This is a genomic window from Pseudomonas sp. SDO52101_S400 (genome assembly GCF_054071635.1).
The window spans coordinates 1-55,735 of sequence record NZ_JBSVWF010000030.1 but is presented as its reverse complement, the minus strand read 5'-3'; the positions used below and the strand labels follow the sequence as shown (position 1 = coordinate 55,735).

General features: G+C 59.8%; 52 protein-coding genes and 1 riboswitch (1 of these 53 cut by a window edge). Of the genes, 35 read left to right on the top strand and 17 right to left on the bottom strand.

Annotated elements, in window-relative coordinates:
- The 4 genes from ACW9HX_RS16520 to gcl all read right to left on the bottom strand — a co-directional run.
- Window positions 1-197 carry the 5' portion of a glycerate kinase type-2 family protein gene (locus tag ACW9HX_RS16520; protein ID WP_085605834.1) on the bottom strand. 1,078 nt of this gene lie to the left of the window's left edge, so the window shows 197 of its 1,275 coding nt (coding positions 1-197); it begins with the start codon at window positions 195-197; the stop codon falls past the left edge of the window.
- A gap of 156 nt (window positions 198-353) precedes the next feature.
- Entirely contained in the window at window positions 354-1,247 is an 894-nt protein-coding gene (locus ACW9HX_RS16515; RefSeq protein WP_085648499.1) for a 2-hydroxy-3-oxopropionate reductase, read from the bottom strand.
- Window positions 1,248-1,289: 42 nt separating this feature from the next.
- The gene (gene hyi, locus ACW9HX_RS16510; protein WP_432218988.1) at window positions 1,290-2,072 is read right to left on the bottom strand and encodes a hydroxypyruvate isomerase; all 783 of its coding nucleotides are present in this window, start codon (window positions 2,070-2,072) and stop codon (window positions 1,290-1,292) included.
- Window positions 2,073-2,265: 193 nt separating this feature from the next.
- Window positions 2,266-4,041 (bottom strand): glyoxylate carboligase, encoded by a 1,776-nt coding sequence (gene gcl / locus ACW9HX_RS16505; protein ID WP_457381415.1) that lies wholly within the window; start codon window positions 4,039-4,041, stop codon window positions 2,266-2,268.
- A 268-nt stretch (window positions 4,042-4,309) separates the two neighbouring features.
- Between gcl and ACW9HX_RS16500 the strand changes: the two genes are divergently transcribed.
- The gene (locus tag ACW9HX_RS16500; protein WP_230736336.1) at window positions 4,310-4,750 is read left to right on the top strand and encodes a GlcG/HbpS family heme-binding protein; all 441 of its coding nucleotides are present in this window, start codon (window positions 4,310-4,312) and stop codon (window positions 4,748-4,750) included.
- 199 nt (window positions 4,751-4,949) lie between these two features.
- The gene (locus ACW9HX_RS16495; protein WP_457381430.1) at window positions 4,950-5,408 is read left to right on the top strand and encodes an REP-associated tyrosine transposase; all 459 of its coding nucleotides are present in this window, start codon (window positions 4,950-4,952) and stop codon (window positions 5,406-5,408) included.
- Between the two features lie 108 nt (window positions 5,409-5,516).
- On the opposite strand, the gene ACW9HX_RS16490 is transcribed toward ACW9HX_RS16495, so the two are convergent.
- Entirely contained in the window at window positions 5,517-6,122 is a 606-nt protein-coding gene (locus tag ACW9HX_RS16490) for a TetR/AcrR family transcriptional regulator (RefSeq protein WP_096822132.1), read from the bottom strand.
- 134 nt (window positions 6,123-6,256) lie between these two features.
- Between ACW9HX_RS16490 and ACW9HX_RS16485 the strand changes: the two genes are divergently transcribed.
- On the top strand, window positions 6,257-7,171 hold the full coding sequence (locus tag ACW9HX_RS16485; RefSeq protein ID WP_457381414.1) for a DUF808 domain-containing protein: 915 nt from the start codon (window positions 6,257-6,259) through the stop codon (window positions 7,169-7,171).
- A gap of 64 nt (window positions 7,172-7,235) precedes the next feature.
- Here the strand turns inward: ACW9HX_RS16485 and ACW9HX_RS16480 are convergent, their stop codons facing one another.
- Both ACW9HX_RS16480 and ACW9HX_RS16475 read right to left on the bottom strand, forming a co-directional pair.
- The gene (locus tag ACW9HX_RS16480; protein ID WP_085710534.1) at window positions 7,236-8,024 is read right to left on the bottom strand and encodes an MlaA family lipoprotein; all 789 of its coding nucleotides are present in this window, start codon (window positions 8,022-8,024) and stop codon (window positions 7,236-7,238) included.
- Window positions 8,017-9,315, bottom strand: coding sequence for a serine/threonine protein kinase (locus ACW9HX_RS16475; protein WP_457381413.1), 1,299 nt, complete (start codon window positions 9,313-9,315; stop codon window positions 8,017-8,019). Before ACW9HX_RS16475 ends, ACW9HX_RS16480 begins: the two co-directional genes overlap by 8 nt.
- 223 nt (window positions 9,316-9,538) lie before the next feature.
- Between ACW9HX_RS16475 and ACW9HX_RS16470 the strand changes: the two genes are divergently transcribed.
- The gene (locus tag ACW9HX_RS16470; protein ID WP_457381412.1) at window positions 9,539-9,907 is read left to right on the top strand and encodes a hypothetical protein; all 369 of its coding nucleotides are present in this window, start codon (window positions 9,539-9,541) and stop codon (window positions 9,905-9,907) included.
- Between the two features lie 121 nt (window positions 9,908-10,028).
- On the opposite strand, the gene ACW9HX_RS16465 is transcribed toward ACW9HX_RS16470, so the two are convergent.
- On the bottom strand, window positions 10,029-11,624 hold the full coding sequence (locus ACW9HX_RS16465; RefSeq protein WP_457381411.1) for a glycoside hydrolase family 17 protein: 1,596 nt from the start codon (window positions 11,622-11,624) through the stop codon (window positions 10,029-10,031).
- Window positions 11,625-11,924: 300 nt separating this feature from the next.
- Between ACW9HX_RS16465 and ACW9HX_RS16460 the strand changes: the two genes are divergently transcribed.
- The 3 genes from ACW9HX_RS16460 to ACW9HX_RS16450 all read left to right on the top strand — a co-directional run bounded on the left by ACW9HX_RS16460 (window position 11,925) and on the right by ACW9HX_RS16450 (window position 14,973).
- Window positions 11,925-12,776, top strand: a complete 852-nt coding sequence (locus tag ACW9HX_RS16460) for a glycine betaine ABC transporter substrate-binding protein (protein ID WP_457381410.1) — start codon at window positions 11,925-11,927, stop codon at window positions 12,774-12,776.
- A 230-nt stretch (window positions 12,777-13,006) separates the two neighbouring features.
- Complete coding sequence (locus tag ACW9HX_RS16455; RefSeq protein ID WP_085710541.1) at window positions 13,007-13,318, top strand: DUF485 domain-containing protein; 312 nt, start codon at window positions 13,007-13,009, stop codon at window positions 13,316-13,318.
- Window positions 13,315-14,973, top strand: a complete 1,659-nt coding sequence (locus tag ACW9HX_RS16450) for a cation acetate symporter (RefSeq protein ID WP_096822124.1) — start codon at window positions 13,315-13,317, stop codon at window positions 14,971-14,973. The genes ACW9HX_RS16455 and ACW9HX_RS16450 overlap by 4 nt, the downstream gene beginning before the upstream one ends.
- 1,018 nt (window positions 14,974-15,991) lie before the next feature.
- Here ACW9HX_RS16450 and gltA read toward each other — a convergent pair.
- Window positions 15,992-17,281 (bottom strand): citrate synthase, encoded by a 1,290-nt coding sequence (gene gltA / locus ACW9HX_RS16445; protein WP_007959044.1) that lies wholly within the window; start codon window positions 17,279-17,281, stop codon window positions 15,992-15,994.
- Window positions 17,282-17,645: 364 nt separating this feature from the next.
- Here gltA and sdhC point away from each other — a divergent pair, with 364 nt between their 5' ends.
- From sdhC to ACW9HX_RS16385, 12 genes are all read left to right on the top strand, one after another.
- A complete protein-coding gene (gene sdhC, locus ACW9HX_RS16440) occupies window positions 17,646-18,020 on the top strand; it encodes a succinate dehydrogenase, cytochrome b556 subunit (protein ID WP_011333113.1) in 375 nt (124 codons plus the stop codon).
- Window positions 18,014-18,382 (top strand): succinate dehydrogenase, hydrophobic membrane anchor protein, encoded by a 369-nt coding sequence (sdhD, locus tag ACW9HX_RS16435; protein ID WP_085710546.1) that lies wholly within the window; start codon window positions 18,014-18,016, stop codon window positions 18,380-18,382. The genes sdhC and sdhD overlap by 7 nt, the downstream gene beginning before the upstream one ends.
- A gap of 3 nt (window positions 18,383-18,385) precedes the next feature.
- Complete coding sequence (gene sdhA, locus ACW9HX_RS16430) at window positions 18,386-20,158, top strand: succinate dehydrogenase flavoprotein subunit (RefSeq protein WP_457381409.1); 1,773 nt, start codon at window positions 18,386-18,388, stop codon at window positions 20,156-20,158.
- Between the two features lie 11 nt (window positions 20,159-20,169).
- Entirely contained in the window at window positions 20,170-20,874 is a 705-nt protein-coding gene (locus ACW9HX_RS16425; protein WP_007959035.1) for a succinate dehydrogenase iron-sulfur subunit, read from the top strand.
- 272 nt (window positions 20,875-21,146) lie between these two features.
- On the top strand, window positions 21,147-23,978 hold the full coding sequence (locus ACW9HX_RS16420) for a 2-oxoglutarate dehydrogenase E1 component (protein WP_457381408.1): 2,832 nt from the start codon (window positions 21,147-21,149) through the stop codon (window positions 23,976-23,978).
- Between the two features lie 42 nt (window positions 23,979-24,020).
- Window positions 24,021-25,238 carry a 2-oxoglutarate dehydrogenase complex dihydrolipoyllysine-residue succinyltransferase gene (odhB, locus tag ACW9HX_RS16415; RefSeq protein WP_457381407.1) on the top strand — a complete coding sequence of 406 codons (1,218 nt, stop codon included), beginning with the start codon at window positions 24,021-24,023 and terminating at the stop codon, window positions 25,236-25,238.
- 97 nt (window positions 25,239-25,335) lie between these two features.
- Window positions 25,336-26,772: a dihydrolipoyl dehydrogenase gene (gene lpdA / locus ACW9HX_RS16410; RefSeq protein WP_011333117.1), complete on the top strand. Its 1,437-nt coding sequence runs from the start codon at window positions 25,336-25,338 to the stop codon at window positions 26,770-26,772.
- 201 nt (window positions 26,773-26,973) lie between these two features.
- Window positions 26,974-28,140, top strand: coding sequence for an ADP-forming succinate--CoA ligase subunit beta (gene sucC, locus ACW9HX_RS16405; RefSeq protein WP_085732277.1), 1,167 nt, complete (start codon window positions 26,974-26,976; stop codon window positions 28,138-28,140).
- Window positions 28,140-29,021: a succinate--CoA ligase subunit alpha gene (sucD, locus tag ACW9HX_RS16400; RefSeq protein ID WP_017127973.1), complete on the top strand. Its 882-nt coding sequence runs from the start codon at window positions 28,140-28,142 to the stop codon at window positions 29,019-29,021. The genes sucC and sucD overlap by 1 nt, the downstream gene beginning before the upstream one ends.
- 330 nt (window positions 29,022-29,351) lie before the next feature.
- The gene (gene brnQ / locus ACW9HX_RS16395) at window positions 29,352-30,665 is read left to right on the top strand and encodes a branched-chain amino acid transport system II carrier protein (protein ID WP_457381406.1); all 1,314 of its coding nucleotides are present in this window, start codon (window positions 29,352-29,354) and stop codon (window positions 30,663-30,665) included.
- Between the two features lie 151 nt (window positions 30,666-30,816).
- On the top strand, window positions 30,817-31,554 hold the full coding sequence (locus ACW9HX_RS16390) for a DUF599 domain-containing protein (RefSeq protein WP_457381405.1): 738 nt from the start codon (window positions 30,817-30,819) through the stop codon (window positions 31,552-31,554).
- On the top strand, window positions 31,554-31,955 hold the full coding sequence (locus tag ACW9HX_RS16385; RefSeq protein ID WP_096822977.1) for an MAPEG family protein: 402 nt from the start codon (window positions 31,554-31,556) through the stop codon (window positions 31,953-31,955). The genes ACW9HX_RS16390 and ACW9HX_RS16385 overlap by 1 nt, the downstream gene beginning before the upstream one ends.
- A gap of 77 nt (window positions 31,956-32,032) precedes the next feature.
- Here the strand turns inward: ACW9HX_RS16385 and ACW9HX_RS16380 are convergent, their stop codons facing one another.
- Window positions 32,033-32,269: a hypothetical protein gene (locus tag ACW9HX_RS16380; RefSeq protein WP_085682944.1), complete on the bottom strand. Its 237-nt coding sequence runs from the start codon at window positions 32,267-32,269 to the stop codon at window positions 32,033-32,035.
- Window positions 32,270-32,427: 158 nt separating this feature from the next.
- On the opposite strand from ACW9HX_RS16380, the gene ACW9HX_RS16375 reads away from it, so the two are divergent.
- The 4 genes from ACW9HX_RS16375 to ACW9HX_RS16360 all read left to right on the top strand — a co-directional run bounded on the left by ACW9HX_RS16375 (window position 32,428) and on the right by ACW9HX_RS16360 (window position 36,136).
- Entirely contained in the window at window positions 32,428-32,904 is a 477-nt protein-coding gene (locus tag ACW9HX_RS16375) for a PaaI family thioesterase (protein WP_457381404.1), read from the top strand.
- Window positions 32,901-33,353, top strand: coding sequence for a PaaI family thioesterase (locus tag ACW9HX_RS16370; protein WP_457381403.1), 453 nt, complete (start codon window positions 32,901-32,903; stop codon window positions 33,351-33,353). Before ACW9HX_RS16375 ends, ACW9HX_RS16370 begins: the two co-directional genes overlap by 4 nt.
- 81 nt (window positions 33,354-33,434) lie before the next feature.
- Window positions 33,435-35,339, top strand: a complete 1,905-nt coding sequence (gene htpG, locus ACW9HX_RS16365; protein WP_457381402.1) for a molecular chaperone HtpG — start codon at window positions 33,435-33,437, stop codon at window positions 35,337-35,339.
- A 68-nt stretch (window positions 35,340-35,407) separates the two neighbouring features.
- Window positions 35,408-36,136, top strand: coding sequence for a dienelactone hydrolase family protein (locus tag ACW9HX_RS16360; protein WP_457381401.1), 729 nt, complete (start codon window positions 35,408-35,410; stop codon window positions 36,134-36,136).
- A gap of 245 nt (window positions 36,137-36,381) precedes the next feature.
- On the opposite strand, the gene ACW9HX_RS16355 is transcribed toward ACW9HX_RS16360, so the two are convergent.
- Both ACW9HX_RS16355 and ACW9HX_RS16350 read right to left on the bottom strand, forming a co-directional pair.
- On the bottom strand, window positions 36,382-37,248 hold the full coding sequence (locus tag ACW9HX_RS16355; protein ID WP_457381400.1) for a pirin family protein: 867 nt from the start codon (window positions 37,246-37,248) through the stop codon (window positions 36,382-36,384).
- Between the two features lie 61 nt (window positions 37,249-37,309).
- On the bottom strand, window positions 37,310-37,726 hold the full coding sequence (locus ACW9HX_RS16350) for an OsmC family protein (protein WP_096822982.1): 417 nt from the start codon (window positions 37,724-37,726) through the stop codon (window positions 37,310-37,312).
- A 377-nt stretch (window positions 37,727-38,103) separates the two neighbouring features.
- Here ACW9HX_RS16350 and ACW9HX_RS16345 point away from each other — a divergent pair, with 377 nt between their 5' ends.
- A complete protein-coding gene (locus ACW9HX_RS16345) occupies window positions 38,104-39,729 on the top strand; it encodes a methyl-accepting chemotaxis protein (RefSeq protein WP_457381399.1) in 1,626 nt (541 codons plus the stop codon).
- 53 nt (window positions 39,730-39,782) lie between these two features.
- Here ACW9HX_RS16345 and ACW9HX_RS16340 read toward each other — a convergent pair whose 3' ends face one another.
- Genes ACW9HX_RS16340 through purM form a run of 3 tightly spaced genes read right to left on the bottom strand, consistent with a single transcriptional unit; the run spans window position 39,783 to window position 42,213 of the window.
- Window positions 39,783-40,496, bottom strand: coding sequence for a DUF3108 domain-containing protein (locus tag ACW9HX_RS16340; protein ID WP_457381398.1), 714 nt, complete (start codon window positions 40,494-40,496; stop codon window positions 39,783-39,785).
- Window positions 40,497-40,504: 8 nt separating this feature from the next.
- A complete protein-coding gene (purN, locus tag ACW9HX_RS16335) occupies window positions 40,505-41,155 on the bottom strand; it encodes a phosphoribosylglycinamide formyltransferase (protein WP_457381397.1) in 651 nt (216 codons plus the stop codon).
- Window positions 41,155-42,213 (bottom strand): phosphoribosylformylglycinamidine cyclo-ligase, encoded by a 1,059-nt coding sequence (purM, locus tag ACW9HX_RS16330; protein WP_202371112.1) that lies wholly within the window; start codon window positions 42,211-42,213, stop codon window positions 41,155-41,157. The genes purN and purM overlap by 1 nt, the downstream gene beginning before the upstream one ends.
- A 376-nt stretch (window positions 42,214-42,589) precedes the next feature.
- Between purM and ACW9HX_RS16325 the strand changes: the two genes are divergently transcribed.
- From ACW9HX_RS16325 to ACW9HX_RS16305, 5 genes are all read left to right on the top strand, one after another.
- On the top strand, window positions 42,590-43,645 hold the full coding sequence (locus ACW9HX_RS16325) for a DUF2066 domain-containing protein (protein ID WP_457381396.1): 1,056 nt from the start codon (window positions 42,590-42,592) through the stop codon (window positions 43,643-43,645).
- A 36-nt stretch (window positions 43,646-43,681) separates the two neighbouring features.
- Window positions 43,682-44,755: an AI-2E family transporter gene (locus tag ACW9HX_RS16320; RefSeq protein WP_457381395.1), complete on the top strand. Its 1,074-nt coding sequence runs from the start codon at window positions 43,682-43,684 to the stop codon at window positions 44,753-44,755.
- A 219-nt stretch (window positions 44,756-44,974) separates the two neighbouring features.
- Window positions 44,975-45,679, top strand: a complete 705-nt coding sequence (gene hda / locus ACW9HX_RS16315; RefSeq protein ID WP_025111852.1) for a DnaA regulatory inactivator Hda — start codon at window positions 44,975-44,977, stop codon at window positions 45,677-45,679.
- Window positions 45,680-45,893: 214 nt separating this feature from the next.
- Complete coding sequence (locus ACW9HX_RS16310) at window positions 45,894-46,511, top strand: C40 family peptidase (RefSeq protein WP_096822988.1); 618 nt, start codon at window positions 45,894-45,896, stop codon at window positions 46,509-46,511.
- Window positions 46,512-46,729: 218 nt separating this feature from the next.
- Window positions 46,730-47,266 carry a C40 family peptidase gene (locus ACW9HX_RS16305; RefSeq protein ID WP_457381394.1) on the top strand — a complete coding sequence of 179 codons (537 nt, stop codon included), beginning with the start codon at window positions 46,730-46,732 and terminating at the stop codon, window positions 47,264-47,266.
- 69 nt (window positions 47,267-47,335) lie between these two features.
- On the opposite strand, the gene ACW9HX_RS16300 is transcribed toward ACW9HX_RS16305, so the two are convergent.
- Both ACW9HX_RS16300 and ACW9HX_RS16295 read right to left on the bottom strand, forming a co-directional pair.
- Window positions 47,336-48,649: a PQQ-dependent sugar dehydrogenase gene (locus ACW9HX_RS16300; RefSeq protein WP_457381393.1), complete on the bottom strand. Its 1,314-nt coding sequence runs from the start codon at window positions 48,647-48,649 to the stop codon at window positions 47,336-47,338.
- A 66-nt stretch (window positions 48,650-48,715) separates the two neighbouring features.
- A complete protein-coding gene (locus tag ACW9HX_RS16295; RefSeq protein ID WP_457381392.1) occupies window positions 48,716-49,300 on the bottom strand; it encodes a hypothetical protein in 585 nt (194 codons plus the stop codon).
- A 166-nt stretch (window positions 49,301-49,466) separates the two neighbouring features.
- Window positions 49,467-49,692, top strand: a riboswitch (cobalamin riboswitch).
- Between the two features lie 81 nt (window positions 49,693-49,773).
- Here ACW9HX_RS16295 and cobO point away from each other — a divergent pair.
- From cobO to ACW9HX_RS16265, 6 genes are read left to right on the top strand one after another with little or no spacing between them, the layout of a single operon-like run.
- Window positions 49,774-50,385 carry a cob(I)yrinic acid a,c-diamide adenosyltransferase gene (gene cobO / locus ACW9HX_RS16290; RefSeq protein WP_457381391.1) on the top strand — a complete coding sequence of 204 codons (612 nt, stop codon included), beginning with the start codon at window positions 49,774-49,776 and terminating at the stop codon, window positions 50,383-50,385.
- Window positions 50,382-51,677, top strand: coding sequence for a cobyrinate a,c-diamide synthase (locus tag ACW9HX_RS16285; protein ID WP_457381390.1), 1,296 nt, complete (start codon window positions 50,382-50,384; stop codon window positions 51,675-51,677). The genes cobO and ACW9HX_RS16285 overlap by 4 nt, the downstream gene beginning before the upstream one ends.
- Complete coding sequence (bluB, locus tag ACW9HX_RS16280; protein ID WP_102620380.1) at window positions 51,674-52,324, top strand: 5,6-dimethylbenzimidazole synthase; 651 nt, start codon at window positions 51,674-51,676, stop codon at window positions 52,322-52,324. The genes ACW9HX_RS16285 and bluB overlap by 4 nt, the downstream gene beginning before the upstream one ends.
- Complete coding sequence (gene cbiB, locus ACW9HX_RS16275; RefSeq protein WP_457381389.1) at window positions 52,321-53,229, top strand: adenosylcobinamide-phosphate synthase CbiB; 909 nt, start codon at window positions 52,321-52,323, stop codon at window positions 53,227-53,229. The genes bluB and cbiB overlap by 4 nt, the downstream gene beginning before the upstream one ends.
- A complete protein-coding gene (gene cobD / locus ACW9HX_RS16270; RefSeq protein ID WP_457381388.1) occupies window positions 53,222-54,232 on the top strand; it encodes a threonine-phosphate decarboxylase CobD in 1,011 nt (336 codons plus the stop codon). Before cbiB ends, cobD begins: the two co-directional genes overlap by 8 nt.
- A complete protein-coding gene (locus tag ACW9HX_RS16265) occupies window positions 54,229-55,731 on the top strand; it encodes a cobyric acid synthase (protein WP_457381387.1) in 1,503 nt (500 codons plus the stop codon). Before cobD ends, ACW9HX_RS16265 begins: the two co-directional genes overlap by 4 nt.
- Window positions 55,732-55,735 lie beyond the last annotated feature (4 nt).

The following is a 55,735-nucleotide window of genomic DNA, read 5'->3' as shown; positions in this document are numbered from 1 at the left end:
ACGAGGCCCGAGACTTCACCTTCCCAGCAGCGCTCGACCACTTGGGCCATGGCAGCGGCAGCTTTGCCGGCGCCGATGACGATCACGCGACCTGTGCGATCGGCAGGCAGATGGGCTTCGAGGACCTGGTTCGGATGGGCCGCGTCGATGGCTGTGGCAAACAGCTCGCGCAGCAGTTGTTGCGGATCGACCGACATGGCGGGCTCCCGGAATTCTTGTTATTCGAAAGGGCAACTCAGATCCATTGTGGGAGCGGGCTTGCTCGCGAACGCGGTGGGTCAGTCAATCTCCATGTCGACTGACACGCCCTCTTCGCGAGCAAGCCCGCTCCCACATGGAAAGCGGGGCAGGGCTTACTTCTTGTCGCGAATCGAGAAGTTGGCCATGTGTTCCAGGCCCTTGATCAGCGCCGAGTGGTCCCAGTTGCTGCCACCGATGGCCGCGCAGGTGCTGAACACTTGCTGGGCGTTGGCGGTGTTCGGCAGGTTGATGTTCAGCTCCTTGGCGCCTTGCAGGGCCAGGTTCAGGTCCTTTTGGTGCAGGCTGATACGGAAGCCCGGATCGAAGGTGCCTTTGATCATGCGCTCGCCATGTACTTCGAGGATCTTCGAGGAGGCGAAACCACCCATCAGCGCTTCACGCACCTTGGCTGGATCGGCGCCGTTTTTCGAAGCGAACAGCAGGGCTTCGGCGACAGCCTGAATGTTCAGGGCAACGATGATCTGGTTCGCAACCTTGGCGGTCTGACCGTCGCCATTGCCACCGACCAGGGTGATGTTCTTGCCCATGGCCTGGAACAGCGGCAGTGCGCGTTCGAAGGCATCGGCGTCGCCACCGACCATGATGCTCAGGGTCGCAGCCTTGGCACCGACTTCGCCACCGGACACCGGAGCGTCGAGGTATTGCGCGCCTTTCTCGTTGATCTTCGCCGCGAAAGCCTTGGTGGCGGTTGGCGAGATCGAGCTCATGTCGATCACGACCTTGCCTTTGCCGATGCCGGCCGCGACGCCATCGGCGCGGAACAGCACGTCATCGACCTGCGGGGTATCCGGCACCATGACGATGATGAATTCAGCTTCCTGGGCCACTTCTTTCGGGTTGGCCAGGGCGACGGCGCCAGCGGCGACCAGATCGGCAGGGGCGGCGTCGTGGTGCGCCGACAGGAACAGGCTGTGACCGGCTTTCTGCAGGTTCGCCGCCATTGGGTGGCCCATGATGCCGGTGCCGATGAATCCGATTTTAGCCATGAGAAAATCCTCTTGTTTTTGTCTTGCTCAAGCAAATAAGGGTCAGATCGCGTTGTGGCTCTTCAGCCAGCCGAGGCCCGCTTCAGTGGTGGTCAGCGGCTTGTACTCGCAGCCGACCCAGCCCTGATAACCGATGCGATCCAGGTGTTCGAACAGGAAGCGGTAGTTGATCTCGCCAGTACCCGGCTCGTTGCGGCCCGGGTTGTCGGCGAGCTGCACATGGTTGATCTCGCCCAGGTGCGATTGCAGGGTGCGGGCCAGATCGCCTTCCATGATTTGCATGTGATAGATGTCGTATTGCAGGAACAGATTGGCGCTGCCGACCTGCTCGCGAATCGACAGGGCCTGCGCCGTGTTGTTCAGGTAGAAGCCCGGGATGTCGCGGGTGTTGATCGCTTCCATCACCAGTTTGATGCCGACGGCTTGCAGCTTCTCGGCGGCGTACTTGAGGTTGGCGACGAAGGTCTTTTCAACGGTGGCATCGTCCACGCCCTGCGGACGAATACCGGCCAGGCAGTTGACCTGGGTGTTGCCCAGCACCTGTGCGTAAGCGATGGCCAGATCGACCCCGGCGCGGAACTCTTCGACCCGGTCCGGCAGGCACGCGATACCGCGCTCGCCCTTGGCCCAGTCACCGGCCGGCAGGTTGAACAGCACTTGGGTCAGACCGTTGGCGTCGAGTTTGGCCTTGATTTCGGCAGAGCTGAAATCGTACGGGAACAGGTACTCGACACCGCTGAAGCCAGCCTTGGCGGCGGCGTCGAAACGGGCAAGGAAATCCTGTTCGGTGAACAGCATGGACAGGTTGGCTGCGAAACGCGGCATGGTGGTCTCCTAAAAACGGATTTGACACGGTTGGTCAGACTGAACTCGATCAGTCCCCTCTCCTCGGGGAGAGGGTTAGGGTGAGGGGGAATCTTGAATCTGATCCCGATTTTGCGAGCACTGCAAAACCTTTCCCTCACCCCAGCCCTCCCGAAACGTCGTACCGCCCAGAGGGAGAGGGGGCTAAAAGCAATCAGTCGAGCAACGAAATCGCCGTAGGCGCATCGTTGCCGACCAGCGCCAGGTCTTCGAATTCGTTGACGGCGTTGATCTCGGTGCCCATGGAGATGTTGGTCACACGCTCCAGAATGATCTCGACGATCACCGGCACCTTGAACTCTTCGATCATCTGTTCGGCCTTGCGCAGGGCAGGGGCGATTTCAGACGGTTCGAACACACGCAGTGCCTTGCAGCCCAGGCCTTCGGCGACTGCGATGTGGTCGACACCGTAACCATTGAGTTCCGGCGCGTTCAGGTTATCGAAGGACAGCTGCACGCAGTAGTCCATTTCGAACCCGCGCTGGGCCTGACGGATCAGCCCCAGGTACGAGTTGTTCACCACGACGTGGATGTACGGCAGGTTGAACTGAGCGCCGACCGCCAGTTCTTCGATCATGAACTGGAAGTCATAGTCCCCCGACAGGGCCACGACTTTACGGTTCGGATCGGCCTTCACCACGCCCAGCGCTGCCGGAATGGTCCAGCCCAACGGGCCGGCCTGGCCGCAGTTGATCCAGTGACGCGGCTTGTAGACGTGCAGGAACTGCGCGCCGGCAATCTGCGACAGACCAATGGTGCTGACGTAGCAGGTGTCCTTGCCGAACACCTGGTTCATCTCTTCGTAAACGCGCTGCGGCTTGACCGGCACGTTGTCGAAGTGGGTCTTGCGTTGCAGGCTGGACTTGCGCTGCTGGCAGTCCTGCAGCCATGCACTGCGGTTTTTCAGTTTGCCGGCGGCTTGCCATTCACGGGCGACTTCGATGAACACGGTCAGCGCGGCGGCAGCGTCGGAAACGATGCCCAGGTCCGGTGTGAACACGCGGCCGATCTGGGTGCCTTCGATATCGACGTGAATGAACTTGCGACCTTCGGTGTAGACGTCGACCGAACCGGTGTGACGGTTGGCCCAACGGTTACCGATGCCCAACACCACGTCGGATTTCAGCAGCGTGGCGTTGCCGTAACGGTGCGAAGTCTGCAGACCGACCATGCCGACCATCAACGGGTGATCGTCCGGAATGGTGCCCCAGCCCATCAGGGTCGGGATCACTGGAATGCCGGTCAGCTCCGCGAACTCCACCAGCAGATCGCTGGCGTCGGCGTTGATGATGCCGCCACCGGCCACCAGCAATGGACGCTCGGCCTGATCCAGCAGGGCCAAAGCCTTCTCGACCTGAACGCGGGTAGCGGACGGCTTGGCCAACGGCAGCGGCTGGTACGCGTCGATGTCGAATTCGATTTCGGCCATCTGCACGTCGAACGGCAGATCGATCAGCACCGGGCCCGGACGGCCGGAGCGCATTTCGTAGAAAGCTTTCTGGAACGCGTAAGGCACTTGGCCCGGCTCCAGAACAGTGGTCGCCCACTTGGTCACTGGCTTGACGATGCTGGTGATGTCGACGGCCTGGAAGTCTTCCTTGTGCATACGGGCGCGGGGTGCTTGCCCTGTGATGCAGAGGATTGGAATCGAGTCCGCGGAGGCGCTGTACAGACCGGTGACCATGTCGGTACCGGCTGGGCCGGAAGTGCCGATGCACACGCCGATGTTGCCGGCCTTGGTGCGGGTGTAACCCTCGGCCATGTGCGAGGCGCCTTCAACGTGGCGAGCGAGGACGTGATCGATGCCACCGACTTTCTGCAGGGCGGAATACAGCGGGTTGATTGCAGCGCCCGGAATGCCAAAAGCGGTATCAACCCCTTCACGGCGCATCACCAGAACGGCGGCTTCGATTGCTCTCATTTTGCTCATGGTTTTGTGCCTCTTTACGTTTTGTAATTGTATACAAGTGGCTTTGCGCAGAGTGTATTCACGGCGGACGGCGCAGGTCAATCCATTTTCTCAAGCGGCTGTTTCATTCGTCGGAAGCCGTTTCTACTGTGGCTTTTCGTCGCATGAAGCGCTTTTCGAGAATTATTGTATACAAAAAAATAATTCATTGTGTTCTATTTGTTGCATCGGGCTGCGGCAGAAAAGCGCAGCCCAACGGCTTTCCCAATAACAAAATGAGGACGGCACCATGAGCGCTTTAACCTTGAAAGTCGCAGTCAACCTGGTCAACGAAGCCATCAGCGCAGGGCGGGCGATCTCCGCCGCGCCGTTGACCATTGCAGTACTGGATACCGGCGGCCACCTGGTCACCTTGCAACGCGAAGACGGCGCCAGCCTGCTGCGCCCGAACATCGCCATCGGCAAAGCCTGGGGCGCCATCGCCCTGGGCAAGGGCTCACGCCTGCTGGCGCTGGACGCACAACAACGCCCGGCGTTCATCGCCGCACTCAACAGCATGGGGCAGGGCAGCGTCGTGCCGGCACCGGGCGGCGTGTTGATCCGTGATCAGGCGGGCAACGTGCTGGGAGCGATCGGCATCAGCGGCGATCTGTCGGATATCGATGAGCAGGTGGCGATCAAGGCCGTGGAGGCCCTGGATCTGCGGGCGGATGCGGGGGTGGCAGCTTGATATTCGGCGTTTGAATTGACGTTGTCGCGAGCAGGCCCACGATTGACCTCATTTGTACTGAAGGAACTCGGTCGAATGTGGGAGCGGGCTTGCTCGCGAAGGCGATTTTCCAGACACATCCAGCTAAAAATCTTGCCTCCAGTATTCAATGCTTCGGGCTAGTCTTTTCATGAAGTCAATCATGAGAAAAGGCAAAGGAATGCCGGAACTGTCTGCATCGCACCGACTGAGAGTCGGACGTTTTAGCGAACAAAATCACATCTATCTCCTTACAGCCAATACTCATAAACGCGAACCCGTCTTCAAGGATTACGCCCTGGGAAGACTCGTTGTTCATCAGTTCAGGCATGCACAAGAGACGGGGTTTGTCGATTCACTGGCCTGGGTCGTTATGCCAGATCACTTCCACTGGCTGGTGCAATTGCAGAAAGGATCACTGGGGCAGTTGATGTGCCAGGTCAAATCCTTGAGTGCCAGATCAGTCAATTCAGCGACTGGCAGGACGGGCAGCCTGTGGCAGCCAAGCTTCCATGATCATTCGCTTCGGCAGGAGGAAAGTCTGGTTAGAGTGGCGCGGTATGTTGTGGCCAACCCGTTGCGGGCTGGACTGGTGGAAAAGCTTGGTGACTATCCGCTGTGGGATGCGATCTGGGTCTGACCGTGAGACCGAGTTGCTGCATTCGCGAGCAAGCCCGCTCCCACACTTGATTTGTGGTGCTCATGGATCAAATGTGGGGCTTGCTCGCGAAGCATTCAACGCGGTCTATCAGTCCGGCTCACAGCCCTTGAGCACCAACCGGATGATGGTTTGCGCAGCCGCCTCGTAATCCGCTTCGTCGAGCTTTTCCTTGCCGGTCACGGCGGAGATCTGCCAGTCGAAGTCGGCGTAGGTCTGGGTCGCTGCCCAGATGCTGAACATCAGGTGGTTGGGGTCGATCGGGGCGATCTGGCCGCGGTCGATCCAGCTCTGGATGCAGTCGATGTTGTGCTTGGCCTGGCTGTTCAACTGCTCGACCAGGTCGGCGCTCAGGTGCGGGGCACCGTGCATGATTTCGCTGGCGAACACCTTCGAGGCAAACGGCAGGTCGCGGGAGATGCGGATCTTCGAGCGGATGTAGCCGCTCAGCACTTCGCTCGGCACGCCGTCCGGGTTGAACGGGGTCGAGGCCTGCAGGATCGGCACGATGATGCTTTCAAGCACCTCGCGGTAGAGGTTTTCCTTGGACTTGAAGTAGTAGTAGACGTTGGGCTTGGGCAATCCCGCCTTGGCGGCGATGTCGCTGGTTTTGGTCGCAGCGAAGCCCTTGTCGGCAAACTCCTCACTGGCGGCACGCAGGATCAGTTCTTTGTTGCGCTCGCGGATTGTGCTCATAAACCCGGTGGTTCCTTGCCTGTACTGGCGGTTGCGCATGGTAGCACCGGCCTCGCGCGGCGCTCAACAATGCCCCGTGTGGTCGGCAGTCGCGGTATGCTGCGCGGCATTATTCACATAAGGAAACAAGATTCATGGCAGGAAGCAGTTTGCTGGTGCTGATCGACGACATCGCCACCGTTCTGGACGATGTAGCGTTGATGAGCAAAATGGCCGCCAAGAAGACCGCCGGGGTACTCGGCGATGACCTGGCGCTCAATGCCCAGCAGGTCTCGGGCGTGCGCGCCGAGCGGGAAATTCCCGTGGTATGGGCGGTGGCCAAGGGCTCGTTCGTCAACAAGCTGATTTTGGTGCCCTCGGCGCTGGCCATCAGTGCCTTTGTGCCGTGGCTGGTGACGCCGCTGTTGATGGTCGGCGGCGCGTACCTGTGCTTCGAGGGCTTCGAGAAACTTGCCCATCCGCTGCTGCACGGCAAGGATGAAGATCAGGCCGAGCATGCGCAGTTGACCGAAGCGGTGGCCGATCCTGCGACCGATCTGGTGGCCTACGAGAAGGACAAGATCAAAGGCGCGATCCGCACCGACTTCATCCTTTCGGCGGAAATCATCGCCATCACCCTCGGCACCGTGGCCGAGGCTTCGCTGACCCAGCAAGTGATCGTGATGTCGGGCATCGCTGTCGTCATGACCGTGGGCGTTTATGGCCTGGTGGCCGGTATCGTCAAGCTCGATGACCTCGGCCTGTGGCTGACCCAGAAGCCCGGCGCTGCGGCGAAACGCATCGGCAACGCGATCCTGCGCGCCGCGCCGTACATGATGAAAGGCCTGTCGGTGATCGGCACGGCGGCGATGTTCCTGGTCGGCGGCGGCATCCTGACTCACGGCGTACCGGTGGTGCATGACTGGATCGCAAGCGTTGCCGCTGCGGCGGGCAGCGCAGGATTTGCAGTACCTGTGTTGCTCAACGGTGTGGCGGGGGTAGTTGCGGGGGCGGTGGTGCTGGCTGTTGTATCGGTCGTCGGGAAGATCTGGAAAGCCCTGAAGGGTTGATCTTCTGCTCAATAAAAAAGGCCATTCGATTTGCATCGAATGGCCTTTTTTGTGGCTGCCGGTTTTATTCGGCGATCTGCAGCTTGCGCGATTCGGTGTACACGTAGCGCACCTTCTCGTACTCGAACGGCGAGTTCATCTGGCCGTAGCGGAAGCGGGTCTGGTAGCGCTTGTCGACTGCACGCAGCGCCCAGATTTCCGGGTGGTTTTCGCTGACTTTCGACACGTTCAGGTAGTTGATCGCCGATTCGGCGGTGTAGTCCACGGCGAGGCCGGCGGTATCGCGGATGTTCGACGGGCCGAGGATCGGCAGTACGAAGTACGCGCCGCCCGGTACACCGTAGAAGCCCAGGGTCTGGCCGAAGTCTTCGTTCTGGCGCGGCAGGCCCATGGCGGTGGCCGGGTCCCACAGGCCGGCGATGCCGATGGTGGTGTTGAGCAGCAGGCGCGCGGTGGTTTCCATCGAACGCTTGCCTTTGAACTGCAACAGGCTGTTGACCAGGTTCGGCACGTCGCCGAGGTTGTTGAAGAAGTTGCTCACGCCGGAACGCACGAAACCGGGCGTGACGTAGCGATAGCCGTCGACCACCGGCAGGAACACCCATTGGTCGAAGCGGTAGTTGAAGTGGTAGACCCGACGGTTCCACGATTCCAGCGGGTCATACACGTTCAGTGCGTTGAGCGTCGAGCGCTCGAATTCGCGCTGGTCCAGCCCCGGGTTGAACTTGAGTTTGGACAGCGGCTCCTTGAAGCCGTCACTGTCGACCACTACCGGTGCATTGGCTTTGCTGTTGTCGGCCTGGGCCACGCCTGCACAGAGTAACGCTGCAAACAGCAGGAGATATTTAGCCACGGAAGAACTCCAGCATGGCGTCGCTGTTGACGCGGTAGTTAAGGTTGCCGCAATGGCCACCCAGTGGATAAACCGTCAGGCGATCGCCGAAGGTCTTGCGCAGGAAACCAAGGTCGCCAGGGCCGAGAATCACGTCGTCGGCGTTGTGCATCACGGCGATTTTCGGGCTGTCGTGCAGGTAATCCTTGAGGGCGTACAGGCTGACCTGATCGATCAGTTGCAGCAGGCTGCCGCCGTCGGTGCGGGCGCGCCACATCGGGATCACCTGTTCGGTCAGGTAGCAGTCGAAGTCGCATTGCAGCGCACGCTTGAGGAACGGCGTGAGGCTGGTGCCTTCGGTGATCGGGAATTTCGGCGGGGTGATCAGGCCGCGACGGTTGATCAGGTCCGAGGTGAAGGCGATGTCCGCCGCCGAGAAGCGGAACGAAGTGCCGATCAACATCGCCATCTGCTCGTTGCTCAGGTGCTGCTTGGACTGCTGGAAGTCATAGAGCAGCGCGTCGTTGAGGTCGATGTAGCCTTTCTGCTGGAAGTAACGGGTCAGCTTGGCCAGCACCAGTTCATAGAACGTGGTGCTGTTGTTGATGCCCTTGACCTCTGTTTGAACCAACTTGTCGAGGTTGGTGATCGAGGTGTACAGGTTGACCGGCGGATTCAGCAGCAGGACTTTCTTGAAGTTGAAGCTGCGGCGGGTTTCGTCCAGGTGGGCGACAAACGCCGCGTCCAGTGCGCCGAGGCTGTAGCCGCTGAGGTAATAGTCGGTGACCGGCACTTTCGGGTTTTGCGCACGCACGGCCTGCATCACCCGGTACATGTCTTCGGCGTCTTCCTTGGTCACGCCGGGGGTGGCGAAACGCGAGGCGGCGCTCATGAAGTCGAAACTGGTCGGGGAGGACAGCTGCACCACGTGGTAGCCGGCCTTGTAGTAGAGCTTTTTCAGGTATTCGTTGAGGCTGCTGTCATAGCGCGCGCCGGTACCGGCAATCAGGAAGATCAGCGGGGCGGCCTTGTCCTGGGTGGCGATGCGATAAGTCAGCTTTTTCACTGCCCAGAAGTTGTCCGGCAGGATGAATTCGCGTTCAGGGCGCAGGGTGACGCTGCGGTCGGTCTGATTGATGTCGTCGTCCGACGGCAAGTCCGGACGCAGTTCCGGTGGCGTGGTGGCGATGGTCGCTTCGAACGGGTTGGTCAGGGGATAGCCATAACTGGCGGCGTCTATATCCACCGCCAGCGCGGACGCACTCAGAATAAGGCCGCCAAACAGGGCGGCGAAGCGCAAGGATCGGAGCATGACTAAATCCCTTAGAGGAAGGTGCCGAATGAGGTTCGCAGGCTATGACCACTGGGGTTGCGTCAAAGTGCCATGCAGCGGCAGCAAACTGACGGAATTCGGGGTAATAGTAGCCGGACGATACACTTTGCACGGATCGAATGACCAGTTAAGAGTTGTTAGTCCTTGCGTATGCGCGGCGGCAGATTAAGCTGGCCGCCGATTTCATCGATTGGAGTGCTCCATGTCCCGCCGCTTGCCCGTGATTCTGCTGCTCGTTCTGTTGCCGTTGTGGCTGGCCGCCAGTTATGGCGCGCGTTATGGCTTCATGGAGGATGCGCAGTGGGTAGGCATCTGCGTTGATCAGGCGAGCCGTTGGGAATGCTCGGTGCGCTCGAACCTGGGCCTGATGATTCATTTCCAGATGCTGGGCTGGGCGGCGGTCGCTGCCGCAGTGATCGGTTTTGTCGTGCCGGGACGGGCAGGGTGGTGGCTGGCGGTGCTGGCGCTGGTGTTCGGATTCCCGGCGTTGGCGTTGTACAACACCACGCTGGCGGTGTTTGCGGTGGTGATTGCCGGGTTGCGGCTGGTCAGAGAATCTCGCAGCGTCTGACAGTCAGCCATCGCTGGCAAGCCAGCTCCCACACTTGATCTATGCAGACACAGAACCTGTGGCAGACAAAAAACTGTGGGAGCTGGCTTGCCAGCGAAGAGGCCTGTTCAGCCTCTGAAGATCAGCGGTTGCGAACCCGCAGGCAGCGCCACAACGCGGCCACCATCAGCACGCTGACCAGCGCCCAGCCCCAGGCCTGCTGATTCTGCAGGCCTTCACGGAACAACTGCGGCGCAATGCACGCACCGATGATGAAGGTCAGCAGGGCAATTTCCCGACGGGCCACCGGCACCGGGCGGCACAGGTAAACCAGTGCCGGCAGAATGAACGCCGCACTGGCGAAGCTGCGATAGCGCGGGTCGAACACCATCTCCAGCACCATCACCGCACCCGCGAAACCGACGGCGGCGACCAGCCAGCCTGCTTGTCGTTCGAAGGCCTTGAAGGCGCGTTCACGCCAGCCGCTGCGGGCGCTCAAGGTCAGTGCGGCATGGGCCAACACCAGCAGATTCAACACGGTCAGCAGACCGACCCACACCCATTCGCTGGCGAAGCGCGTGGTCAGCCATGCCAGGTTGGCCCAGGCGCCGATCGAGCAAGCGGCGAGGGCGCCAAGCAATGGCAGCACCAGCGCTGAGCGTGTGGTGCGAATCCGACCGCCAAGAACCAGCGTGCCGAGGAAGATCAAACCGCCGAGCGCCAGCCAGCGCGACCAGTCAGGTACGTTGGATACCGGCCCGGCCAACACGCCCTTGTCCTGACGGTCCGCATCGAACAGTCCCCAGTAACCGCCGACCGCGCCTTCACTGCCGCGCTTCCACGGCTGGTCGAAAGCTTCGATCAGGTTGTAATGCCAGCCTTGCTGTTCGGCTAGGGTGACAAAACCACGAATGAACTTGGCTTCATTGACCCGGCTCGGCAACGCGGTCTCACGCTGGCGGCCTTCGCTCGGCCAGCCGGTTTCGCCAATCATCACGTCCTTGGGCGCGAACTTGTTGCCGAACACCTGACGCACATCCGCCACGTGTTGCAGGGCCGCATCGATGTTCGACGGATCGTCTTCCCAGTACGGCAGCAAGTGAATGGTCAGGAAATCCACCGCCGGCGCGACTTCCGGGTGCTTGAGCCAGAACTCCCAGACATCGGCGTAGGTCACCGGCTGCTTGATGTGGCTTTTGACCTTGTTGATCAGCTTCGCCAATTGTGCACCGGTGACTTCCTTGCGCAGCAAGGCTTCGTTGCCGACGATCACCGCGCTGACCACATCCGGGTTGGCGTTGGCCGAAGCGATCAGCAGATCGACTTCTTTCTCGGTGTCCACCGGGTTGCTGTTGACCCAGGCGCCGATCATCAGCTTCAAACCATGCTTGCGCGCCAGATCCGGCAGGGCTTCGAGGCCGGTCATGGAATAGGTGCGGATGCATTCGAAACGGGTGGCGAGCAGGGCGAGGTCGGCGTCCATGCGCTCCGGGCGCAGTTTGAACGGCACGTCGAACGGAGACTGATCCTTGTCGAATGGGGTGTAGGACGCGCATTGCAACTTGTGGGTCGGGGTGGCGACGTCCGGCAGGATCACCGGTTTGCCGAGGCCGTACCAGAAGCCGCAAAGCGCAAACAGGCCAAGCAGGCAGGCGAACAGATAGGGAAGAAACGGGAAGCGGGACGTCGCGGACATGATCAGGCCGAGTGGCTGCAAAGCGACGCATGTTACCTGCATTTATAGAGGGGTTGGTGGCTCGCATGATTTTGACATGCAAAGTTCGGGCGGATTGTCTGGCGCCAATTATTCAGCCGCAGTTAATGGCTTTCTGATGTCGTTTCTCGTTGCCTTGAGGTCGCTGACAGAGCAGGTCTCGTTGGGCGTCAGGTTGATGATCGAAACCGTCAGTACCCTTATTGATAATTCGGCTGATGTTCGAACGAGTTTGCGGTCAGGCGTGATGGGGGCGCTGTGCACCATAACAATACGTTGACGATGCCCGGCATCCGTCGGGCGCAGCATTTCGGGGAAGTAACGATGAAGATGCGACGACTTTTAGGCGCAGGTGCCGCTTTGGTGCTTGCGATGAGCTCCACTTTCGCCAGCGCTGAAAAACAGACCCTGAACATCGGTTACGTTGACGGCTGGTCCGACAGCGTTGCGACCACGCATGTGGCGGCCGAGGTGATCAAACAGAAACTCGGCTACGACGTGAAACTCCAGGCCGTCGCCACCGGGATCATGTGGCAGGGCGTTGCCACCGGCAAACTTGACGCCATGCTGTCAGCCTGGCTGCCCGTGACCCACGGCGAATACTGGACGAAGAACAAGGATCTGGTCGTCGATTACGGCCCGAACTTCAAGGACGCAAAAATTGGCCTGATCGTGCCGGAGTACGTCAAAGCCAAGTCCATCGAAGACCTGAAAACCGATGACAGCTTCAAGAAGCGCATCGTCGGTATCGACGCCGGTTCAGGCGTGATGCTCAAGACCGATCAGGCGATCAAGGATTACGACCTGACCGGCTATCAACTCAAGGCCAGTTCCGGCGCCGGCATGATTGCCGAGCTGACCCGTGCCGAGAAAAAGAACGAATCCATTGCCGTGACCGGTTGGGTGCCGCACTGGATGTTCGCCAAGTGGAAACTGCGCTTCCTCGACGACCCGAAAGGCGTGTATGGCGCGGCTGAAACCGTGAACAGCATCGGCAGCAAGGAACTGGCGACCAAGGCGCCGGAAGTGGCCAAGTTCCTGAAGAACTTCCAGTGGGCTTCGAAAGACGAAATCGGCGAAGTCATGCTGGCGATTCAGGACGGTGCCAAACCTGACGCGGCGGCCAAGGATTGGGTGGCCAAACACCCGGATCGCGTGGCTGACTGGACCAAGTGATATAAGTCGGAGCGTCTAGTCTGCGCTTCCCAGGGCCGCCCGGCATCACAGCCGGGCGGCCTTTTTTATGGCGCTTCTTTTTATAGAGGAGGCGGGTCGATTTCGGGTGGTCTGGAAATTGGCAAAAACGCCATGGCGTTCTACTACTAAGGTCGTCTGGAACCCGGCTCGCAGCCGCATAGAGTGGCTATGTTCCAAAAATAAAAATCTGTGCTGCGAGGATAAAAACAATGAACGACAGCATTTACCTCTCTATTCAGAACAGCCCGCGCTTCAAGGAGCTGGTGAAAAAAAGGGAAAGGTTCGCCTGGATACTCTCGGCGATCATGCTAGGGCTCTACTCCGGATTCATTCTTCTGATCGCGTACGGGCCACAAGTGCTCGGGACCAAAATCAGTGCCGGCTCATCGATCACCTGGGGCATCCCCATCGGTGTCGGGCTGATTGTCTCGGCCTTTATCCTGACCGGTATCTACGTGCGCCGCGCCAATGGCGAGTTCGACGACCTGAACAATGCGATTCTCAAGGAGGCTCAGCAATGATCCGGCGTCTACTGGCTCTTTTGAGCATCGCAGCGTTCGCTCCAGCCGCCTGGGCCGCTGATGCCCTGACCGGCGAAGTCCACAAACAACCACTCAACGTTTCCGCGATCGTCATGTTCGTGGTGTTCGTTGGCGCGACCCTTTGCATCACCTACTGGGCCTCCAAACGCAACAAGTCGGCTGCCGACTACTATGCCGCGGGCGGCAAGATCACCGGTTTCCAGAACGGTCTGGCGATTGCCGGTGACTACATGTCGGCGGCATCCTTCCTGGGGATTTCCGCGCTGGTGTTCACCTCCGGCTACGACGGCCTGATCTACTCGATCGGCTTTCTGGTGGGCTGGCCGATCATTCTGTTCCTGATCGCCGAGCGCCTGCGCAACCTGGGTAAATACACCTTTGCCGACGTGGCGTCCTACCGCCTCGGGCAAACCCAGATCCGTACGCTGTCGGCCTGCGGTTCGCTGGTGGTGGTGGCGTTCTACCTGATCGCGCAAATGGTCGGTGCCGGCAAGCTGATCCAGCTGCTGTTCGGCCTCGACTACCACGTTGCGGTGATTCTGGTCGGTATCCTGATGTGCCTGTACGTGCTGTTCGGCGGCATGCTGGCAACCACTTGGGTGCAGATCATCAAGGCCGTGCTGCTGCTGTCCGGTGCCTCGTTCATGGCACTGATGGTGATGAAGCACGTCAACTTCGACTTCAACACCCTGTTCTCCGAAGCGATCAAGGTTCACGCCAAGGGCGAAGCGATCATGAGCCCCGGCGGTCTGGTAAAAGATCCGATCTCGGCGTTCTCCCTGGGGCTGGCACTGATGTTCGGTACCGCTGGCCTGCCGCACATCCTGATGCGCTTCTTCACCGTGAGCGATGCGAAAGAAGCGCGTAAAAGCGTGCTGTATGCCACCGGTTTCATTGGCTACTTCTACATCCTGACTTTCATCATCGGCTTCGGCGCGATCCTGCTGGTCAGCACCAACCCGGCATTCAAGGATGCAGCGGGCGCTCTGCTCGGCGGCAACAACATGGCAGCGGTGCACCTGGCCAACGCCGTGGGCGGCAGCATCTTCCTCGGCTTCATCTCGGCCGTGGCGTTCGCCACCATTCTGGCGGTCGTGGCCGGCCTGACCCTGGCCGGCGCTTCGGCGGTGTCTCATGACCTGTACGCCAGCGTGATCAAGAAGGGCAAGGCCAACGACAAGGATGAGATTCGCGTTTCGAAGATCACCACCATCGCACTGGGCATCCTGGCCATCGGCCTGGGCATCCTGTTCGAAAGCCAGAACATTGCGTTCATGGTTGGCCTGGCGTTCTCCATTGCAGCGAGCTGCAACTTCCCGGTGCTGCTGCTTTCGATGTACTGGAAGAAGCTCACCACCCGTGGCGCCATGATTGGCGGCTGGCTGGGGCTGGTGAGTGCGGTGGGTCTGATGATCCTGGGCCCAACCATCTGGGTGCAGATTCTGCATCACGAGAAGGCGATCTTCCCTTACGAGTATCCTGCTTTGTTCTCGATGATCATTGCGTTTATCGGGATCTGGTTCTTCTCGGTCACTGACAAGTCGGCGGCGGCAGAAAATGAGCGTGCGCTGTTCTTCCCGCAGTTTGTGCGTTCGCAGACGGGGTTGGGGGCTAGTGGGGCGGTTTCGCACTGAGGCTTTGTAGGTTGAGTTGAATGGAAAATGCCCTGGTCGCGAGATTGGGGCATTTTTTTTGTGGGCGGTTATCGGATGTTCTTGGGGGGGGGTATATCCGTTGCTGCGGTAACGGCTTCTTAGGGTTCCGCCCTTACGGCGGGTCACTTTTTACAAACGCCTAAAAAGTAACCAAAAACGCTTGCTCCTACGTTCGGCCCGCTCGCTGAGGCTCGGGGTTCCTTCGCTCCGGGATTCATCCGGGGGGCATCGCCTACGGTTTGCTTCGCTGCACCTCCTCTCGATGTGTTTGGCTTCGCCAAACGGTCGCTGCGCTCCCACCCCGGATAAATCCCTCCACTCAGCCTGCCGACGGGCCTTGCGATCAAAAGCGGTACTCGAGCTAACGCTCATTGTGGTGAGTGGGGAGGAGCGTGGCGTGTTCGGCTTTGGTTTTGTGGTGGGTTTACCCCTCATCCCAGCCCTCTCCCCTAGGAGAGGGAGCCGATTTTTGTCCTTTTCAGAGCCTGAGTTCGACGCGGTATTGCACGTCGGCGCAACTCTCCCAAACAACTCGGTGGGTCCCCTCTCCCTTCGGGAGAGGGCTAGGGTGAGGGGCTCTTGATCTGGCTCTTGATCTGCTTTTGATCTTTAGCCCCTTCGGCAGGCCGAGCGGAGGTGTCCATCAGGGGGTAGGCGCGCAGCGCCGTGCGGCGAAGCCGCATACATCGAGAGGAGGTGCAGCGAAGCAAACCGTAGGCGATGCCCCCTGATGGACACCGTAGCGAGGGAACACTGAGCCTAAGCGAAGTGCCGTACGCCGGGGCCAAGACTTTTTGGTTACTTTTTTGGCGTTTGAAAAAGGGACTCGCTGTAAGAGCGAAACCGCCAGCGGCAGCACCCGAAGAAACGGATATGTACCCAATCAACAAAAAAACCAGTCGGCCCGAAGGCCGCTGAGATGAAACAAACAAAAACGGCCCCCATTCTCATGGAGGCCGTTCCCGTTACAACTTAAGACGTTATCGCAAGACAGGTCTTATTTGCGGTCTTCCAGCTTGGTAATGTCACGCGACTCGTAGCCGGTATACAGCTGACGCGGACGGCCAATCTTGTACGGGCTGGAGAGCATTTCCTTCCAGTGCGAAATCCAGCCGACAGTACGTGCCAGGGCGAAAATCACAGTGAACATGCTGGTCGGAATGCCGATCGCCTTGAGGATGATCCCCGAGTAGAAGTCGACGTTCGGGTACAGCGAGCGTTCGATGAAGTACGGGTCGGTCAGTGCGATCTCTTCCAGGCGCATGGCCAGTTCGAGTTGCGGATCGTTCTGGATGCCCAGTTCCTTCAGCACTTCGTCGCAAGTCTGCTTCATCACGGTCGCACGTGGGTCGCGGTTCTTGTAGACGCGGTGACCGAAGCCCATCAGCTTGAACGGGTCGTTCTTGTCCTTGGCCTTGGCGATGAACTTGTCGATGTTCGAGACATCGCCGATTTCATCGAGCATGGTCAGCACGGCTTCGTTCGCACCGCCGTGGGCAGGGCCCCACAGTGCGGCGATGCCGGCGGCGATACAGGCGAACGGGTTGGCACCCGAGGAGCCCGCCAGACGCACGGTGGAGGTCGAAGCGTTCTGCTCGTGGTCGGCGTGGAGGATGAAGATCCGGTCCATGGCCTTGGCGAGTACCGGGCTGATCGGTTTGATCTCGCACGGGGTGTTGAACATCATGTGCAGGAAGTTTTCCGCGTACGACAGGTCGTTGCGCGGGTACATCATGGGTTGGCCCATGGAGTACTTGTAAACCATCGCGGCCAGGGTCGGCATCTTGGCAACCAGGCGGATCGCGGAGATTTCGCGATGCTGCGGGTTATTGATGTCGAGGGAGTCGTGGTAGAAGGCCGAGAGGGCGCCGACTACACCACACATGACGGCCATCGGGTGAGCGTCACGGCGGAAGCCGTTGAAGAAGGTTTTCAGCTGCTCGTGAACCATGGTGTGGTTCTTCACGGTGCCGACGAACTGGGCCTTTTGCTCTGCAGTCGGCAGTTCGCCGTTCAGCAGCAGGTAGCAGGTTTCCAGGTAGTCCGACTTTTCAGCCAGCTGTTCGATCGGGTAGCCGCGGTGCAGCAGGATGCCGTTGTCGCCATCGATATAGGTGATCTTCGATTCGCAGGAAGCGGTCGACATGAAACCGGGGTCGAAAGTGAAGCGGCCCGTGGCCGTCAGGCCCCGAACATCGATAACATCGGGACCAACGGTGCCGGTTAAAATGGGCAGCTCGACGGGGGCTGCGCCCTCGATGATCAACTGCGCTTTTTTGTCAGCCATGTGGCCTCCTATTTATGCTTGAAATCATCAGACAGACCCCCCACGCAGGGCCCGCACCACTATAGTGAGATAAATTCGAATGTCAATTTGCCTAAAGTCTTGCTCCAGAAGGCTTTAACCGCACTTTTTCCTCGAAATTGCCTGCCATTTACGCCTTTTATACAACTTGTGCAATCCGCTATTGGGGGTAGGCGATTGCGTTGTCATTAGTAGCCTAACTGTCTATACTCGGCGACCGACCGCCAAGGGCTTTTGGGCTTGCTTTCATTGGGGGTCGCATCCCTGGGTGGTGGTTACCTGACCAGTGCACTCCCCAACAACTTTGCCCTGATTGTTAGGGGCTCTTCAGTGTGAAAAAAAAGCCGTGAAAAGCCAACGACCTGTAAACCTAGACCTAAGGACCATCAAACTCCCCATCACCGGCGTTACGTCGTTTCTTCACCGTGTTTCCGGCATCATCCTCTTCCTGGGCCTTGGCATCATGCTTTATGCATTGGGCAAATCCCTGGGTTCCGAGGAAGGTTATGTCGAGGTGAAGGCATGCTTGACCAGCCCGCTGGCCAAGTTCGTAGCATGGGGCCTCCTGTCCGCTCTGCTGTATCACCTGGTTGCCGGTGTGCGCCACTTGATCATGGACATGGGCATCGGTGAGACGCTGGAAGGCGGCCGCCTGGGCTCGAAACTGATCATCGCCGTTTCCGTGGTGCTGATCGTTCTGGCAGGAGTTTGGATATGGTAACCAGCGTTACAAACCTTTCGCGTTCGGGCCTCTATGACTGGATGGCACAGCGCGTGTCTGCGGTCGTTCTCGCGGCTTATTTCATTTTCCTGATCGGCTACCTCGCCGCTCACCCGGGCATCGGCTATGAACAATGGCATGGTCTGTTCGCCCACAACGGAATGCGTATCTTCAGTCTGCTGGCACTGGTTGCCCTGGGCGCTCACGCCTGGGTCGGCATGTGGACCATCGCGACCGACTACCTGACGCCAATGGCGCTGGGCAAGTCCGCGACTGCAGTACGTTTCCTTTTCCAGGCAGTATGCGGCGTTGCGATGTTCGCTTACTTCGTCTGGGGTGTGCAGATTCTCTGGGGTATCTGAGTCATGGCTAACATTCCAACGATTTCTTTCGATGCCATCATTATTGGTGGTGGCGGTGCCGGCATGCGCGCTGCGCTGCAGCTGGCACAGGGCGGTCACAAGACTGCGGTGATCACCAAGGTTTTCCCGACCCGTTCGCACACTGTGTCCGCACAGGGTGGCATCACCTGCGCCATCGCGTCCGCTGACCCGAACGATGACTGGCGCTGGCACATGTACGATACCGTCAAGGGTTCCGACTACATCGGTGACCAGGACGCTATCGAATACATGTGTCAGGAAGGTCCGGCTGCCGTTTTTGAGCTGGACCACATGGGTCTGCCGTTCTCGCGTACCGAGCAAGGCCGTATCTACCAGCGTCCGTTCGGCGGTCAGTCGAAGGATTACGGCAAAGGCGGGCAGGCTGCCCGTACTTGCGCCGCTTCCGACCGTACCGGTCACGCGCTGCTGCACACCCTTTATCAGGGCAACCTGAAAGCCGGTACCACGTTCCTGAACGAGTACTACGCTGTCGACCTGGTGAAAAACCAGGAAGGCGAATTCGTCGGTGTGATCGCGATCTGCATCGAAACCGGCGAAACCACCTACATCCGCGCGAAAGCCACCGTATTGGCGACCGGCGGTGCAGGCCGTATCTATGCCTCCACCACCAACGCCCTGATCAACACCGGTGACGGCGTCGGCATGGCTCTGCGTGCTGGCGTGCCGGTACAAGACATTGAAATGTGGCAGTTCCACCCGACCGGCATCGCCGGCGCCGGTGTACTGGTTACCGAAGGTTGCCGTGGTGAAGGTGGTTACCTGATCAACAAGCACGGCGAGCGTTTCATGGAGCGTTATGCTCCGAACGCCAAAGACCTTGCCGGTCGTGACGTGGTTGCCCGTTCGATGGTTAAAGAAATCATCGCTGGCAACGGTTGCGGTCCGAATGGCGACCACGTGATGCTCAAACTCGACCACCTGGGCGAGGAAGTGTTGCACAGCCGTCTGCCAGGCATCTGCGAACTGTCGAAGACTTTCGCGCACGTTGACCCGGTGGTTGCTCCGGTTCCGGTTGTTCCGACTTGCCACTATATGATGGGCGGCGTTGCCACCAACATTCATGGTCAGGCGATCACCCAGAACGCCGAAGGCGTGGATCAGATCATTCCTGGTCTGTTCGCGGTAGGTGAAGTGGCTTGCGTATCGGTTCACGGCGCCAACCGTCTGGGCGGCAACTCGCTGCTCGACCTGGTGGTATTCGGTCGCGCCGCCGGCCTGCACCTCGAAAAAGCTCTGACTGACGGCATCGAATACGATGACGCCACTGAAGCCGATATCGAAGCTGCCCTGTCGCGCCTGAACGCACTGAACAACCGTACCGACGGCGAAGACGTCGCTACCCTGCGTCGCGAGCTGCAAAGCTGCATGCAGAACTACTTCGGTGTATTCCGTACCGGCGAATACATGCAGAAGGGTATTGCCCAGCTGGCAGATCTGCGCAAGCGCATCGCGAATGTGAAGATCAACGATAAGTCGCAGGCGTTCAACACTGCACGTATCGAAGCGCTGGAACTGCAAAACCTGCTGGAAGTGGCTGAAGCTACCGCCATCGCTGCCGAAGTACGTAAAGAGTCCCGCGGCGCTCACGCCCGTGAAGACTTCGAAGACCGTGACGACGAAAACTGGCTGTGCCACACCCTGTACTTCCCGGGTGAGAAACGCGTTGCCAAGCGTGCCGTTAACTTCTCGCCGAAGACTGTTCCGACTTTCGAACCTAAAGTCCGGACTTATTAAGGGTGACCGCCATGTTGCAAGTCAGTGTTTATCGTTACAACCCTGATCAGGACGCTGCGCCGTTCATGCAGGAATTCCAGGTCGATACCGGTGGTAAAGACCTGATGGTGCTGGACGTGCTGGCCCTGATCAAAGAGCAGGACGAGGGTTTCTCCTATCGTCGCTCCTGCCGTGAAGGTGTCTGCGGCTCCGACGGCATGAACATCAACGGCAAGAACGGCCTGGCGTGCATCACGCCGCTGTCCGCTGTCGTCAAAGGTAACAAGTTGATCGTTCGTCCTCTGCCAGGTTTGCCGGTTATCCGTGACCTGGTTGTCGATATGAGCATCTTCTACAAGCAATACGAGAAGGTTAAGCCATTCCTGCAGAACGACACGCCGGCTCCGGCCATCGAGCGTCTGCAGTCCCCTGAAGAGCGTGAAAAGCTCGATGGTCTGTACGAGTGCATCCTGTGCGCCTGCTGCTCGACCTCTTGCCCGTCCTTCTGGTGGAACCCGGACAAATTCCTGGGTCCAGCTGCCCTGCTGCAAGCGTACCGCTTCCTGGCAGACAGCCGTGACACCAAGACGTCCGAGCGTCTGGCGTCCCTCGATGACCCGTTCAGCGTCTTCCGCTGCCGGGGCATCATGAACTGCGTCAACGTATGTCCGAAAGGCCTGAACCCGACTAAGGCCATCGGTCACATCCGTAACATGCTGCTTTCGAGCGGCGTGTGATTCAGAAGTTGTAACTGCCGTTGTAAAAAGCGGCACTGCTGCACCGTACAGGTCAAGGCGCGGGCTTCAACCCGCGCCATGGCTATAACCAGAGCAACAGCCATAAGCTGCGGCTCTTATTTTGAAGAAATGAGACAAGCAGGGGCATCCGGGCTGGTACCCGGACTATCAGTGTGATCCTAAGTGGCTTGTTTTGGTCGCTGCATTCGGACTTCTGCAAGTTTGCTCGGTGTCGACACCGATGGTGTTCCCCTAACCGAGGGTGACCAAGCATGCAAGAAAGCGTGATGCAGCGCATGTGGAACAGCGCCTACCTTTCAGGTGGAAACGCTGCCTATGTGGAAGAGCTTTATGAGCTCTACCTGCACGACCCTAACGCTGTGCCAGAAGAGTGGCGCACCTACTTTCAGAAGCTGCCCGCCGACGGCGGCTCTGCCACCGATGTTTCGCACTCCACAATTCGCGATCATTTCGTGCTGCTGGCAAAGAACCAGCGCCGCGCCCAACCGGTTTCCGCCGGCAGCGTGAGCAGTGAGCACGAGAAGAAGCAAGTTGAAGTGCTGCGATTGATCCAGGCCTACCGTATGCGTGGCCACCAGGCAGCCCAGCTTGACCCGCTGGGGCTGTGGCAGCGTCCTGCACCTGCAGACCTGTCGATCAATCATTACGGCTTGACCAATGCCGATCTTGATACGACCTTCCGTGCCGGCGACCTGTTCATCGGCAAAGAGGAAGCGAGCCTACGCGAAATTCACGAAGCGTTGCAGCAGACATATTGCCGCACCATCGGCGCTGAATTTACGCACATCACCGATTCCGAGCAGCGCCAGTGGTTCCAGCAGCGTCTGGAAAGCGTACGTGGCCGTCCGGAATACTCCGCCGACATCAAGAGCCACCTGCTCGAGCGCGTGACGGCCGGTGAAGGCCTGGAAAAATACCTGGGTACCAAATACCCGGGCACCAAGCGTTTCGGTCTGGAAGGTGGCGAAAGCCTGATTCCGATGCTCGACGAACTGATCCAGCGTTCCGGTTCCTACGGCACCAAGGAAGTCGTCATCGGCATGGCCCACCGTGGTCGTCTGAACGTGCTGGTCAACACCTTCGGCAAGAACCCGCGCGAGCTGTTCGACGAGTTCGAAGGCAAGAAAAAGGTCGAGCTGGGTTCCGGTGACGTTAAATACCACCAGGGCTTCTCGTCCAACGTGATGACCGCCGGCGGTGAAGTTCACCTGGCCATGGCGTTCAACCCATCCCACCTGGAAATCGTTTCCCCGGTGGTCGAAGGTTCGGTTCGCGCCCGTCAGGATCGTCGTAACGACCCTACCGGCGAGAAGGTTCTGCCGATCTCCATCCACGGTGACGCTGCATTCGCAGGTCAAGGCGTGGTGATGGAAACCTTCCAGATGTCGCAGACCCGCGGTTTCAAGACCGGCGGTACCGTGCACATCGTGATCAACAACCAGGTTGGTTTCACCATCAGCAACCCGCTGGACTCGCGCTCCACCGAGTACGCGACCGACGTTGCGAAGATGATCCAGGCGCCGATCCTCCATGTGAATGGCGATGATCCGGAAGCCGTATTGTTCGTGACCCAGCTGGCCATCGACTACCGCATGCAGTTCAAGCGTGACGTGGTGATCGACCTGGTCTGCTACCGTCGTCGCGGCCACAACGAAGCCGACGAGCCAAGCGGCACCCAGCCTCTGATGTATCAGCAGATCACCAAGCAGCGCACCACTCGTGAGCTGTACGCTGATCGTCTGACCCAGGGCGGCGTGCTGGACGCTGAGCGTGTTCAGGCGAAAGTCGACGAATATCGCAACGCGCTGGACAACGGTCTGCACGTAGTGAAGTCGCTGGTCAAAGAGCCGAACAAAGAGCTGTTCGTGGACTGGCGTCCGTATCTGGGTCACGCCTGGACCGCGCGTCACGACACTCGCTTCGATCTGAAGACCCTGCAAGAACTGTCCGCCAAGCTGCTGGAAATTCCGGAAGGCTTCGTGGTTCAGCGTCAGGTCGCGAAGATCTACGAGGACCGTCAGAAGATGCAAGCCGGCGGCCTGCCGATCAACTGGGGTTACGCCGAAACCATGGCGTACGCGACCCTGGCGTTCGAAGGTCACCCGATCCGCATGACCGGTCAGGACATCGGCCGCGGTACGTTCTCGCACCGTCACGCTGTTCTGCACAACCAGAAAGATGCCGGCACCTACATTCCGCTGAAGCATCTGTACGAAGGTCAGCCACGCTTCGACCTGTACGACTCGTTCCTGTCGGAAGAAGCCGTACTGGCGTTCGAATACGGTTACTCGACCACCACGCCAAACGCGTTGGTGATCTGGGAAGCCCAGTTCGGCGACTTCGCCAACGGTGCACAGGTTGTTATCGACCAGTTCATCACCAGCGGCGAGCACAAGTGGGGCCGTCTCTGCGGTCTGACCATGCTGCTGCCGCACGGCTATGAAGGCCAGGGCCCTGAGCACAGCTCGGCACGTCTTGAGCGTTACCTGCAGCTGTGCGCCGAGCACAACATTCAGGTGTGCATGCCGACGACCCCGGCCCAGATCTACCACTTGCTGCGTCGTCAGGTGATTCGCCCGCTGCGCAAGCCGCTGGTAGTGCTGACTCCGAAGTCGCTGCTGCGTCACAAACTGGCAATCTCGACGCTGGAAGATCTGGCCGAAGGTTCGTTCCAGACCGTTATCCCGGAAATCGATGCACTGGACCCGAAAAAGGTCGAGCGCGTGGTTCTGTGCAGCGGCAAGGTCTACTACGACCTGCTGGAAAAACGCCGTGCCGAAGGCCGCGAAGATATCGCCATCGTGCGTATCGAGCAGCTGTACCCATTCCCTGAGGACGACTTGAAAGAAGTCCTGGCTCCTTACACCAACGCCAAAGCGGCTGTCTGGTGCCAGGAAGAGCCGATGAACCAGGGCGCCTGGTACTGCAGCCAGCACCACTTGCGTCGCAGCATCAGCAACCTCAACAAGTCTCTCGTACTCGAGTACGCGGGCCGTGAGGCTTCTGCTGCACCAGCATGTGGTTACGCTTCGATGCACGCCGAGCAGCAGGAAAAACTGCTGCAAGACGCGTTTACCGTTTAACGCCTTCGCGCACCTGAAACCGAATTTAAGGAACCACAGACAATGGCTATCGAGATCAAAGCCCCCACTTTCCCGGAATCGGTTGCCGATGGCACCGTTGCCACCTGGCACAAACAACCGGGCGACGCCGTCAAGCGTGACGAACTGATCGTCGACATCGAAACTGACAAAGTCGTACTGGAAGTGCTGGCCACCGCCGACGGCGTGCTGGGCGCAATCGTCAAGGGCGAGGGCGAAACCGTCCTGTCCGACGAAGTCCTGGGCTCCATCGTTGAAGGCGGCGCTGCTGCGGCCGCTCCGGCTGCTGCTGCACCGGCCGCTGCTTCTGCCGCTGCTCCAGCTGCTGCCGCTGACGAAGACGCTATCGCTGCTCCTGCCGCTCGCAAGCTGGCCGAAGAAAACGGCATCAACCTGGCTTCCGTAAAAGGCACTGGCAAAGACGGCCGTGTGACCAAGGAAGACGTGGTTGCCGCAGTTGAAGCCAAGAAATCCGCTCCGGCTGCTGCACCGAAGGCTGCTGCTCCGGCCGCTGCCGCTCCTGTGTTCGCCGCTGGCGACCGCATCGAGAAGCGCGTTCCGATGACCCGCGTTCGTGCCACCGTTGCCAAGCGTCTGGTTGAAGCTCAATCGAACATGGCGATGCTGACCACTTTCAACGAAGTCGACATGACCGAAGTCATGGCCCTGCGTTCGAAGTACAAGGATCTGTTCGAGAAGTCCCACAACGGCGTACGCCTGGGCTTCATGTCGTTCTTCGTGAAAGCTGCCACCGAAGCGCTGAAACGCTTCCCGGCGGTCAACGCTTCGATCGACGGCAACGACATCGTTTACCACGGCTATGCCGACATCGGTGTGGCAGTTTCCAGCGACCGTGGCCTGGTGGTTCCGGTTCTGCGTAACGCCGAGCACATGAGCCTGGCTGAAATCGAAGGCGGCATCGCCACCTTCGGCAAGAAAGCCCGTGACGGCAAACTGTCGATGGACGAAATGACCGGCGGTACCTTCACCATCACCAACGGTGGTACCTTCGGTTCGATGATGTCGACTCCGATCGTCAACCCGCCGCAGGCAGCGATTCTGGGCATGCACAACATCATCCAGCGTCCGATGGCCATCAACGGTCAGGTCGTTATCCGCCCGATGATGTACCTGGCACTGTCCTACGATCACCGTCTGATCGATGGCAAAGAAGCTGTGACTTTCCTGGTGACCATCAAGAACCTGCTGGAAGATCCGGCTCGTCTGTTGCTGGATATCTGATAGAAGCAGTCACGCGCTGCAAGCTTCAAGCTGCAAGAGAATGCAGCGTGGCTTGCAGCGCGCGGCTTGAAGCTTTTCGCTAAAGAGGATTTTTTGAATGTCGCAGAAATTTGACGTAGTAGTGATCGGTGCGGGCCCTGGCGGCTACGTGGCTGCCATCAAGGCCGCGCAACTCGGTCTGAGCACTGCCTGCATCGAGAAGTACACCGATGCTGAAGGCAAGCAAGCCCTGGGCGGCACCTGCCTGAACGTAGGCTGCATTCCTTCCAAGGCGCTGCTGGACAGCTCCTGGAAATACAAGGAAGCGAAAGAAAGCTTCAACGTCCACGGCATCTCGACCGGCGAAGTCAAAATGGACGTCGCTGCGATGGTTGGCCGCAAGGCTGGCATCGTCAAGAACCTGACCGGCGGCGTTGCCACCCTGTTCAAGGCCAACGGCGTTACTTCGATCCAGGGCCACGGCAAACTGCTGGCCGGCAAGAAAGTCGAAGTCACCAAGCCAGACGGTTCGGTTGAAGTCATCGAAGCTGAAAACGTCATCCTGGCTCCAGGTTCGCGTCCGATCGACATTCCACCGGCTCCGGTCGATCAGAAAGTCATCGTTGATTCGACTGGCGCTCTGGAATTCCAATCCGTACCTAAACGTCTGGGCGTGATCGGCGCTGGCGTGATCGGTCTGGAACTGGGTTCGGTATGGTCGCGTCTGGGTGCAGAAGTGACTGTCCTGGAAGCCCTGGACACCTTCCTGATGGCAGCGGATACCGCTGTTTCCAAGGAAGCGCTGAAAACCCTGACCAAACAAGGTCTGGACATCAAACTGGGCGCTCGCGTAACCGGCTCGAAAGTGAACGGCGACGAAGTCGTTGTGAACTACACCGATGCCAACGGCGAACAGACCATCACTTTCGACAAGCTGATCGTAGCCGTTGGTCGCCGTCCGGTGACCACTGATCTGCTGGCTGCCGACAGCGGCGTGACCCTGGACGAGCGCGGTTTCGTGCACGTTGACGATCACTGCGCCACCACTGTACCGGGCGTTTACGCCATCGGTGACGTGGTTCGCGGCATGATGCTGGCTCACAAAGCCTCGGAAGAGGGCATCATGGTTGTCGAGCGCATCAAGGGCCACAAGGCTCAGATGAACTATGACCTGATCCCTTCGGTTATTTATACTCACCCGGAAATCGCATGGGTGGGTAAAACCGAGCAGGCCTTGAAAGCTGAAGGCGTTGAAGTTAACGTCGGCACCTTCCCGTTCGCAGCATCCGGCCGTGCCATGGCCGCCAACGATACCGGTGGTTTCGTCAAGGTCATCGCCGATGCCAAGACTGACCGCGTATTGGGCGTGCACGTGATTGGCCCGAGCGCAGCAGAACTGGTTCAGCAGGGCGCGATCGGTATGGAATTCGGCACCAGCGCTGAAGACCTGGGCATGATGGTTTTCTCCCATCCGACCCTGTCTGAAGCCTTGCACGAAGCTGCTCTGGCTGTGAATGGCGGCGCCATCCACATTGCCAACCGCAAGAAGCGTTAAGACACACAATAAGAAACCACGGCGGTACGGCCCGTCGTGAGCCTTGCGTGCAAGACTCACCGCGGAATGTCCGCTGGACGCAGCCTTGCGTAGCTGCACCGGGTATCCGGAAAGGCTACGCAAGCAGCAGTCACAGGTGGCGCGGCACTCATCAAGAGCGCAGCGCCGAATGCGCAGTACCTAACGAAGACGGTAAAAAGCATGAATCTTCACGAGTATCAGGGTAAGCAGCTGTTCGCTGAATACGGCCTGCCAGTTTCCACTGGTTATGCAGTAGACACCCCGGAAGCAGCAGCAGAAGCTTGCGACAAAATCGGCGGCAACGAGTGGGTTGTCAAAGCCCAGGTTCACGCCGGTGGTCGCGGTAAAGCGGGCGGCGTTAAGCTGGTTCGCAGCAAAGAAGACGCCAAAGCCTTCGCACAGCAGTGGCTGGGCAAGCGTCTGGTGACTTACCAGACTGATGCCAATGGCCAGCCAGTCACCAAGATCCTGGTTGAATCGTGCACTGATATCGCTAAAGAGCTGTACCTGGGCGCTGTCGTTGACCGTTCGAGCCGTCGCATCGTGTTCATGGCTTCCACCGAAGGTGGCGTGGACATCGAGAAAATCGCTCACGACACTCCAGAAAAAATTCTGAAAGCCACTATCGATCCACTGGTTGGCGCTCAGCCATTCCAGGGTCGCGAGCTGGCATTCCAGCTGGGTCTGGAAGGCAAGCAGGTTGCTCAGTTCGCCAAGATCTTCGTAGGTCTGGCCAAGCTGTTCAAGGATCACGACCTGGCTCTGCTGGAAGTGAACCCGCTGGTGATCAAGGCTGACGGCGATCTGCACTGCCTGGACGCCAAGATCAACATCGACGCCAACGCAATGTACCGTCAGCCTAAGCTGAAGACTTTCCACGATCCGTCGCAGGACGATCCGCGCGAAGCGCACGCTGCCAAGTTCGAACTGAACTACGTAGCACTGGAAGGCAACATCGGCTGCATGGTGAACGGTGCTGGCCTGGCCATGGGTACCATGGACATCGTCAACCTGCACGGCGGCAAGCCAGCCAACTTCCTCGACGTAGGTGGTGGTGCTACCAAAGAACGCGTTACCGAAGCATTCAAAATCATTCTGTCCGACACCAATGTCGCTGCAGTACTGGTTAACATCTTCGGCGGCATCGTTCGTTGCGACATGATTGCCGAAGGCATCATCGGTGCAGTGAAAGAAGTCGGCGTGAAAATCCCGGTTGTTGTTCGTCTTGAAGGCAACAACGCTGAACTGGGCGCTAAAGTACTGGCAGAAAGCGGTTTGAACATCATCGCTGCTACCAGCCTGACCGACGCTGCTCAACAAGTCGTTAAAGCTGCGGAGGGCAAGTAATGAGCGTCCTGATCAATAAAGACACCAAAGTTATCTGCCAGGGTATTACCGGTTCGCAAGGTAGCTTCCACACCCAGCAAGCCATCGAATACGGCACCAAGATGGTTGGCGGCGTAACTCCAGGCAAAGGCGGCACCGAACACCTGGGTCTGCCAGTGTTCAACACCGTGAAAGACGCCGTAGCAGCCACTGGCGCCACCGCCAGCGTGATCTACGTTCCGGCTCCTTTCTGCAAGGACTCGATCCTGGAAGCAGCATTCGGCGGCATCAAGCTGATCGTCTGCATCACCGAAGGCATTCCTACCCTGGACATGCTGGACGCTAAAGTTAAGTGCGACGAGCTGGGTGTAATCCTGATCGGCCCTAACTGCCCAGGCGTGATCACTCCAGGCGAATGCAAGATCGGCATCATGCCAGGTCACATTCACTTGCCAGGCAAGGTCGGTATCGTTTCCCGTTCCGGCACCCTGACCTACGAAGCTGTGAAGCAGACTACTGACGCCGGTTTCGGTCAGTCGACTTGCGTCGGCATCGGTGGTGACCCGATCCCGGGTTCGAACTTCATCGACATCCTGAAGCTGTTCCAGGAAGACCCGAAGACCGAGGCGATCGTGATGATCGGCGAGATCGGCGGTTCGGCTGAAGAAGAAGCGGCTGCCTACATCAAGGCTCACGTGACCAAGCCGGTTGTTTCCTACATCGCTGGTGTGACTGCTCCTCCGGGCAAGCGCATGGGCCATGCTGGCGCAATCATCTCCGGCGGCAAAGGCACTGCAGACGAGAAATTCGCTGCTCTGCAAGACGCAGGCGTGAAAACCGTGCGTTCGCTGGCAGACATCGGCAAGGCCCTGGCCGAGCTGACTGGTTGGGCTGTCAAGTAAGCCTCGCGCTTGCCTGACGCTTTACCAAACAAAGGCCACCTTCGGGTGGCCTTTGTCGTTTCTGGTGTTTGAGTTGACGATGGCCATTTATAGGCACCTGCCCAATTACATGCAAAAACGCGACACGGACACGTCGCGTATCGGATAGTTCGCCCTCAAACAGTGCGTTTGTCAGACAAATTCGTTAGGCTAGCAGCCATTTTTGCGTCTGCCGCCCACAAGGCATGCAACGCGCTAAACGGGTCAGTCCCATACGGATTGACAGCATTTCCCTAACCCCACAGGGAAATCCCCCTCTAAATTCCGATTCAGTAGTGTGGTATTTCCTTAATGAAAGTTTTGAAAGGTCAGGACATCCTGGCACTTGGCTTTATGACATTCGCCCTGTTCGTCGGGGCCGGTAACATCATCTTCCCGCCTATCGTCGGTTTGCAGTCCGGACCCAACGTCTGGATGGCGGCGCTGGGCTTCCTGATCACGGCGGTCGGTCTGCCGGTGATCACCGTCGTGGCGCTGGCCAAGGTCGGCGGCGCGATGGATTCCCTGAGCAGCCCGATCGGCAAGATTGCCGGTGGCGTGCTGGCTGCGGCGTGCTATCTCGCGGTCGGCCCGCTGTTCGCCACGCCGCGTACCGCGACCGTGTCGTTCGAAGTCGGCCTGGCGCCGTTGACCGGCGAAAGCCCGCTGGCACTGTTCCTCTACAGTTCGGTGTACTTCCTGCTGGTGTTCTTCATCTCGCTCTACCCGGGCCGTTTGCTCGATACCGTAGGACGCTTCCTCGCGCCGCTGAAGATCATCGCCCTGGCGGTACTCGGCATTGCCGCGTTTGCGCTGCCGGCGGGTGATATCGGCGTGGCCACTCCAGAATACGTTGCTGCGCCGTTCTCCCAGGGCTTCATCAATGGTTACCTGACCATGGATACCCTCGGCGCTCTGGTATTCGGCATCGTCATCGTCAACGCGATCCGCTCCCGTGGCGTAGAGTCGCCGGCACTGATCACCCGTTACGCGATCATCGCCGGGCTGATTGCCGGCGTCGGTCTGGCGCTGGTGTATGTCAGCCTGTTCCGTCTGGGTTCCGGCAGCCATGAAGTGGCCGCAGGTGCAACCAACGGCGCGGCGGTGCTGCACGCTTACGTGCAACACACCTTCGGTTCGCTGGGTAGTGGTTTCCTTGCGGTGCTGATCTCCCTGGCCTGCCTGGTGACGGCGGTCGGTCTGACCTGCGCTTGCGCCGAGTACTTCAGCCGCGTGTTGCCACTGTCTTACAAGACGCTGGTGATCATCCTGGCTGCATTCTCGCTGCTGGTGTCCAACCTGGGCCTGACCAAGCTGATCGCGTTCTCGATCCCGGTGCTGACCGCGATCTACCCGCCGTGCATCGTGCTGGTGGCCCTGAGCTTCTGTGCCGCGTTCTGGCATGAGCAGAGCCGCATCATGGGCCCGGTGATGCTGGTGTCGTTTGTGTTCGGCACCATCGACGCCTTGAAGGGCGCCGGTCTGGCTGACTGGATGCCGTCGCAACTGTCGCACCTGCCGCTGAGCGAGCAGGGTCTGGCATGGCTGGTTCCGTCGGTGATGACGCTGGTGGTCGCAGTCGTTTGCGATCGCATGCTGGGCAAGCGCGCCGAAGCCCTCGCATAAGATTGCCGGGCCGCCACAAGCGGCTCCCGAGCGATTAAACAGAAATGCCCCGTATCAATCGATACGGGGCATTTTTTATGGGCGTGAGGCAGTGTCTTTTTCCCTGAGCTAACGTCGAAGGGTTGCCGAAATCTTCATCACAGGGAATTGCATGTCCTTCATCCAAGCCAATCTTATCCACCTGCTTGCCGCGCTCTGGTTTGTCATCTGCTGGGGCGGTTACACCCGTTATGCCACCTGGAAGGGCCGTGACACAGCGTGCCTGGCCAGCGTGTTGCACCTGTACCGCGAAGACTGGATGCGCCGCATGCTGCTGCGTGACAACCGCATCGCCGACGCCAGCGTGATCGGCAACCTCGAGCGCAACGCCTCGTTCTTCGCTTCCAGCACCCTGATCATCCTGGCGGGCATTCTCACCGTGCTGGGTGCGTCTGAGCGTGCGGTGTCGTTGCTGGCAGACATTCCGATGGTGCAACAGGCTTCCCAGGGCATGTCGGAGATCAAGTTGCTGTGCCTGGCGCTGGTGTTCGTCTACGCTTTCTTCACGTTCAGCTGGTGCATGCGTCAGTACAACTTTGCCGCCGTTCTGGTGGGCTCCGCGCCGATGATCGGTGAGCGTCAGGTCTCCGAGCAGGAGCGCAAGGCGTTCGCTTCACGGGCAGCGCGGGTGATTTCGATGGCGGCCAACCAGTTCAACTTTGGCCTGCGGTCTTACTACTTCGGCATGAGCATGCTGGCGTGGTTCGTCAGCCCGTGGCTGTTCATGCTGATGAGCGCAGGCGTGGTGCTGGTGTTGTATCGCCGCGAGTTTCATTCCGACGTGCTGGATGTAATGGTCTATACCCCTACAGAGGCGCCATTGCCCGAAACGATCAAAGAGGCCGCTTGATGAGTATTCCGTTCTGGTGTGTGTTTATCAGTGCGTTATTGATCTACGTGGCGCGCATGCCGGTAGGCAAAGCCATGAAAGAGCAGGGGGGTTACAACAATCACCTGCCGCGCCAGCAGCAGGCGCAACTTACCGGTTACGGGGCCCGGGCACTGGCGGCACATCAGAACAGCATCGAAGCGTTCATCTTGTTTGCCGTGGGTGTGTTGATGGCGCATACCACGCAGACGGCTGGATGGCTCATAGATACACTGGCGATCATCTTCGTGATCGCACGGATTCTCTACTTGTGGTTCTATCTGGCCGATATCCCGAAGCTGCGCAGTCTGGTCTGGCTGATCGGCTTAGTGTGTTCATTGTTGCTGATGATTAGTCCGACTTTTAGAACTGTCCTGCTCTAAATCGGCATTGGCAGAAAATGACAGGCAAAAGAAAACCCGCACTTGGCGGGTTTTCTTTTTTGCCATCGAGAAGCGGCTTATTGCTTCTTGGCAGCTTCGTCTGCAGCGGCTGCGTTCGATTCGGCCTGATCTTTGGCGGCTTCGGCGTTTTCTTTCGCCGCGTCGTTCACTTTATCCTGAGCTTCATTCATTTTCTGCTGAGCTTGTTCAGCATGTTGGTTGGCATCTTGAGCTTTGTCCTCGGATTTTTTATCGCAGGCAGCGAGACCGAGGGAAGCGGTCAACATCAAGGCAATAGCTAAAGTCTTACGCATGGGGTGTTTCTCCTTATGGAAAATAACTACTGGCCTTAAGAGCGCAGCCCCAAGGGTTAAGTTCCTCATTTCTCTCAGATATATAAGTTTGTTTTGCGATGGAACTTTTGCTGTTCTTTCCACTACCGGGAACAGTGACTAACAAGAGTAATTATCAAATGGCCGAAAACCCTGTTTTTGAGCGCGCGACGCGCTTTCTCTCGGCCTTGCGCCACTGTCAGGTGCTGGGGCTCAAAGTGCACAGCGCCAGCAGCGAAGGCCTGACGGTGGTCTTGCCTTATAGCCCGCAGATCGTTGGAAATCCGCTGACCGGCGTGGTCCACGGCGGGGCGATCACCTCGTTGATGGACACTGCGTGTGGCATGGCCACCCTGTGCGTGCTGCCGGAATTCGAAGTTTGCCCGACCCTGGATTTGCGCATCGACTACATGCATGCCGCCGAACCGCATAAAGACGTCTATGGCTTCGCCCAGTGCTACCGAGTCACCACCGACGTGATTTTCGCCCGGGGCTTCGCCTATCAGGATGATCCTCAGCAGCCGATTGCTCACGTCGTCGGGACGTTCATGCGCATGGGCAAGGGGCTCAAAGGCACAAAAGGATTTGGTGGCGCGATCAAGGGAGACAGCCAATGAACGATGATTTCAAACAGCAACTGCAAGATGCCCACGAAAAGGCTGACTACGCGCCGCTGCTGAAGCTGATTCCCTATGCCGGACTGATCGGCGTCGAGTGTTCTCGAGTCGGTGATGACCTGCTGTTCAAGCTGCCGGCCAACAAGGACAACATTGGTAACCCTTTATTGCCGGCGATCCACGGTGGCGTCATTGCCGGGTTCATGGAGCTGTCCGCCGCCTTGCATCTGTTGATTTTCACGGGGGCGCCCGGCGTGCCGAAGATCATCGACTTTTCCCTCGATTATCTGCGGGCCGGGCAGTTTCGCGATACCTGGGCCCGGTGTCAGGTCTGCCGTCAGGGCCGGCGGGTGGCCAATGTGGCCGTAACGGCCTGGCAAAGTACCGAGAGCGAACCGATTGCTACTGCGCGTGCCCACTTCAAAATCGACGAGCCCTTGAAATCCTGAACACAGCCCCCAACTCAGTGAACAACCCGCCGCAGACCATTAGGGTCGCGGCCAATGCCATCTGATTGGAGTTTGATGACCATGAGTGTGGAAACTCAAAAGGAAACCCTGGGCTTCCAGACCGAGGTGAAGCAACTGCTGCACCTCATGATCCATTCGCTGTATTCCAACAAGGAAATCTTCCTTCGCGAATTGATCTCGAACGCCTCCGACGCCGTCGACAAATTGCGCTTCGAAGCCCTGGCCAAGCCTGAGTTGCTCGAAGGTGGCGCTGAACTGAAAATCCGTGTGAGCTTCGACAAGGACGCCAAGACCGTCACCCTCGAAGACAACGGTATCGGCATGAACCGTGACGATGTGATCACCCACCTGGGGACCATCGCCAAATCCGGCACCGCCGATTTCATGAAGAATCTCTCGGGCGATCAGAAAAAGGATTCGCACCTGATCGGCCAGTTCGGTGTGGGCTTCTACTCCGCCTTCATCGTTGCCGACAAAGTTGACGTGTACAGCCGTCGCGCCGGCACCGCCGCCAGCGAAGGCGTGCACTGGTCGTCGAAAGGCGAGGGCGAGTTCGAAGTCGCCACCATCGACAAGCCAGAGCGCGGCACCCGCATCGTCCTGCATCTGAAATCCGGTGAAGACGAGTTCGCCGATGGCTGGCGTCTGCGCAACATCATCAAGAAGTACTCCGACCATATCGCGCTGCCGATCGAGCTGCCAAAAGAAGTGGCCGCTGCCGAAGGCGAAGAGAAGCCAGCCGTTGAGTGGGAAACCGTCAACCGTGCCAGCGCCCTGTGGACCCGTCCTCGCACCGAAGTGAAGGACGAGGAATACCAGGAGTTCTACAAACACATCGCCCACGACTTCGAAAACCCGCTGTCGTGGAGCCACAACAAGGTCGAAGGCAAGCTCGAGTACAGCTCGCTGCTGTACGTGCCGGCTCGCGCACCGTTCGATCTGTACCAGCGTGAAGCGCCGAAAGGCCTGAAGCTCTACGTACAGCGCGTGTTCGTGATGGATCAGGCCGAGTCGTTCCTGCCGCTGTACCTGCGCTTCATCAAGGGCGTGGTCGACTCCAACGACCTGTCGCTGAACGTGTCGCGGGAAATCCTGCAGAAAGACCCGATCATCGATTCGATGAAGTCGGCGCTGACCAAGCGCGTGCTGGACATGCTGGAAAAACTGGCGAAGAACGAGCCTGAGCAATACAAAGGCTTCTGGAAAAACTTCGGTCAGGTCATGAAAGAAGGCCCGGCAGAAGATTTCGCCAACAAGGAAAAAATCGCCGGTCTGCTGCGTTTTGCATCGACGACTGAAGGCGACGGCGAGCAGATCGTCGGTCTGGCTGACTACCTGGCACGCGCCAAGGAAGGTCAGGACAAGATCTACTACCTGACCGGCGAGACTTACGCGCAGGTCAAAAACAGCCCGCATCTGGAAGTCTTCCGCAAGAAAGGCATCGAAGTGCTGCTGCTGACCGACCGCATCGACGAGTGGCTGATGAGCTACCTCAGCGAATTCGACGGCAAGAGCTTTGTCGACGTCGCGCGCGGTGACCTGGACCTGGGCAGCCTGGACTCGGAAGAGGACAAAAAGGCCGCGGAAGAAGTCGCCAAGTCGAAAGAAGGTCTGGTCGAGCGTCTGAAAACCGCATTGGGCGAGGCCGTTGCCGAAGTCCGGGTTTCCCATCGCCTGACCGATTCGCCGGCCATTCTGGCCATCGGCGAGCAGGACCTGGGTCTGCAAATGCGTCAGATCCTCGAAGCCAGCGGGCAGAAGGTGCCGGATTCGAAGCCGATCTTCGAATTCAACCCGAAACATCTGCTGATCGAAAAGCTCGACAAAGAGGCCAGCGAAGATCGCTTCAGCGACCTGGCGCACATCCTCTTCGACCAGGCCGCCCTGGCGGCGGGTGACAGCTTGAAAGACCCGGCCGCTTACGTGACCCGTCTGAACAAGCTGCTGGTCGAGCTGTCGGCCTGATCAAGCTGTAGAAAAACCCGCTTCGGCGGGTTTTTTCATTCTGGAATTCAACCAATCTGGAGTCAGAAATGAGCCAAGTCACTGTACGTTCCGTGGTCTATCAGATTGACGGCCAGCCTTATGAAGGTCGCCTGGCGTTCGACGCCGAGCACAAGGGCGCGCGTCCGGGCCTGCTGATGGCGCCGAACTGGATGGGTGTCAGCGCTGGCGCTGAAGAGATCGCCAAATCGGTGGCGGCCAAGGGCTACGTGGTGCTGATCGCCGATGTGTACGGGCAAGCGGTGCGTCCGCAGAACGGCGATCAGGCTGGCGCGGCGATGATGCCGCTGAAGAATGACCGTGCGTTGCTGCGCAAGCGTATGCAGGCTGCGTTCGAACAATTGCAGAAGCAGGGCGAAGCCGCAGTCGATACTTCGAAACTGGCGGTGTTCGGTTTCTGCTTCGGCGGTTGCTGTGCACTGGATCTGGCCCGTACCGGTGCAGCGGTCAAGGCTGCGGTATCGTTCCACGGCACGCTGGATTCGCCGAACCCGGCGGATGCGAAGAACATCAAGGGCTCGGTGCTGGTGATGCACGGCGCTTCTGATCCGCTGGTACCGAAAGAGCAGTTGCCGGCATTTGAAGACGAGATGAATGCGGCTGGCGTGGACTGGCAATTGCTGAGCTACGGCGGCGCAGTGCACTCGTTCACCGATCCGCACGCCAACGTGCCGGGCAAGATGATGTACGACGCGAAAACCGCTGCGCGGGCGTTCAGGTCGATGCATGACTTGCTGGAAGAAGTGTTCAAGGGTTGAAGCCTGAAGAGCAAAAGCCTTAAGAGCAAAAGCCTTAAGAGCAAAAGCCCCTCATCGGAACGCCGCCCGCCTAACCCTCTCCCTGAGGGAGAGGGGACTGATTGGGGCATATTCCAGAACTACGCCGACCTGAGCTTGCTTAGCTGAATCCATAATCGACTCGGTCTTTCAGGTCGAAGTATGATGCAAGACACCTCGGTCGGCTCCCTCTACCCTTGGGAGAGGGCTGGGGTGAGGGCAGGCGGTTAACGCGGCAATTCAATCCGCTCGACTTCCCCCGGCACCGTCGGCCAATCCCCAACCGCCCACTTGCGCCGCGCCTCATCGATGGCCGCCGGATCGCTCGCAACGAAATTCCAGTTGATCCGCCGTGGCCCGTCCAGTGGTGCGCCGCCGAACAGTACGGCATGACTGTCGCTCTCGGCGAACAGGCTCATCTCTTCCCCGGCCGGCAACACCACCAGCGCATGCGGCTCGACCGCTTCGCCATTCAACTGCACATCGCCGCTCAACACATAGAGCGCCCGCTCGTCATGTTCGGTCGGGATCAGCAGGGTGGTTGCAGTCTGCATCTTCAGTTCGGCATACAGCGTCGGAGAAAGCACCGGCACCGGTGATTCCAGACAAAAGCCTGACCCGGCAATCATGCGGATCTGCACGCCGAGGTTATCGCTGACCGGCAATGTCGACGCCGGGTGATGGCTGTAATGCCCGGGACCCTGTTCGTGTTCCTTGGGCGAGGCGAGCCAGATTTGCAGCCCGTGCATCTTGAAGCTTTGTTCCCACAGCGGTTCGGGTGTGCGCTCGACGTGGGCGATCGCGCTGCCTGCCGTCATCCAGCTGACATCGCCGGCGCTGACGACTTGATCGGAGCCGAGGCTGTCCTTGTGCTGGATCTGCCCCTCGAACAAATAGGTCAGGGTCGACAGGCCGATGTGCGGATGCTGTCGGATGTTCATCCCTTTGCCGGCGGGATAAACCGTTTCAAGCATGTGATCGAAAAACACGAAGGGCCCGACGCTGCGGCATTTTGCTGACGGCAACGGGCGCAGGATCGGCTGCCCTTCGACGTCTTCGGCGCGTGGGCGGATGATCAGGGGTTGGGTGTCCATGGTCCATTCCAGGCTGAGCGGGTGATGCGTGGAGCATAACCCGCCGGTGTCGTCTTGGTGATTACTGGCTGTCGAAGCCTTGTGGGGCATGGGTTTCGATGGTGACTTCGCTGGTGGTCATCAGTTTGTGGATCGGGCAGCGATCAGCGACTCGCAACAGTTCTTCGCGCTGTGCGTCGGTGAGTACACCTTTTAGCGTCAGGGTGACGTGCAGGGCGTATTTGCCTTTCTGTTCCTGGCTGTTGTCGCGCTTGACCTCGACACCGACGCCAGTGAGCGGGATGTCTTTTTTCTTTGCGTACAACTTCAGCGTCAGGGCCTTGCAGGCACCGAGGGCGGCGTCGAAATAATCGTGCGGCTCCGGAGCCGAGCCTTCGCCGCCGGCAGTCGTCGGAACATCGGCAAACAGTTCATGCTCATCGATCTGGACGGTGTGACGGAAACCTTCGGCGGAGATGGTATTGACGGTGACGGTCATGTGAACCTCGCAAGCAGTAGGAAAAGTCATTCGATCAAATAAGACCTTGCAGGTATAGAGCATTCCCACAGGGGGCGCGTTCCACTTTCTTGCCGGTGCGCGGCAGGGCGGCAGGTTATGCCGGTAGGCCGAGGAATACTTGTGTCGGTGTTTCGTCTGTCGACCTGTTTCAAGGTTTACAGGTAACTTGCCGTTGATCTTGCCGCGAACAGCGTTCAAGTCCGGCAAACCTTCGCTGAATCGTTAATGCCGAGAGTTCGAAGTATTAAGGCCTTTTGATATCACGTTTTGGTCTTACGCAAATTTTCGCCGGGCCGATACCTTCTAAAGCAGCCAGCTGCAGGGTTGATGCAGCGCTTTTGGAAGGAACCAGAGCAATGAGTATCCGTAGTCTCAATATTGCCCCCCGTGCGGGGCTGGGCTTCGGCCTGTTGGCGCTGATGGTGTTTGGCCTTGGCGCGTTCGCCCTGATGCAGATGTCGAACATGCGTGCCCAGTCCGATGAGGTCGACAACAACTGGCTGCCGAGTGTGATGGCGGTGGGTGAAATGAGTCAGGACATGCTGCGCCTGCGCGCCCTGACCATGCGCCTGCTGCTCAATCGCGATCCTCAGGCGCTTGATCAGAATGTCGGCAAGCTCAACGAGCTGCGCGGTGTGTTGAGCGAGGCCCAGCAGCGCTACGACGTGTTGATCGTGTTGCCGGAAGAGCGGGCGCTGTTCGACCGCTTCAAGGTGGCCGAACACAAGTATTTGGAGTTTCAGGCCCAAGTGATGGCGCTGTCGGCCCAAAACCGGGTGGAAGAGGCGGCGAGCATTCTCAATGCGCAGATGAGCCCGCTGGCCGATGACATTGCTGTGACCCTTAAAGAGCTGGTGGAGCTGAACAAGCACAATGCCAACCTCGCCACTGAGGCTGCGCGCCTGGTGTTCATCAATTCGCGGGTTTGGGTCGGAGTGATGATCGGTATCACTGCGTTGATCACCATTGGTCTGGCGCTGCTGCTGACCCGCAGCATCGTGGTGCCGCTCTCGCAATCGCTGGGGGTTGCCGAAGTGGTGGCTGGCGGCGACCTGACTGGCGATATCAGTATTATCGGCAAGGATGAGCCGGCGCGGCTGCTGCACGCGCTCAAAAGCATGCAGCACAACCTGCGCGACACCATCCGGCGGATTTCGGAGTCTTCCAGTCAATTGGCCTCGGCTTCTGAAGAGCTGAGCTGCGTGACCGAAGATGCGACGCGCGGGTTGCATCAGCAGAGCCTGGAGATCGAGCAGGCCGCTACGGCGGTGAATCAGATGACCGCTGCGGTGGAGGAGGTTGCCAGCAACGCCGTGGCGACTTCCGAGGCGTCGCGCGAGTCGGACCGCATCGCCCAGCATGGCCGTGAGCAAGTGCAGCAGACCGTGTCGTCCATCGAGCTGCTGGCGGACGATGTCACTGCCAATGCCACGCAGGTGGAGGATCTGGCGCAGAAGGTCTACAGCATCAGCAAAGTGCTGGAGGTGATCCGCTCGATTGCCGAACAGACCAATCTCCTGGCATTGAACGCAGCGATCGAAGCGGCACGCGCCGGTGACGCCGGGCGTGGTTTCGCGGTGGTGGCCGATGAGGTCCGGGCGTTGGCCCATCGCACTCAGCAGTCGACTCAGGAAATCGAACAGATGATCGGCGGCATCCAGCAGGGCACCGATTCGGCGGTCAGTTCGATGCAGCAAAGCAATGTCCGTGCGCGTTCGACGCTCGATCTGGCGAAAGCTGCCGGGGTGGCGCTGGAGGAAATTGCTTCGGCGTTCACCCTGATCAATGAGCGCAATCTGGTGATCGCCAGTGCGTCGGAAGAGCAGGCCGCGGTGGCGCGGGAGGTGGACCGCAATCTGATGAACATCCGCGATCTGGCGATGCAGACTTCGGCCGGGGCCAATCAGACCAGCGCCGCGAGCCAGGAATTGTCGCGGCTGGCGGTGGATCTGAACAACATGGTGGCGAAGTTCTCGGTTTGATCACCGATCGACAGGCGAAAAAAAGCCCCGCATTTGCGGGGCTTTTTGTTGGATCAGCTGCCTTTGACAGTCTTGCCGTTGACCGTGCCGTCCAGGAGCATGATGTTGTACTCCTTGCCGTCGGTTTCGACCTGTTGCAGGCGGACCAGCAGGTAGTCCCAGTCCTTGGCGAACCACATCACGGTGGTGCGTTTGCTTTGCGTCGGGTCGCGCACGCGCTCGACCTTGATGGCGTCGATCTTGCCAGCCTTGGTTTCGACTTTCTCGGTACCCAGGACGCGGAAGTCATAGGTATCGACATCGCCACCGTCGACCACTTGATAGCTCATGGTCTTCTTGCCGGAGGCAACGTCATGCTGAAGTGCAAGCTGGTAAGTGGACTTGTCGACCATGCCACGGTTCAGCGGGACTTTCACCGCGTCGCCGCGATCGGTGCCGGTGACCATTTTGGTGGTCCAGTCGAAGTCCAGATCAGCCTTTTTCGCTTTGCCCAGACCGCCACGTTCGAAGTGGTAGGACTGCGGGAGCAGGGTGTCCTTGTCCAGGGTCAGGGTGCTTTCCTCGGACAGGCTGGCGATCATCATCGAAGCCTTGAAGGTGAGCTTCCAGACGCCGTTGGCTTCCTTGGTCAGACTGCGTTCGGCAGTGCCGCTCATGGGCAACTGTTTCCAGTCGGCTGTGTAGCTGGCGGAGAACGGTTGAAGGTCTGCCGCCTGGGCGAAAGGCAGGGCGAGCAGAGCGCAAGCGAAGAGCAGGGCGCGACGCATAAAATCTCCTAGTTTCGAATCAAGTGACCGCTGGCCCCGAGTAACTGGCCATCCAGTAAAGCACCTTGCTCGCCGAGGGTCAGCCGTCCTTCGGCAAACCAGCGTACGGCCATCGGGTAGATCAGGTGTTCCTGAACGTGAACCCGTTGCGCCAGACTCTGCGGCGAATCGTGCAACTCTACCGGTATTACTGCCTGTACGACCAGTGGTCCGCCATCGAGTTCCTCGGTGACGAAGTGCACGGAGCAGCCGTGTTCGGCGTCGCCGGCCTCCAGCGCGCGCTGATGAGTGTGTAACCCTTTGTATTTGGGTAGCAGCGACGGGTGGATGTTGAGCAGGCGACCCTGGTAATGACGGACGAAGTCAGCACTGAGAATGCGCATGAAACCGGCCAGTACCACGAGTTTGGGCTTGAAGGCGTCGATCAGTTCGATCAGGGCGGCATCGAAGGCCTCGCGGCCCTCGAATCCCTTGTGATCCAGCGAGCGGGTGGCTATACCCGCGTCGCTGGCGCGTTGCAGGCCGTAGGCGTCGGCGCGGTTGGAAATCACCGCAGCGATGCGGACCGGGCTGTCGCCAGTCCGCGTGCTGTCGATCAGAGCCTGCAAGTTACTGCCGGTGCCGGACAACAGCACCACGACATCACAGGTATTAGGCATTAGTGAGCCTTGAGGTTTTTCAGCTCGACCTGTGCAGCGCCTTCGGCAGCGGCAGCGATCTGGCCGATGACCCAAGGCTGTTCGCCAGCGTCACGCAGGGTGTTCAGGGCAACTTCAACGTGCTCCTGAGCCACGCAGATCACCATGCCCACGCCGCAGTTCAGCACGCGGTGCATCTCGGTTTCGTCAACGTTGCCTTTCTCTTGCAGCCAGTCGAAGACCGCCGGGCGAGTCCAGCTGGCCACGTCAACCACGGCTTGAGCGCCTTTTGGCAGAACGCGCGGGATGTTGTCCAGCAGGCCGCCGCCGGTGATGTGGGCCATGGCCTTGACGGCGCCGGTGTCCTTGATCAGCTTGAGCAGCGGCTTCACGTAGATGCGGGTCGGGGCCATCAGCAGTTCGGTCAGCGGCTTGCCGTCGAGCTGAACGGTTTCAATGTCGGCGCCGGACACTTCGATGATCTTGCGGATCAGCGAGTAGCCGTTGGAGTGTGGGCCGGACGATGGCAGGGCGATCAGGGCGTCACCGGTGGCCACTTTCGAGCCGTCGATGATTTCCGCTTTTTCCACGACGCCGACGCAGAAGCCGGCCAGGTCGTAGTCTTCGCCTTCGTACATGCCAGGCATTTCAGCGGTTTCGCCGCCGACCAGGGAGCAACCGGCCAGTTCGCAGCCGGCACCGATACCGGTGACGACAGTGGCGGCAACGTCGACGTTCAGCTTGCCGGTGGCGTAGTAGTCGAGGAAGAACAGCGGCTCGGCGCCGCACACCACCAGGTCGTTGACGCACATGGCGACCAGATCCTGGCCGATGCTGTCGTGCTTGTTCAGGTTCAGCGCCAGACGCAGCTTGGTGCCAACGCCGTCAGTGCCGGAAACCAGTACTGGCTGCTTGTAGCCGGCCGGGATTTCGCAGAGGGCGCCGAAACCGCCCAGTCCGCCCATGACTTCCGGGCGCGCAGTGCGCTTGGCGACGCTCTTGATGCGTTCGACCAATGCTTCACCGGCGTCGATGTCTACACCGGCGTCCTTGTAGCTCAGGGAGGGTTGCTTGCTCATGATCCAGGCCTTTAGGGGAGGGGATTCAGGGGTAACGACCGAGTCCAGCGGGAACGCCGAATCCGACAGGGGCGATTGCCTCACGCGAAGTTCGGGGTGCCCGGCTGTTGCCGGTCTGCGAAGGCGCGCGATTTTATCAGGCTTGAGGGGCAGCGGCCATCCTCACGCCGACGGGCAGGGGCATATCGGCCGAAATTTTTTGCAAATGAAGCTGTGGGTGACATCACGGGTGCCTGTATAAGGAACCGTCTATCGTTAGGGCTGTGCAAAAACTTATCGCCAGCGTGTGAATGTTTTGCAACGGCCAGTGGTCACAGGCTTGCTCAATCCGTTTCACGCGGCCTGTTCCAGCCGCTCTTGTCGACGGGAATTCTCCATGCGTTTGTTTAAATTGCTGTTTGTGGGCTGCTTGTCTCTGGTCAGCCTGGCGAGCCAGGCCGAAAACGTCAAAGGGCTTTATCAGGTGCGCGAACCGGTCAACGGCCAGTCGCCGGAGGAGCGTGATCGCGCCACCCAGTCCGCGCTCGACACGCTGGTGTTGCGTCTCACCGGTGACCCGAAGGCGCCACAGAACCCCGGGCTGGCGCCGATTCGCAAGGATCCGCAGCAGATCATCAGTCAGTTTGGCTTCGATGCCGGGCCGCCTGAAGTGTTGAAGGTCGATTTCGACCCGGCCACCACCGAGCAGGCATTGCGCCGCGCCGGGCTGGCGCTGTGGGGCGCGAGCCGGCCGTCGATCCTGAGCTGGTGGCTGAACGACTCCGCCGAAGGTTCGAGCCTGGTGGGCGACGGTCAGGCCAGTGCCGCGCCATTGCGGCGTGCCGCCCAGCACCGAGGGTTGCCGTTGCGCCTGCCGCTGGCGGATCTGAGCGAGCAACTGGTCGCGACCGCGCCAACGCTCGAAGGCACCGATCCCGCGCCGTTGCATGCAGCTTCTGAGCGTTACAGCGCTGACGCCTTGCTCGCCGTGCATGCACGCGAAGAAGGCGGTCAGTGGCAAGCCAAATGGCATTTGTGGCTGGGCGATCAAAAGGAAGCCGGCAGCGTGCAAGGGGCTGATCAAGCCGCCGTCGCCGATGCTGTGATGCTGGCGGTCGCCGAGCGTCTGGCGCCTCGTTTTGTCGCCAAGCCTGGCGCTTCGGGTCAGCAGACTCTGGAAGTGCAAGGCATGAATCTGGAGCATTACGCGACGTTGTTGCGGATGCTTGAGCCATTTGGTGTGCGGCTGCAGAGTGTCGATGCCGATCGCATTGTGTATCGGGTGAACGGCAGTGCCGACCAACTGCGGGCACAGTTGTCGCTGGCGAAGTTGCAGGAAATGCCGGCTGAGGCGCCGGCTCCGGTGGCTCCGCAACCCGCAGTGCCGGGCGGTGCGCCTGTCGTTGCGCCGGCACCGGCACCTGCGGCGCCGTCGTTGCGGTTTCGCTGGTAGGTTTTTCTTTCATATATAGAAGCAATGGAGTGTTACATGGCCGATACGCGGCGTTGGTTCTGGCTCGGTGGGGTGCTCCTGCTTTGCGCGTTTGTCTGGTTGCTGCATCCGATCCTCACGCCGTTTCTGGTGGCGCTGTTGCTCGCTTATCTGTTCGACCCTTTGGTGGATCGTCTTGAGCGGCTTGGCTTGTCCCGCACCTGGGGCGTGATTGCGGTGTTCGCCTTGTTCACCCTGATCGTCACCACGCTGTTGCTGGTGCTGGTGCCGATGCTCGCCAAGCAGTTACTGCGCCTGTATGAGCTGGCACCGCAGATGCTCGACTGGCTGCAGCACACGGCGCTGCCATGGGCGCAGTCGAAGCTGGGGCTGTCGGAGGGCTTCTGGAAATTCGACAAGGTCAAGGCGGCGATCACCGAACACATGGGCCAGACCACCGACATCGTCGGTGTGGTGCTGAGTCAGGCCACGGCCTCAAGTCTGGCGCTGATCGGCTGGTTGGCGAATCTGGTGCTGATCCCGGTGGTGAGTTTCTACTTGCTGCGCGACTGGGACGTGATGATGGCCAAGATCCGCAGCCTGTTGCCGCGTGACCGCGAAGAGCGTGTGGTGGCTCTGGCTGGCGAGTGTCACGAGGTGCTTGGCGCTTTCGTGCGCGGCCAGTTGCTGGTGATGCTGGCGTTGGGCGTGATCTATGCGGCGGGCCTGATGATTGTCGGCCTGGAACTGGGCCTGTTGATCGGCCTGATCGCCGGTCTGGCGGCCATCGTGCCATATATGGGGTTTGTGATCGGGATCGGTGCGGCGTTGATTGCCGGGCTGTTCCAGTTCGGTGGTGATCTGTATCCGATGATCGGGATCGTGGCGGTGTTCATGGTCGGTCAGGCGCTGGAAGGCATGGTGCTGACCCCATTGCTGGTCGGTGATCGAATCGGCCTGCATCCGGTGGCGGTGATCTTTGCGATCCTGGCGGGCGGCGAGCTGTTCGGCTTCACGGGTGTGCTGCTGGCGTTACCGGTGGCGGCGGTGATCATGGTGTTGGTGCGCCACGTCCATGACTTGTACAAGGACTCCGATATGTATAGCGGAGTGGATGATCCGAAGCTGTAAGGCGGTGAAGGGGCGCCCGGTGGATTGCCGGGTTGGCCCGTCTCATGCAGGCAATGCTGGCACCCGTGCGCCAAAGAAACTGTCATAAAACCAGCGTGTTAACGCAAACCTTTGATTTTGCTTGGGGTCTGTCGCATTGTGCGCTCCGCTTCACGGGTATAAACTTCGCACACTTTACACAGAGGCCACTAACGGTTCCTTGGGAACTGTTCAGTCAGCATGAAACCGATTCAGCTGCCCCTAGGTGTGCGTCTGCGTGACGACGCCACCTTCATCAACTACTACCCAGGCGCAAATGCCGCTGCACTCGGCTATGTCGAGCGTCTATGCGAAGCCGACGCCGGCTGGACCGAAAGCCTCATTTATCTGTGGGGCAAGCACGGGGTAGGGCGTACGCATCTGTTGCAGGCTGCTTGCCTGCGTTTCGAACAGATGGGCGAGCCGGCGGTGTACTTGCCGTTGGCCGAGTTGATGGATCGCGGCATCGAAATTCTCGACAATCTTGAACAGTACGAACTGGTCTGCCTGGATGACTTGCAGGTAATCGCCGGCAAGCCTGACTGGGAAGAGGCGATGTTTCACCTGTTCAACCGTCTGCGCGACAGCGGTCGCCGGTTGCTGATCGCTGCCTCTACATCACCGCGTGAACTGCCGGTAAAACTGGCTGACTTGAAATCACGCCTGACCCTGGCGCTGATTTTCCAGATGCGTCCTCTTTCCGATGAAGACAAATTGCGTGCCTTGCAATTGCGCGCATCCCGTCGCGGTCTGCATCTGACCGATGAAGTCGGGCATTTTATTTTGACTCGCGGGACCCGCAGCATGAGCGCGCTTTTTGACCTGCTAGAGCAACTCGATCAGGCCTCTTTGCAGGCTCAACGCAAGCTGACCATTCCCTTCCTGAAGGAAACCCTGGGCTGGTAAAACCGGGGCTTTCAGCGGGTTTTGGCATATTTCAGGCGCCAGAAAATCCGCTTTCCTGTGCACTGCACAGGCTGCGTCTCGATTCAAATAGGCTTAAGCGCTTAGATGTAAACGAGAAACCGAGAAGTCACAAAAAGATCGATTGAATTTGCAAATGAGGCTGATAGCGGGCATAGTCTCGGCTTCTTTACAACTATCAGCCACGGTCGTGCCCATGCTAAAGCGCTTCGCACCCCTCGTGCCTCTCGCACTCGTCACCCTGTTGTTCGGTTGCGCTGCTCATTCACCTGTTAATCAAGAGCAGCAACAGGCTAAAAATTCTGCCACCGCCCAGTCTTCCGTTATTTATCAGGAAGAGCTGGACACCGAAAAGGAACTGGCCGCCTTCAACGGCAAGAAGCCTTACCAGCTTCCGGTTCTGGCAGACAGTATTCTTGAACGCGGCATGTCCCTGATCGGTACCCGTTACCGTTTCGGCGGTACCTCTGAAGCCGGGTTCGATTGCAGCGGTTTCATCGGCTACCTGTTCCGCGAAGAAGCCGGCATGAACCTGCCACGCTCTACCCGCGAAATGATCAACGTGGATGCTCCGCTGGTATCGCGCAGCAACCTCGAGCCGGGCGATCTGCTGTTCTTCGCCACCAATGGTCGTCGCGGTCGTGTAAGCCACGCCGGGATCTATCTGGGCGACAACCAGTTCATCCACTCCAGCAGTCGTCGCAGTGGCGGTGTCCGCATCGACAGCCTGGGTGACAGCTACTGGAGCAAGACCTTCATCGAAGCCAAACGCGCTTTGGCGAACGCTCCAACCGTGGTTACCGCTCGCAAGTAATCACGTCTTTGTCGCCACGCTCGTGGCGACAAGCGGTCCTTCAGGGGTAATAGACTTAAACTTTACAAGGTGAAGTTAAAGTCTTACTTGAAGTTTGCCGCGTAGCCGCTAGAATCCTCATCTATATTGATGGCAAACCGCCTGCGTCCCAACGCAGGCGGTTTTGTTTTCTGTCGAATCGGCAGTAAAAGCCGCAGCCAGATCAGGATGTTCTGCTTATGACGATGTCGGCCCGCCTCACCTTGATGTTCTTCGCAGCGCTGCTCAGCGCTTGCGCCAGTCGCACTCCGCCGCCAGCCCCAGTGGTTCGCGCGCCGATTGTGTTCGGATCCTCCCAGGCCTTTTCTCCTGCCGCCGAAGACGTGCTGTTCCGCGCACTCGGGCTTGTGGGCACGCCTTATCGCTGGGGTGGCAACACGCCGGATTCGGGCTTCGATTGCAGTGGCCTGATCGGCTTCGTCTACCGCGATGCTGCTGGCATCACCCTGCCGCGCTCCACGCGCGAGTTGATCGTCATGCAGGCACCGAATGTCGGCAAGGAAGGGCTGCAGACCGGCGACCTGATCTTCTTCGCTACCAATGGCGGCTCTCAGGTCAGCCATGCGGGGATTTACGTCGGGGAAGGGCGCTTCGTTCACGCCCCGGCCACCGGTGGCACGGTGAAGCTGGACAGCCTGTCGAAAGCGTATTGGCAGAAGGCCTACCTGAGTGCCAAGCGTGTGCTGCAGCCGGAGCATCTGGCGCATAACCCCTAGTCATTCGAAGCAATAAAAAACCTGTGGGAGCACATTGGCTCCCACAGGTTTTTTTGTTTCAGGGCCGGGCTACTTGGCGGCTGACACTCGCCACACCTTGTTCCCCACATCATCTGCCACCAGCAGCCCGCCTTGCTGGTCGATCACCACGCCGACCGGGCGACCCAAAGCGTTCTCGTCCTTGTCGAGGAAACCGGTCAGCACATCGACTGGCGTTCCGCTCGGTTTGCCGGCGTCAAACGGGACGAAGATCACCTTGTAGCCACTGTGCGGCTTGCGGTTCCACGAGCCGTGCTGGCCGATGAATGCGCCTTCCTTGAATTGCGCCGGCAGTGTGTTGCCCTCGGCGAAGGTCAGGCCCAGTGAAGCGGTGTGCGGGCCGACCGCGTAGTCGGGAGCGATGGCCTTGGCCACCATCTCTGGCCGCTGTGGTTCTACGCGCACATCGATGTGCTGGCCGTAATAGCTGAATGGCCAGCCATAGAAGCCGCCGTCCTTGACCGAGGTGATGTAGTCCGGCACCAGGTCGCTGCCGATCTCGTCCCGCTCGTTCACCGCTGTCCACAGCGCGCCGCTTTTGGGTTCCCAGGCCAGACCGTTGGGATTGCGAATGCCGGAGGCGAAGATCCGGTGATTGCCGGTGGCGCGGTCCACTTCCCAGATTTCCGCGCGACCTTCTTCCTGATCCAGGCCGTTTTCGCCGACGTTGCTGTTAGAGCCGACTGTGACGTACAGCTTGCTGCCGTCCTTGCTGGCAATGACGTTCTTGGTCCAGTGATGGTTGAGCGGGCCACCCGGCAGATCCACGACCTTGATCGGCTGGCTTTTGATCTCGGTTGCGCCGGGTTCGTAGTGGAAGCGCAGCAAGCGGTCGGTGTCGGCGACGTACAGATCGTTGCCGACCAGGGTCATGCCGAACGGAGAATTCAGATTTTGCAGAAACACCGTGCGGGTTTCCGCCACGCCGTCGTGATCGGTATCGCGCAACAGGGTAATGCGGTTCGGGCTGGGAACCCCGGCGCCGGCGCGCCCCATGACTTTTTTCATCACCCAGCCGCGTATGCCCTTGCCGTCGTCCGGTTTTGGCGGGGCATTGGTTTCCGCCACCAGCACATCGCCGTTGGGCAGCACGTAGAGCCAGCGTGGGTGATCGAGATTTTCGGCAAACGCCGCCACTTGAGTACCTGCCGCTGGCGTCGGTTTCGCGCCGGCCGGCCAGCCGATCGCCGGGGCGATGTTCACCGTCGGAATCAGGGTCTTGTTTGGTTCGGGCAGTTTGGGGGACGGGCCGGTGCCGTCCGAGACTTGCAGGCTGGAGGATTCACCACAGGCGGTGAGCCCTCCGGCGAGTGCGATGACGAAAACGAGGTGGGGCTTGCGCATTACTGATCTTCCCTATGAATGCATTCCTAATCATAGAGAAGTGCGCGAGCCCGATGGTTCAACCGCTCAGCCGCGCGCCTCCTTGAACAACACGGCAATACCGGGATGGTAGTTGCCGGCTTCGCTGCGCAATTTGCGGTAGGCGTAAGGGAAGTACCAGGCCACGGCGCAGGTGTGTTCCTTTTGCAGGTCGTCGACCATGTCCTGCAGTTCTTCCGGGCTGGCGCTGTGCTGGGCTTTTTGTGGTGCGACGAACAGGCAGCCGAGTTTGAGATCGCTGGCGTAGCTGATGCGCTTGGCGTCGCTGGTGATATCGGCCAGGGCCTGGGTCAGATTCAGGCTGTTGACGCGCGGCCAGCGCTGCGTCGCCTGAATATAAGCGCGATCTTCGGGGCCGGCCAGGAACAGGTCGGCACGTGCATTGCGCTCGCCTTCCTCGTTCTGCTTGCGTGTGGCGGTATCGCGCAGGGTGACCAGTTCGGCCATCCATGCGGCGGCTGACAGAAGGCCGAGGTTGGCTTTTTCGTCGTGCCAGTAAGGCGTGTCGTTGTCGCCGCGCACGGCGTTGTAACGGTCGATACAGTCAAACCAGCGTTCCAGCACCGGGCGCAGGAATTCCAGCCGCGGATTGCTGATGATCGTGCCTTGCATGGTGCTCTCCCTTGTTATTGTGATGTGCTCTCTGCATTCAAAAAGCATGGCTCTTTGATATCACTGCTGACAGTGTGGCACAAGATTGGCGTCAGATAATTGATCGACGGCAGTTATTCGCTTTCAGGGGGCCTCTTCATTTGACGCTCCACCCCCAACCCTCTAACCTTCGCGGCTTGTTTCAGGTGCTCTGTGACCGCTGTCGACAGAGTGAAACAGGGAAGCCGGTGAGGATGGTCTTCACGCGAAGAGCCATCACGATCCCGGCGCTGCCCCCGCAACGGTAAATGAGTAAAAGCTGCGTTCGATGCCACTGCTGCAAAGCGGGAAGGCGCGCAGCCAGGCCTGGGCCGCTCATGAGCCCGGAGACCGGCCTGATCCATCCAGCGGCATCACGGTGGGCGATGCCAGGCTTGTTGCCGTCTATTCTTGTGCCTGCCCGCCGTTATCCAGCCTCAACGGAGAGCTCCCCCATGACTGATTCCCCCGAGCGCGACGAGCGCCACCTGGCGCGCATGCAGCGCAAAAAAGCCGTGATCGACGAGCGCATCGCCAATTCGCCAGACGAATGCGGCCTGGTGCTGGTGTTGACCGGCAATGGCAAAGGCAAAAGCAGCTCGGCGTTCGGCATGCTCGCCCGCGCGATGGGGCACGGCATGCAGTGCGGCGTGGTGCAGTTCATCAAGGGTCGCAACAGCACCGGGGAGGAACTGTTCTTCCGCCGTTTCCCCGAGCAGGTACGTTTTCATGTGATGGGCGAGGGCTTCACTTGGGAAACCCAGGATCGCCAGCGCGACATCGCCGCCGCCGAGGCTGCATGGGAAGTCTCCCGCGAACTGTTGCGTGACCCGACGATCGGCCTGGTGGTGCTCGATGAGCTGAACATTGCGCTCAAGCACGGTTACTTGGATCTGGATCAGGTACTCAGCGATCTGCAGGCCCGTCCGCCAATGCAGCACGTGATCGTCACCGGTCGCGCCGCGAAGCCGGAAATGATCGAGATGGGCGACACCGTCACCGAAATGGGCATGATCAAGCACGCCTTCCAGGCTGGTATCAAAGCGCAGAAAGGCGTCGAACTTTGAATCAACCACGTCACTGCCCGGCGGTACTGATCGCCGCGCCGGCCTCTGGTCAGGGCAAGACCACCGTTACTGCCGCACTGGCCCGTCTGCACCGCAATCAGGGGCGCAAGGTCCGCGTTTTCAAGTGCGGCCCGGACTTTCTCGACCCGATGATCCTCGAGCGCGCCAGCGGTGCGCCGGTCTATCAACTGGACATGTGGATGGTCGGCGAGCAGGAAAGTCGTCGATTGCTGTGGGAAGCCGCCGCCGAAGCGGATCTGATCCTGATAGAAGGTGTGATGGGCTTGTTCGACGGCACGCCATCAAGTGCCGATCTGGCGCGGCATTTCGGCGTGCCGGTGCTTGGCGTGATCGACGGCACGGCCATGGCCCAGACATTCGGCGCCTTGGCGCTGGGCCTGGCGCGCTATCAGCCGGACCTGCCGTTCGCCGGCGTGCTGGCCAACCGCGTCGGCACCGTGCGCCATGCGCAGTTGCTGGAAGGCAGTCTTACCGAAGGCCTGCGCTGGTACGGCGCGTTGTCCCGGGAAACCGGGATCGAACTGCCAAGCCGTCATCTCGGCCTGGTGCAGGCCAGCGAACTGAATGATCTCGACCTGCGTCTCGACGCCGCCGCCGAAGCGCTGGCCAGCACCTGCGAGGTAGCGCTGCCACCGGCCGTCGAATTCGCCGCGCCTGAAATCGTCAAGACCGAAAGACTGCTCGAAGGCGTACGAATTGCCGTCGCCCGTGACGAAGCCTTCGCTTTCACCTATGGCGCCAGTCTCGACCTGTTGCGGGCGATGGGCGCGGAGTTGCGTTTCTTCTCGCCGATCCGCGACACGCAATTGCCCGACGCCGACAGCGTTTACCTGCCCGGCGGTTATCCGGAATTGCACCACGTTGCCTTGTCGCAGAACGCAGACATGCTCAAAGCGATTCGCGCGCATCACGCCGCCGGCAAACCGCTGCTCGCCGAATGTGGCGGCATGTTGTATCTGCTCGACTCGCTGACCGATGTCGAAGGCACTCGCGCCGAACTGGTCGGTTTGCTCAAGGGTGATGCGGTGATGCAAAAGCGTCTGGCTGCGCTGGCTCTGCAATCGGTCGAACTGCCGGAAGGCTTGCTGCGCGGCCACACTTATCACCATTCCCTGACCACCACCGAACTGACGCCGATTGCCCGTGGCCACAGCCCCAATGGCGGGCGCGGTGCGGAAGCGGTGTATCGGCAAGGGCGGATGACTGCCTCATACGTGCACTTTTATTTTCCGTCGAATCCGTCGGCGATTGCCGCACTGTTGGTGCCATGACCGACAACGCATTCACTGAAACCGAGCGCGAAGCGGTCTATCGCGCTATCGCCGAACGTCGCGACATGCGCCACTTCAGCGGCGGCACGGTCGAGCCTGAATTGCTTCGCCGATTGCTTGAAGCCGCACATCAGGCACCGAGCGTCGGCCTGATGCAGCCATGGCGCTTCATCCGCATCAGCGATCGCGCCTTGCGTGGCCAGATCCAGAACCTTGTTGAAGAAGAACGCGTACGCACCGCCGAAGCCCTCGGCGAGCGCAGCGACGAGTTCATGAAGCTTAAGGTCGAAGGCATCAACGACTGCGCCGAAGTGCTGGTCGCCGCTTTGATGGATGATCGCGAGCGACATATTTTCGGTCGCCGCACGCTGCCGGAAATGGACATGGCCTCATTGTCCTGCGCGATCCAGAACCTGTGGCTGGCCGCGCGCGCCGAAGGCCTGGGCATGGGCTGGGTGTCGCTCTTCGAACCGCAGGCGCTGGCCGATCTGCTGAAACTGCCGGCCGGGGCCAAGCCGCTGGCGGTTCTTTGTCTGGGGCCGGTCAAGGAATTCTATCCGGCGCCGATGCTGGTACTCGAAGGGTGGGCGCAGGCGCGTCCGCTCAATGAGCTGCTGTATGAAAATTTCTGGGGAGTGAGTCAATGAGTGTGGCGTTGTTGAGTGTCGCCGCGGTTGCGCTGGATGCGCTGCTGGGTGAACCGAAACGCTGGCATCCGCTGGTGGCGTTCGGTAATTTCGCCGGGCGCATCGAGCAACGATTCAATAGCGGTGGGCGCGGCTGGCGCAGCCATGGCGTCACCGCGTGGGTGATTGCAGTGCTGCCGCTGACCCTGCTCGCCACGGCATTGTCCTGGGCGCCGTATGTGGGCTGGATCGTCGAGATTCTTGCGCTGTATTGCGCCCTCGGCATGCGCAGCCTCGGCGAGCACGTCGAGCCGGTGGCCAAGGCCCTGCGCAGTGATGATCTGGAAGAGGCGCGCAAGCGCGTGGGTTATCTGGTCAGCCGCCAGACCAGTGAGCTGGACAGCACCGCTGTCGCCCGCGCCGCCACTGAATCGGTGCTGGAGAACGGCAGCGATGCAGTGTTCGCCGCGCTGTTCTGGTTTGTTGTGGCCGGTGCGCCGGGTGTGGTGCTCTATCGCCTGAGCAACACGCTCGACGCGATGTGGGGCTATCGCAATGAGCGTTTCGAGCGTTTCGGCTGGGCGGCGGCGAAGATCGACGACGTCCTCAACTACATTCCTGCGCGGCTGGTGGCGTTGACCTACGCGCTGCTGGGCAAGACCCGACTGGCGCTGAAATGCTGGCGCACCCAGGCGCCAAAATGGGACAGCCCGAATGCAGGCCCGGTGATGGCGGCTGGCGCAGGTGCCTTGGGCGTCGAGCTGGGCGGGCCGGCGATTTACCACGGCGAGCTGCACGAGCGTCCGCAGTTGGGCGAGGGCGTGCCGGCGGATGCAGATTCCATTGATCGCGGCTGGCAATTGGTCCAGCGCGGGGTATGGTTATGGCTGCTGATTCTCTGCGTGGGGGCTGAATTCTATGCTTGAGCACGGTGGCCGGTTGCGCAGGGCGGCGCTCGAATACGGCATCGCGGAAGAGGACTGGCTCGACCTGTCCACCGGTCTGGCGCCGTGGCCGTTTCCGGTCCCGGACATCCCGCTGCGGGCCTGGGCGCGCTTGCCGGAGAACGATGACGGTCTGGAGCAGGCAGCGTGCGACTACTACGGTGCCGCGCAAGTGTTGCCGGTGGCCGGTTCGCAGATGGCCATCCAGTTGCTGCCGCGATTGCGTCGGGCCGGCAAGGTCGGCGTGCTGTCGCCGTGTTATGCCGAGCATGCCGAAGCCTGGCGCCGTAGCGGCTATATCGTGCGTGAAGTGCTGGAGCAGGAGGTCGACTTTTTTCTCGACAGCCTCGACGTGCTGGTGGTGGTCAATCCGAACAACCCCACGGGCCTGAACCTGACCCCGGCGCGGTTGCTCGACTGGCATGCGCGGTTGGCCCAGCGCGGCGGCTGGCTGGTGGTCGACGAAGCGTTCATGGACAACACGCCGCAACTGAGCCTTGCTCCGCATGCCCATCAGGTCGGTCTGATCGTGTTGCGTTCGTTCGGCAAGTTTTTCGGTCTGGCCGGTGTGCGGCTGGGATTCGTGCTCGCCGAACGCAAGTTGCTCCGGTTGCTGGCCGAACAGGTCGGACCCTGGGCCGTCAGTGGGCCGACCCGCGTGCTGGGCCAGGCTTGTCTGCAAGACACCGAAGGCCATACCCGCCAACGGATCCGCAGCGACGAGGTCAGTGAACGGCTGGCTGCGCTGCTCGAACGCTACGGCTTCAAACCTCAGGGCGGCTGCGCGCTGTTTCAGTGGCTGATCACCGAGCACGCGACCGCGCTGCACGAATTCATGGCCCGACGCGGCATTCTCCTGCGCCTTTTCGTGCACAACAGCAGCCTGCGTTTCGGCCTGCCCGCCAATGCCGCCGATGAGGCGCGTCTTGAGCAAGCCCTGCAAGCATTCGCCCTGGACCGCTCTATGGAAAAAAAACCAGCATGACCACATTAATGGTGCAGGGCACCACCTCCGATGCCGGCAAAAGCACGCTGGTGACGGCGCTGTGTCGCTGGGCAACCCGCCAGGGTGTGGCCGTGGTGCCGTTCAAACCGCAGAACATGGCGCTCAACAGCGCGGTGACTGCCGATGGCGGCGAGATCGGCCGGGCCCAAGCGGTGCAGGCGCAGGCCTCGCATCTTGAACCGCACACCGACATGAACCCGGTGCTGCTCAAGCCCAACAGCGACACCGGCGCCCAGGTCATCATCCATGGCCGGGCTGTCACCAGCATGAACGCCGTCGCCTATCACGACTACAAAGCCATCGCCATGCAGGCCGTGCTCGCCTCCCATGAGCGCTTGAGCGCCGCCTATCCGCTGGTGATGGTCGAGGGCGCGGGTTCGCCGGCAGAGATCAACCTGCGTGCCGGCGACATCGCCAACATGGGCTTCGCCGAAGCGGTGGATTGCCCGGTGCTGCTGATCGCCGACATCAATCGTGGCGGCGTGTTTGCCCATCTGGTGGGCACGCTGGAACTGCTGTCGCCGAGCGAGCAGGCGCGGGTCAAAGGCTTCATCATCAACCGTTTTCGCGGTGACATCGCCTTGTTGCAACCGGGCCTCGACTGGCTGGAACAGCGCACCGGCAAACCGGTGGTGGGCGTGCTGCCGTACGTGATGGATCTGCATCTGGAAGCCGAGGACGGCATCGACCAGCGCCAGACCGACAAGGCCGAACAAGTCCTGAAAGTGGTGGTGCCGGTTCTGCCGCGCATCAGCAACCACACGGATTTCGATCCATTGCGACTGCATCCGCAGGTGGATCTGCAATTCATCGGCCCGGGGCAAGCGATTCCGCCGGCCGATCTGATCATCCTGCCGGGCTCGAAAAGCGTGCGCAGTGACCTGGCGTATCTGCGGGCCAATGGCTGGGAAGCGGCCATCAGTCGTCATCTGCGTTACGGCGGCAAATTGCTGGGGATCTGCGGCGGTCTGCAAATGCTCGGCGAGCAAGTACACGATCCGCTGGGCCTGGAAGGCGCGCCGGGTTCCAGCGCCGGTCTGGGGTTGCTGGCGTTTGAAACGCAGCTCGAAGCCGAGAAGCAGTTGCGCAATGTGCGCGGGCGTCTGGCGTTGGAAGATGCCGAAGTCAGCGGTTACGAAATTCATGCGGGTGTGACGACGGGAGCTGCGCTGGAAAACGCCGCTGTGCATCTGGACGACGGCCGCTGTGATGGTGCGCAAAGTCTCGATGGACAGATTTTCGGCACCTACCTGCATGGCTTGTTCGAATCGCCGGAGGCCAGTGCGGCGTTGTTGCGCTGGGCCGGTTTGAACGATGTGCAGGAGGTGGATTACCACGGCTTGCGCGAACGCGATATCGAGCGGCTGGCGGATCTGGTGGAGAAGCATCTGGATACCAATCTGTTGTGTGAACTCTGTGGCATCCAGGCTGGATGTGATGGCCTCTTCGCGGGCAAGCCCGCTTCCACAGGGGGCTGAGGTG

Excerpts from the sequence above, each read along its gene's own strand:
- ACW9HX_RS16495 (WP_457381430.1), top strand. The coding sequence starts at position 4,950 with ATGCCGGAACTGTCTGCATCGCACCGACTGAGAGTCGGACGTTTTAGC.
- ACW9HX_RS16455 (WP_085710541.1), top strand. The coding sequence starts at position 13,007 with ATGAACGACAGCATTTACCTCTCTATTCAGAACAGCCCGCGCTTCAAG.
- ACW9HX_RS16475 (WP_457381413.1), bottom strand. The coding sequence starts at position 9,315 with ATGCTCCGATCCTTGCGCTTCGCCGCCCTGTTTGGCGGCCTTATTCTG.
- ACW9HX_RS16460 (WP_457381410.1), top strand. The coding sequence starts at position 11,925 with ATGAAGATGCGACGACTTTTAGGCGCAGGTGCCGCTTTGGTGCTTGCG.
- cbiB (WP_457381389.1), top strand. The coding sequence starts at position 52,321 with ATGAGTGTGGCGTTGTTGAGTGTCGCCGCGGTTGCGCTGGATGCGCTG.
- ACW9HX_RS16355 (WP_457381400.1), bottom strand. The coding sequence starts at position 37,248 with ATGGACACCCAACCCCTGATCATCCGCCCACGCGCCGAAGACGTCGAA.
- ACW9HX_RS16390 (WP_457381405.1), top strand. The coding sequence starts at position 30,817 with ATGTCCTTCATCCAAGCCAATCTTATCCACCTGCTTGCCGCGCTCTGG.
- hda (WP_025111852.1), top strand. The coding sequence starts at position 44,975 with ATGAAACCGATTCAGCTGCCCCTAGGTGTGCGTCTGCGTGACGACGCC.
- brnQ (WP_457381406.1), top strand. The coding sequence starts at position 29,352 with ATGAAAGTTTTGAAAGGTCAGGACATCCTGGCACTTGGCTTTATGACA.
- ACW9HX_RS16465 (WP_457381411.1), bottom strand. The coding sequence starts at position 11,624 with ATGCAGGTAACATGCGTCGCTTTGCAGCCACTCGGCCTGATCATGTCC.
- gltA (WP_007959044.1), bottom strand. The coding sequence starts at position 17,281 with ATGGCTGACAAAAAAGCGCAGTTGATCATCGAGGGCGCAGCCCCCGTC.
- ACW9HX_RS16470 (WP_457381412.1), top strand. The coding sequence starts at position 9,539 with ATGTCCCGCCGCTTGCCCGTGATTCTGCTGCTCGTTCTGTTGCCGTTG.
- odhB (WP_457381407.1), top strand. The coding sequence starts at position 24,021 with ATGGCTATCGAGATCAAAGCCCCCACTTTCCCGGAATCGGTTGCCGAT.
- ACW9HX_RS16350 (WP_096822982.1), bottom strand. The coding sequence starts at position 37,726 with ATGACCGTCACCGTCAATACCATCTCCGCCGAAGGTTTCCGTCACACC.
- hyi (WP_432218988.1), bottom strand. The coding sequence starts at position 2,072 with ATGCCGCGTTTCGCAGCCAACCTGTCCATGCTGTTCACCGAACAGGAT.
- sucC (WP_085732277.1), top strand. The coding sequence starts at position 26,974 with ATGAATCTTCACGAGTATCAGGGTAAGCAGCTGTTCGCTGAATACGGC.
- ACW9HX_RS16380 (WP_085682944.1), bottom strand. The coding sequence starts at position 32,269 with ATGCGTAAGACTTTAGCTATTGCCTTGATGTTGACCGCTTCCCTCGGT.
- purN (WP_457381397.1), bottom strand. The coding sequence starts at position 41,155 with ATGCCTAATACCTGTGATGTCGTGGTGCTGTTGTCCGGCACCGGCAGT.
- ACW9HX_RS16500 (WP_230736336.1), top strand. The coding sequence starts at position 4,310 with ATGAGCGCTTTAACCTTGAAAGTCGCAGTCAACCTGGTCAACGAAGCC.
- purM (WP_202371112.1), bottom strand. The coding sequence starts at position 42,213 with ATGAGCAAGCAACCCTCCCTGAGCTACAAGGACGCCGGTGTAGACATC.
- bluB (WP_102620380.1), top strand. The coding sequence starts at position 51,674 with ATGACCGACAACGCATTCACTGAAACCGAGCGCGAAGCGGTCTATCGC.
- ACW9HX_RS16340 (WP_457381398.1), bottom strand. The coding sequence starts at position 40,496 with ATGCGTCGCGCCCTGCTCTTCGCTTGCGCTCTGCTCGCCCTGCCTTTC.
- gcl (WP_457381415.1), bottom strand. The coding sequence starts at position 4,041 with ATGAGCAAAATGAGAGCAATCGAAGCCGCCGTTCTGGTGATGCGCCGT.
- sdhD (WP_085710546.1), top strand. The coding sequence starts at position 18,014 with ATGGTAACCAGCGTTACAAACCTTTCGCGTTCGGGCCTCTATGACTGG.
- ACW9HX_RS16450 (WP_096822124.1), top strand. The coding sequence starts at position 13,315 with ATGATCCGGCGTCTACTGGCTCTTTTGAGCATCGCAGCGTTCGCTCCA.
- lpdA (WP_011333117.1), top strand. The coding sequence starts at position 25,336 with ATGTCGCAGAAATTTGACGTAGTAGTGATCGGTGCGGGCCCTGGCGGC.
- ACW9HX_RS16325 (WP_457381396.1), top strand. The coding sequence starts at position 42,590 with ATGCGTTTGTTTAAATTGCTGTTTGTGGGCTGCTTGTCTCTGGTCAGC.
- sucD (WP_017127973.1), top strand. The coding sequence starts at position 28,140 with ATGAGCGTCCTGATCAATAAAGACACCAAAGTTATCTGCCAGGGTATT.
- ACW9HX_RS16485 (WP_457381414.1), top strand. The coding sequence starts at position 6,257 with ATGGCAGGAAGCAGTTTGCTGGTGCTGATCGACGACATCGCCACCGTT.
- ACW9HX_RS16300 (WP_457381393.1), bottom strand. The coding sequence starts at position 48,649 with ATGCGCAAGCCCCACCTCGTTTTCGTCATCGCACTCGCCGGAGGGCTC.
- ACW9HX_RS16265 (WP_457381387.1), top strand. The coding sequence starts at position 54,229 with ATGACCACATTAATGGTGCAGGGCACCACCTCCGATGCCGGCAAAAGC.
- ACW9HX_RS16345 (WP_457381399.1), top strand. The coding sequence starts at position 38,104 with ATGAGTATCCGTAGTCTCAATATTGCCCCCCGTGCGGGGCTGGGCTTC.
- ACW9HX_RS16370 (WP_457381403.1), top strand. The coding sequence starts at position 32,901 with ATGAACGATGATTTCAAACAGCAACTGCAAGATGCCCACGAAAAGGCT.
- ACW9HX_RS16385 (WP_096822977.1), top strand. The coding sequence starts at position 31,554 with ATGAGTATTCCGTTCTGGTGTGTGTTTATCAGTGCGTTATTGATCTAC.
- ACW9HX_RS16310 (WP_096822988.1), top strand. The coding sequence starts at position 45,894 with ATGCTAAAGCGCTTCGCACCCCTCGTGCCTCTCGCACTCGTCACCCTG.
- ACW9HX_RS16295 (WP_457381392.1), bottom strand. The coding sequence starts at position 49,300 with ATGCAAGGCACGATCATCAGCAATCCGCGGCTGGAATTCCTGCGCCCG.
- ACW9HX_RS16425 (WP_007959035.1), top strand. The coding sequence starts at position 20,170 with ATGTTGCAAGTCAGTGTTTATCGTTACAACCCTGATCAGGACGCTGCG.
- ACW9HX_RS16360 (WP_457381401.1), top strand. The coding sequence starts at position 35,408 with ATGAGCCAAGTCACTGTACGTTCCGTGGTCTATCAGATTGACGGCCAG.
- htpG (WP_457381402.1), top strand. The coding sequence starts at position 33,435 with ATGAGTGTGGAAACTCAAAAGGAAACCCTGGGCTTCCAGACCGAGGTG.
- sdhA (WP_457381409.1), top strand. The coding sequence starts at position 18,386 with ATGGCTAACATTCCAACGATTTCTTTCGATGCCATCATTATTGGTGGT.
- ACW9HX_RS16320 (WP_457381395.1), top strand. The coding sequence starts at position 43,682 with ATGGCCGATACGCGGCGTTGGTTCTGGCTCGGTGGGGTGCTCCTGCTT.
- ACW9HX_RS16375 (WP_457381404.1), top strand. The coding sequence starts at position 32,428 with ATGGCCGAAAACCCTGTTTTTGAGCGCGCGACGCGCTTTCTCTCGGCC.
- ACW9HX_RS16490 (WP_096822132.1), bottom strand. The coding sequence starts at position 6,122 with ATGAGCACAATCCGCGAGCGCAACAAAGAACTGATCCTGCGTGCCGCC.
- ACW9HX_RS16515 (WP_085648499.1), bottom strand. The coding sequence starts at position 1,247 with ATGGCTAAAATCGGATTCATCGGCACCGGCATCATGGGCCACCCAATG.
- cobO (WP_457381391.1), top strand. The coding sequence starts at position 49,774 with ATGACTGATTCCCCCGAGCGCGACGAGCGCCACCTGGCGCGCATGCAG.
- cobD (WP_457381388.1), top strand. The coding sequence starts at position 53,222 with ATGCTTGAGCACGGTGGCCGGTTGCGCAGGGCGGCGCTCGAATACGGC.
- ACW9HX_RS16305 (WP_457381394.1), top strand. The coding sequence starts at position 46,730 with ATGACGATGTCGGCCCGCCTCACCTTGATGTTCTTCGCAGCGCTGCTC.
- ACW9HX_RS16420 (WP_457381408.1), top strand. The coding sequence starts at position 21,147 with ATGCAAGAAAGCGTGATGCAGCGCATGTGGAACAGCGCCTACCTTTCA.